At 68.6% G+C, this 55,629-nt stretch carries 58 protein-coding genes and 1 pseudogene (1 of these 59 only partly in view); 29 read left to right on the top strand and 30 right to left on the bottom strand.

Translation table 11 applies throughout. The features are described from left to right. Positions 1 to 196 precede the first annotated feature (196 nt). The gene (locus A5712_RS17760) at positions 197 to 1,879 is read right to left on the bottom strand and encodes a PE family protein (RefSeq protein ID WP_068107620.1); all 1,683 of its coding nucleotides are present in this window, start codon (positions 1,877 to 1,879) and stop codon (positions 197 to 199) included. A gap of 166 nt (positions 1,880 to 2,045) precedes the next feature. On the opposite strand from A5712_RS17760, the gene A5712_RS17765 reads away from it, so the two are divergent. Together A5712_RS17765 and A5712_RS17770 are read left to right on the top strand one after the other, a co-directional pair. Next, the gene (locus A5712_RS17765) at positions 2,046 to 2,495 is read left to right on the top strand and encodes a hypothetical protein (protein ID WP_068107622.1); all 450 of its coding nucleotides are present in this window, start codon (positions 2,046 to 2,048) and stop codon (positions 2,493 to 2,495) included. Positions 2,496 to 2,618: 123 nt separating this feature from the next. Beyond that, positions 2,619 to 3,749, top strand: a complete 1,131-nt coding sequence (locus A5712_RS17770; RefSeq protein ID WP_068107624.1) for a nitronate monooxygenase — start codon at positions 2,619 to 2,621, stop codon at positions 3,747 to 3,749. 6 nt (positions 3,750 to 3,755) lie between these two features. On the opposite strand, the gene A5712_RS17775 is transcribed toward A5712_RS17770, so the two are convergent. The 4 genes from A5712_RS17775 to A5712_RS17790 all read right to left on the bottom strand — a co-directional run bounded on the left by A5712_RS17775 (position 3,756) and on the right by A5712_RS17790 (position 5,540). Next, the gene (locus A5712_RS17775; RefSeq protein WP_068107625.1) at positions 3,756 to 3,989 is read right to left on the bottom strand and encodes a hypothetical protein; all 234 of its coding nucleotides are present in this window, start codon (positions 3,987 to 3,989) and stop codon (positions 3,756 to 3,758) included. 206 nt (positions 3,990 to 4,195) lie between these two features. Next, positions 4,196 to 4,486 carry a hypothetical protein gene (locus tag A5712_RS17780; protein WP_068107626.1) on the bottom strand — a complete coding sequence of 97 codons (291 nt, stop codon included), beginning with the start codon at positions 4,484 to 4,486 and terminating at the stop codon, positions 4,196 to 4,198. Positions 4,487 to 4,498: 12 nt separating this feature from the next. Further along, a complete protein-coding gene (locus tag A5712_RS17785; protein WP_068107628.1) occupies positions 4,499 to 4,897 on the bottom strand; it encodes a hypothetical protein in 399 nt (132 codons plus the stop codon). Between the two features lie 49 nt (positions 4,898 to 4,946). Beyond that, a complete protein-coding gene (locus A5712_RS17790; protein ID WP_369830404.1) occupies positions 4,947 to 5,540 on the bottom strand; it encodes a dihydrofolate reductase family protein in 594 nt (197 codons plus the stop codon). Positions 5,541 to 5,691: 151 nt separating this feature from the next. Between A5712_RS17790 and A5712_RS17795 the strand changes: the two genes are divergently transcribed. From A5712_RS17795 to A5712_RS17805, 3 genes are read left to right on the top strand one after another with little or no spacing between them, the layout of a single operon-like run. Continuing rightward, complete coding sequence (locus A5712_RS17795; RefSeq protein ID WP_231985435.1) at positions 5,692 to 6,969, top strand: cytochrome P450; 1,278 nt, start codon at positions 5,692 to 5,694, stop codon at positions 6,967 to 6,969. Between the two features lie 9 nt (positions 6,970 to 6,978). Then, a complete protein-coding gene (locus A5712_RS17800; protein ID WP_068107632.1) occupies positions 6,979 to 7,992 on the top strand; it encodes an alcohol dehydrogenase catalytic domain-containing protein in 1,014 nt (337 codons plus the stop codon). 22 nt (positions 7,993 to 8,014) lie between these two features. Beyond that, on the top strand, positions 8,015 to 8,554 hold the full coding sequence (locus A5712_RS17805) for a YceI family protein (protein ID WP_082973508.1): 540 nt from the start codon (positions 8,015 to 8,017) through the stop codon (positions 8,552 to 8,554). 14 nt (positions 8,555 to 8,568) lie between these two features. On the opposite strand, the gene A5712_RS17810 is transcribed toward A5712_RS17805, so the two are convergent. Next, on the bottom strand, positions 8,569 to 9,696 hold the full coding sequence (locus A5712_RS17810; RefSeq protein ID WP_068107637.1) for a hypothetical protein: 1,128 nt from the start codon (positions 9,694 to 9,696) through the stop codon (positions 8,569 to 8,571). A gap of 682 nt (positions 9,697 to 10,378) precedes the next feature. Between A5712_RS17810 and ag85B the strand changes: the two genes are divergently transcribed. After that, positions 10,379 to 11,368, top strand: coding sequence for a diacylglycerol acyltransferase/mycolyltransferase Ag85B (gene ag85B / locus A5712_RS17820; protein ID WP_068107640.1), 990 nt, complete (start codon positions 10,379 to 10,381; stop codon positions 11,366 to 11,368). 61 nt (positions 11,369 to 11,429) lie between these two features. Here ag85B and A5712_RS17825 read toward each other — a convergent pair whose 3' ends face one another. Continuing rightward, positions 11,430 to 12,011 (bottom strand): hypothetical protein, encoded by a 582-nt coding sequence (locus A5712_RS17825; protein WP_197519426.1) that lies wholly within the window; start codon positions 12,009 to 12,011, stop codon positions 11,430 to 11,432. Positions 12,012 to 12,086: 75 nt separating this feature from the next. On the opposite strand from A5712_RS17825, the gene A5712_RS17830 reads away from it, so the two are divergent. The 6 genes from A5712_RS17830 (at position 12,087) to A5712_RS17855 (ending at position 16,345) form a co-directional block, all read left to right on the top strand. Next, on the top strand, positions 12,087 to 12,641 hold the full coding sequence (locus tag A5712_RS17830; protein WP_369830405.1) for a chorismate mutase: 555 nt from the start codon (positions 12,087 to 12,089) through the stop codon (positions 12,639 to 12,641). A gap of 122 nt (positions 12,642 to 12,763) precedes the next feature. After that, entirely contained in the window at positions 12,764 to 13,183 is a 420-nt protein-coding gene (rpfC, locus tag A5712_RS17835; protein ID WP_173817365.1) for a resuscitation-promoting factor RpfC, read from the top strand. A gap of 31 nt (positions 13,184 to 13,214) precedes the next feature. After that, a complete protein-coding gene (locus A5712_RS17840) occupies positions 13,215 to 13,688 on the top strand; it encodes an SRPBCC family protein (protein WP_173817369.1) in 474 nt (157 codons plus the stop codon). Between the two features lie 6 nt (positions 13,689 to 13,694). Further along, positions 13,695 to 14,528, top strand: a complete 834-nt coding sequence (locus A5712_RS17845) for an SDR family oxidoreductase (RefSeq protein ID WP_068107646.1) — start codon at positions 13,695 to 13,697, stop codon at positions 14,526 to 14,528. A gap of 13 nt (positions 14,529 to 14,541) precedes the next feature. Then, entirely contained in the window at positions 14,542 to 14,961 is a 420-nt protein-coding gene (locus tag A5712_RS17850; RefSeq protein ID WP_068107648.1) for a lipoprotein LpqH, read from the top strand. Between the two features lie 58 nt (positions 14,962 to 15,019). Continuing rightward, on the top strand, positions 15,020 to 16,345 hold the full coding sequence (locus tag A5712_RS17855) for a cytochrome P450 (protein WP_068107650.1): 1,326 nt from the start codon (positions 15,020 to 15,022) through the stop codon (positions 16,343 to 16,345). A 58-nt stretch (positions 16,346 to 16,403) separates the two neighbouring features. Here A5712_RS17855 and A5712_RS17860 read toward each other — a convergent pair whose 3' ends face one another. Beyond that, positions 16,404 to 16,586, bottom strand: a complete 183-nt coding sequence (locus A5712_RS17860; RefSeq protein WP_068107652.1) for a hypothetical protein — start codon at positions 16,584 to 16,586, stop codon at positions 16,404 to 16,406. Between the two features lie 61 nt (positions 16,587 to 16,647). Next, entirely contained in the window at positions 16,648 to 16,995 is a 348-nt protein-coding gene (locus tag A5712_RS17865; protein WP_068107653.1) for a hypothetical protein, read from the bottom strand. A gap of 64 nt (positions 16,996 to 17,059) precedes the next feature. Here A5712_RS17865 and A5712_RS17870 point away from each other — a divergent pair, with 64 nt between their 5' ends. Together A5712_RS17870 and A5712_RS17875 are read left to right on the top strand one after the other, a co-directional pair. Continuing rightward, positions 17,060 to 17,527 (top strand): limonene-1,2-epoxide hydrolase family protein, encoded by a 468-nt coding sequence (locus A5712_RS17870; protein WP_068107655.1) that lies wholly within the window; start codon positions 17,060 to 17,062, stop codon positions 17,525 to 17,527. A 283-nt stretch (positions 17,528 to 17,810) separates the two neighbouring features. After that, positions 17,811 to 18,293 carry a hypothetical protein gene (locus tag A5712_RS17875; protein WP_156766612.1) on the top strand — a complete coding sequence of 161 codons (483 nt, stop codon included), beginning with the start codon at positions 17,811 to 17,813 and terminating at the stop codon, positions 18,291 to 18,293. A 108-nt stretch (positions 18,294 to 18,401) separates the two neighbouring features. Here A5712_RS17875 and A5712_RS17880 read toward each other — a convergent pair whose 3' ends face one another. Together A5712_RS17880 and A5712_RS17885 are read right to left on the bottom strand one after the other, a co-directional pair. Continuing rightward, positions 18,402 to 19,880 (bottom strand): PE family protein, encoded by a 1,479-nt coding sequence (locus A5712_RS17880; protein WP_082973502.1) that lies wholly within the window; start codon positions 19,878 to 19,880, stop codon positions 18,402 to 18,404. Positions 19,881 to 20,121: 241 nt separating this feature from the next. Further along, a complete protein-coding gene (locus tag A5712_RS17885) occupies positions 20,122 to 20,325 on the bottom strand; it encodes a hypothetical protein (RefSeq protein ID WP_068107661.1) in 204 nt (67 codons plus the stop codon). A gap of 142 nt (positions 20,326 to 20,467) precedes the next feature. Between A5712_RS17885 and A5712_RS17890 the strand changes: the two genes are divergently transcribed. Both A5712_RS17890 and A5712_RS17895 read left to right on the top strand, forming a co-directional pair. After that, a complete protein-coding gene (locus A5712_RS17890; RefSeq protein WP_068107663.1) occupies positions 20,468 to 21,190 on the top strand; it encodes a ubiquinone/menaquinone biosynthesis methyltransferase in 723 nt (240 codons plus the stop codon). A 29-nt stretch (positions 21,191 to 21,219) separates the two neighbouring features. Further along, on the top strand, positions 21,220 to 21,996 hold the full coding sequence (locus A5712_RS17895) for a DUF4239 domain-containing protein (protein ID WP_068107762.1): 777 nt from the start codon (positions 21,220 to 21,222) through the stop codon (positions 21,994 to 21,996). A 230-nt stretch (positions 21,997 to 22,226) separates the two neighbouring features. Here the strand turns inward: A5712_RS17895 and A5712_RS17900 are convergent. Next, positions 22,227 to 23,381, bottom strand: a pseudogene (locus tag A5712_RS17900) (PPE family protein); the annotation flags it as partial. Next, entirely contained in the window at positions 23,378 to 24,745 is a 1,368-nt protein-coding gene (locus A5712_RS17905) for a PPE family protein (protein WP_082973504.1), read from the bottom strand. The gene A5712_RS17905 and the pseudogene A5712_RS17900, both read right to left, overlap by 4 nt. Before the next feature lie 116 nt (positions 24,746 to 24,861). On the opposite strand from A5712_RS17905, the gene A5712_RS17910 reads away from it, so the two are divergent. Beyond that, positions 24,862 to 26,202, top strand: coding sequence for a phenylacetate--CoA ligase family protein (locus A5712_RS17910; protein WP_068107763.1), 1,341 nt, complete (start codon positions 24,862 to 24,864; stop codon positions 26,200 to 26,202). Positions 26,203 to 26,305: 103 nt separating this feature from the next. Here the strand turns inward: A5712_RS17910 and A5712_RS17915 are convergent, their stop codons facing one another. The 8 genes from A5712_RS17915 to bfr all read right to left on the bottom strand — a co-directional run bounded on the left by A5712_RS17915 (position 26,306) and on the right by bfr (position 34,147). Beyond that, a complete protein-coding gene (locus A5712_RS17915; protein WP_068107670.1) occupies positions 26,306 to 26,740 on the bottom strand; it encodes an SRPBCC family protein in 435 nt (144 codons plus the stop codon). Further along, positions 26,740 to 27,573, bottom strand: coding sequence for a lysophospholipid acyltransferase family protein (locus A5712_RS17920; RefSeq protein WP_068107672.1), 834 nt, complete (start codon positions 27,571 to 27,573; stop codon positions 26,740 to 26,742). The genes A5712_RS17915 and A5712_RS17920 overlap by 1 nt, the downstream gene beginning before the upstream one ends. A 30-nt stretch (positions 27,574 to 27,603) precedes the next feature. Beyond that, on the bottom strand, positions 27,604 to 28,704 hold the full coding sequence (locus A5712_RS17925; RefSeq protein WP_068107674.1) for an amidohydrolase family protein: 1,101 nt from the start codon (positions 28,702 to 28,704) through the stop codon (positions 27,604 to 27,606). Continuing rightward, positions 28,701 to 30,053 carry a glutamine synthetase family protein gene (locus tag A5712_RS17930; protein WP_068107765.1) on the bottom strand — a complete coding sequence of 451 codons (1,353 nt, stop codon included), beginning with the start codon at positions 30,051 to 30,053 and terminating at the stop codon, positions 28,701 to 28,703. Before A5712_RS17930 ends, A5712_RS17925 begins: the two co-directional genes overlap by 4 nt. A gap of 22 nt (positions 30,054 to 30,075) precedes the next feature. Next, positions 30,076 to 30,957: a TIGR03854 family LLM class F420-dependent oxidoreductase gene (locus A5712_RS17935; RefSeq protein ID WP_068107676.1), complete on the bottom strand. Its 882-nt coding sequence runs from the start codon at positions 30,955 to 30,957 to the stop codon at positions 30,076 to 30,078. A gap of 45 nt (positions 30,958 to 31,002) precedes the next feature. After that, on the bottom strand, positions 31,003 to 31,497 hold the full coding sequence (locus A5712_RS17940) for a carboxymuconolactone decarboxylase family protein (RefSeq protein WP_068107677.1): 495 nt from the start codon (positions 31,495 to 31,497) through the stop codon (positions 31,003 to 31,005). Next, positions 31,494 to 33,590, bottom strand: coding sequence for an MDR family MFS transporter (locus tag A5712_RS17945; protein ID WP_068107679.1), 2,097 nt, complete (start codon positions 33,588 to 33,590; stop codon positions 31,494 to 31,496). The genes A5712_RS17940 and A5712_RS17945 overlap by 4 nt, the downstream gene beginning before the upstream one ends. Positions 33,591 to 33,667: 77 nt before the next feature. After that, the gene (gene bfr / locus A5712_RS17950) at positions 33,668 to 34,147 is read right to left on the bottom strand and encodes a bacterioferritin (RefSeq protein WP_067154673.1); all 480 of its coding nucleotides are present in this window, start codon (positions 34,145 to 34,147) and stop codon (positions 33,668 to 33,670) included. A gap of 239 nt (positions 34,148 to 34,386) precedes the next feature. Here bfr and A5712_RS17955 point away from each other — a divergent pair, with 239 nt between their 5' ends. Continuing rightward, a complete protein-coding gene (locus A5712_RS17955) occupies positions 34,387 to 34,566 on the top strand; it encodes a bacterioferritin-associated ferredoxin (RefSeq protein WP_067154578.1) in 180 nt (59 codons plus the stop codon). A 4-nt stretch (positions 34,567 to 34,570) separates the two neighbouring features. Here A5712_RS17955 and A5712_RS17960 read toward each other — a convergent pair whose 3' ends face one another. The 4 genes from A5712_RS17960 to A5712_RS17975 all read right to left on the bottom strand — a co-directional run bounded on the left by A5712_RS17960 (position 34,571) and on the right by A5712_RS17975 (position 37,592). Then, entirely contained in the window at positions 34,571 to 35,320 is a 750-nt protein-coding gene (locus A5712_RS17960) for an enoyl-CoA hydratase/isomerase family protein (RefSeq protein WP_068107681.1), read from the bottom strand. A 147-nt stretch (positions 35,321 to 35,467) separates the two neighbouring features. Continuing rightward, positions 35,468 to 35,911: a TIGR03618 family F420-dependent PPOX class oxidoreductase gene (locus A5712_RS17965; protein ID WP_068107683.1), complete on the bottom strand. Its 444-nt coding sequence runs from the start codon at positions 35,909 to 35,911 to the stop codon at positions 35,468 to 35,470. 8 nt (positions 35,912 to 35,919) lie between these two features. Beyond that, entirely contained in the window at positions 35,920 to 36,621 is a 702-nt protein-coding gene (locus A5712_RS17970) for a hypothetical protein (protein WP_068107685.1), read from the bottom strand. A gap of 26 nt (positions 36,622 to 36,647) precedes the next feature. Continuing rightward, positions 36,648 to 37,592 (bottom strand): hydrogen peroxide-inducible genes activator, encoded by a 945-nt coding sequence (locus A5712_RS17975; protein WP_068107687.1) that lies wholly within the window; start codon positions 37,590 to 37,592, stop codon positions 36,648 to 36,650. A 101-nt stretch (positions 37,593 to 37,693) separates the two neighbouring features. On the opposite strand from A5712_RS17975, the gene A5712_RS17980 reads away from it, so the two are divergent. The 3 genes from A5712_RS17980 to A5712_RS17990 are packed head-to-tail and all read left to right on the top strand — an operon-like array spanning position 37,694 to position 40,118. Then, complete coding sequence (locus tag A5712_RS17980; RefSeq protein ID WP_068107689.1) at positions 37,694 to 38,281, top strand: peroxiredoxin; 588 nt, start codon at positions 37,694 to 37,696, stop codon at positions 38,279 to 38,281. A gap of 10 nt (positions 38,282 to 38,291) precedes the next feature. Further along, positions 38,292 to 38,828: an alkyl hydroperoxide reductase gene (locus A5712_RS17985; protein ID WP_068107691.1), complete on the top strand. Its 537-nt coding sequence runs from the start codon at positions 38,292 to 38,294 to the stop codon at positions 38,826 to 38,828. Between the two features lie 3 nt (positions 38,829 to 38,831). Then, the gene (locus A5712_RS17990) at positions 38,832 to 40,118 is read left to right on the top strand and encodes an alpha-amylase family protein (protein ID WP_068107693.1); all 1,287 of its coding nucleotides are present in this window, start codon (positions 38,832 to 38,834) and stop codon (positions 40,116 to 40,118) included. Here A5712_RS17990 and A5712_RS17995 read toward each other — a convergent pair. Further along, a complete protein-coding gene (locus tag A5712_RS17995) occupies positions 40,104 to 40,547 on the bottom strand; it encodes a DUF1810 domain-containing protein (protein ID WP_082973505.1) in 444 nt (147 codons plus the stop codon). The genes A5712_RS17990 and A5712_RS17995 overlap by 15 nt on opposite strands. Between A5712_RS17995 and A5712_RS18000 the strand changes: the two genes are divergently transcribed. Continuing rightward, positions 40,546 to 41,781, top strand: a complete 1,236-nt coding sequence (locus A5712_RS18000) for an alpha-hydroxy acid oxidase (protein WP_156766619.1) — start codon at positions 40,546 to 40,548, stop codon at positions 41,779 to 41,781. The two genes, A5712_RS17995 and A5712_RS18000, sit on opposite strands and share 2 nt — an antisense overlap. 10 nt (positions 41,782 to 41,791) lie before the next feature. On the opposite strand, the gene A5712_RS18005 is transcribed toward A5712_RS18000, so the two are convergent. Further along, entirely contained in the window at positions 41,792 to 42,919 is a 1,128-nt protein-coding gene (locus A5712_RS18005; protein WP_068107699.1) for a phytanoyl-CoA dioxygenase family protein, read from the bottom strand. Positions 42,920 to 43,010: 91 nt separating this feature from the next. Between A5712_RS18005 and lon the strand changes: the two genes are divergently transcribed. The 5 genes from lon to A5712_RS18030 all read left to right on the top strand — a co-directional run bounded on the left by lon (position 43,011) and on the right by A5712_RS18030 (position 47,931). Continuing rightward, entirely contained in the window at positions 43,011 to 45,323 is a 2,313-nt protein-coding gene (gene lon, locus A5712_RS18010) for an endopeptidase La (protein WP_068107701.1), read from the top strand. A 217-nt stretch (positions 45,324 to 45,540) separates the two neighbouring features. Then, positions 45,541 to 46,032 (top strand): hypothetical protein, encoded by a 492-nt coding sequence (locus A5712_RS32035; protein ID WP_068107704.1) that lies wholly within the window; start codon positions 45,541 to 45,543, stop codon positions 46,030 to 46,032. A 154-nt stretch (positions 46,033 to 46,186) separates the two neighbouring features. Then, positions 46,187 to 46,519 (top strand): TfoX/Sxy family protein, encoded by a 333-nt coding sequence (locus A5712_RS18020; protein WP_068107706.1) that lies wholly within the window; start codon positions 46,187 to 46,189, stop codon positions 46,517 to 46,519. 43 nt (positions 46,520 to 46,562) lie between these two features. Further along, on the top strand, positions 46,563 to 47,198 hold the full coding sequence (locus A5712_RS18025; RefSeq protein ID WP_068107708.1) for an endonuclease: 636 nt from the start codon (positions 46,563 to 46,565) through the stop codon (positions 47,196 to 47,198). A 7-nt stretch (positions 47,199 to 47,205) separates the two neighbouring features. Continuing rightward, entirely contained in the window at positions 47,206 to 47,931 is a 726-nt protein-coding gene (locus A5712_RS18030; RefSeq protein WP_068107710.1) for a DUF72 domain-containing protein, read from the top strand. Positions 47,932 to 47,937: 6 nt separating this feature from the next. Here the strand turns inward: A5712_RS18030 and A5712_RS18035 are convergent, their stop codons facing one another. From A5712_RS18035 to A5712_RS18045, 3 genes are all read right to left on the bottom strand, one after another. Next, the gene (locus A5712_RS18035; RefSeq protein WP_068107712.1) at positions 47,938 to 50,061 is read right to left on the bottom strand and encodes a hypothetical protein; all 2,124 of its coding nucleotides are present in this window, start codon (positions 50,059 to 50,061) and stop codon (positions 47,938 to 47,940) included. Positions 50,062 to 50,171: 110 nt separating this feature from the next. Then, complete coding sequence (locus A5712_RS18040; RefSeq protein ID WP_068107715.1) at positions 50,172 to 51,656, bottom strand: acetyl-CoA acetyltransferase; 1,485 nt, start codon at positions 51,654 to 51,656, stop codon at positions 50,172 to 50,174. Positions 51,657 to 51,744: 88 nt separating this feature from the next. Next, positions 51,745 to 54,153, bottom strand: coding sequence for a CoA transferase (locus A5712_RS18045; protein ID WP_068107717.1), 2,409 nt, complete (start codon positions 54,151 to 54,153; stop codon positions 51,745 to 51,747). A 153-nt stretch (positions 54,154 to 54,306) separates the two neighbouring features. Here A5712_RS18045 and A5712_RS18050 point away from each other — a divergent pair, with 153 nt between their 5' ends. Beyond that, positions 54,307 to 55,209: an undecaprenyl-diphosphate phosphatase gene (locus A5712_RS18050; protein ID WP_068107719.1), complete on the top strand. Its 903-nt coding sequence runs from the start codon at positions 54,307 to 54,309 to the stop codon at positions 55,207 to 55,209. Positions 55,210 to 55,274: 65 nt separating this feature from the next. Beyond that, on the top strand, positions 55,275 to 55,629 hold the 5' portion of the coding sequence (locus tag A5712_RS18055) for a DUF427 domain-containing protein (RefSeq protein WP_068107721.1). It continues 143 nt past the right edge of the window; 355 of the gene's 498 nt are visible here — the first part of the coding sequence; it begins with the start codon at positions 55,275 to 55,277; the stop codon falls past the right edge of the window.

A 55,629-nucleotide genomic window follows, 5' to 3' on the forward strand; every position in this document is an offset into this window, starting at 1 on the left:
CGCAACCGCTCCGGGGTGGTCAACACGTCAAAAGACAAATCGCACAACCGCTTCAGGGCATCATCGAGCGCGTCGAACACCTCGACGATCTCCTCACGACTGCTCGCACCCATACCCCGAATCGTACGAACACCCACCGACAACAAACGCCGATCTGTGACCCCTGAAACCAAAGTGGTGCAAGGGATTTCAGTGGCTAGGGTGTTCCGTTCTTGCCGGGCGCGCCGTAGAGTCCGCCGAGGCCACCGGTGCCGCCGTGCCCGGGGGCGTGTCCGTTGCCGCCGTTGCCACCGATACCGTATATCGACGCGCTGTAGGGGCCGCCGCTCACCAAACCGGCGTTGCCGCCGTTGCCGCCGTTGGCGCCCCCGCTGCCGGTGCCGGCGTCGCCGCCGGTGCCGCCCTGGGCGAAGAAGCTGAGGGCGTTGCCGCCGTTGCCGCCGTCGTTGAAGCCGTTGCCGGAGGGAGCGGCGCCGCCGTGCCCGCCGTTGCCGCCGATGGCGCCCACGAGCCCCGCGGCCAGGCCACCGTCCCCGCCGGTGCCGCCGTTGCCGGAGGTCGATGCGCCGCCGGCCCCGCCCGCACCGCCGCCGGCGATGCCGGTCACCGTGGCCGCGGTACCGCCGGCGCCGCCGATGCCGCCGGTACCGATGCCGCTGGCCGCACCGCCCACGCCGCCGTTGCCGCCGATGGAAGCGCCCAACCCGATGAAGTCCGGGGCGGCGGCGGCACCGCCGGCACCACCGGCCCCGGCGAGTCCGTCGACGGCGGCGCCGCCCACGCCGCCGGCGCCGCCCTGGGCCAGGTCGATTCCGAAGAAGCCGGACGAACCGCTGTTCCCCCCCGCGCCACCGGCGCCTCCGGTACCTCCGAGGAGGGTGGCGGCGCCACCGGCGCCGCCGTTCCCACCCTGGCTCAAGTCGATCCCGAACGGGATGCGTGCGAAGCCCTGGCCGCCGGCCCCGCCGGCCCCGGCGACTCCCGTGGTGGCGGCGCCACCCTGCCCGCCGGCCCCGCCGAAGCCGGTGAAGAGGCCGGTTCCGTTGCCGCCGGCCCCGCCGGCGCCTCCCGCAGCTCCGGGGCCGAGAGCGTCACCGCCGGCGCCGCCCGCCCCGCCGATCCCCGAGAGGAAGCCGGCGTGGCCGCCGGCGCCGCCGTCCCCGCCGTTAGAGCCGGGAATTCCGAGCGCACCGGCCCCGCCGGCGCCACCACTTCCGATCAGGAACGCGTTGCCGCCGGCACCGCCGGCACCGCCGATGCCGAGGCCGGTCGTCCCGCCCGTCCCGCCGGCCCCGCCGTTGCCCCACAGCAACCCGCCGTTGCCGCCATGGCCGCCCGCGAGGCCGGGGCCGCCGGTCCCCCCGGCCCCGCCGAAGCCAATCAGACCGGCCGCGCCACCAGCGCCACCGACCTGCCCGACACCGCCGGAGCCGCCGGTGCCTCCGTTACCGAGCAAGATCCCGCCGGGCCCGCCGGCCGCCCCGGTGCCGGCAGCGCCGTTGGTGCCGTTGCCGATAAGCGGGCGCCCTAGCAGCAGCTCGGTCGGGGTGTTGATCACCCCAAGCACGTCTTGCGCAATCGTCTGCAGTGGATTCGCGCTCGCCGCCTCGGTCGCCGCGTAGGCGCCGCCGGCACTCTGCAGCAGGTCGACGAATTGGTTGTGAAACGCCGCCGCCTGAGCGCTGAGCGCCTGGTATTGGGCGGCGTGATTGGAGAATAAGGAGGCGATCGCGGTCGATACCTCATCACTTGCCGCGGTTAGCAGGCCGGTGGTGTTGGCCGCCGCGGTCGCATTGGCCGTGCCCAGCGATGAACCGATGCCCGCCAAATTCTCCGCCGCCGTGGCGACCGCGTCCGGAACTGCAACTACAAACGACATCCGACAACCTCCAGGTCGCCCCCGACAAGCGGATCGTAGGCCCTTCGGGTGCCTAATTAGACGTGGTTACAACAATTCAAAGCGATTTCCCAGCCGCAGCTAAGCGGGCAACAATAAATCAACCCCGAATTTGCGGCGTTTAGGCGAACGGGAGGTAACGAGCGCCATGGCCCCGTTACTCACTGGCTGCGGTGGATTTTTGCTCGCCGTTTTGTGGATGGACCTCATTTTCGACGTCCAGGTTCTTCAAAATCGAAGCGCGGGTGACGAATTGCCCGAGCCGGTGCTCGCGTCGATCGCGGGCTATTACCATCGCGCGACCACCACGTCGCGACCGATGAGCCGGCTGATCGCCTTGGTAATGCTGATCTTGTTGGCGGCGTTGGGTTTTCAGGCCGCCCGGGGACACGACCCCGGGTGGCTGCTGGCAATCTCCGCCGCGCTCGCGGGTGTCCCGATGGTGCTGGCGCTGACGCGCACGGTCCCCGCCGCCGTTCGGCTCGGGCACCGGGCGGACGGTCCGGCCGAACAAACCCGGCTGGCGCGAGCGATCTGCCGCGACCACCTGGCCTGCTTCGGCGGCATGCTGGCGTTTCTGATCCTGTGGACCACCTGACGCGTCGTGATACGTCGTAGTGACGACGCGCTGGTCGGGGGCGGCTGGCCACGTCAACGGCGCTCGTACTAAACTAGAACACGTTTCAGTTCGTTTACATCGGTCAAGCTTCCAGGAGTAGGCATGCACACCGCGATCTGCGACGAACTCGGCATCGAGTTCCCGATCTTCGCCTTCACCCACTGCCGCGACGTCGTGGTCGCTGTCAGCAAGGCCGGTGGTTTCGGCGTGCTGGGCGCCGTCGGCTTCACGCCCGAGCAGCTGGAGATCGAGCTCAAGTGGATCGACGACAACATCGGCGACCACCCCTACGGCGTCGACATCGTGATCCCGAACAAGTACGAGGGAATGGACTCGCACCTGTCGGCCGAGGAGCTGGCCGACACACTGCGCAAAATGGTGCCGCAGGAGCACCTCGACTTCGCGAAGAAGATCCTGGCCGATCACGGTGTGCCGGTCGATCACGCCGACGAGGACACTCTGCAACTGCTCGGCTGGACGGAGGCGACCGCCACCCCGCAGGTTGAAGTCGCGCTGCAACACCCGAAGGTGGCGATGATCGCCAACGCGCTGGGCACCCCCCCGGCCGACATGATCAAGCACATCCACGAATCCGGCCGCAAGGTGGCCGCGCTGTGCGGCTCACCGTCGCAGGCCCGCAAGCACGCCGACGCCGGGGTCGACATCATCATCGCCCAGGGCGGCGAGGCCGGCGGCCACTGCGGCGAGGTGGGCTCGATCGTGTTGTGGCCCCAGGTCGTTAAGGAGGTCGCGCCGGTACCGGTGCTCGCAGCGGGCGGGATCGGCAGCGGTCAGCAGATCGCCGCGGCCTTGGCCCTCGGCGCCCAGGGTGCGTGGACCGGGTCGCAGTGGCTGATGGTCGAGGAAGCTTCGAACACCCCCGTTCAGCAGGCCGCGTATGCCAAGGCGTCCAGCCGTGACACCGTGCGCAGCCGTTCGTTCACCGGCAAGCCGGCCCGGATGCTGCGCAACGACTGGACCGAGGCATGGGAGCAGCCGGACAACCCCAAGCCGCTCGGAATGCCGTTGCAGTACATGGTTTCCGGCATGGCCGTGCGCGCCACGAACAAATACCCGAACGAGACGGTCGACGTCGCGTTCAACCCGGTCGGTCAGGTCGTCGGGCAGTTCAACAAGGTGGAAAAGACGTCGACCGTCATCGAGCGGTGGGTGCAGGAATACCTGGAGTCGACCAACAGGCTGGACGAGCTGAACGCCGCCGCCGCCGTCTGACGGCGGCTACTCGTCGACTTCGTCGACTTCGTCACTACCGGGACCGGTGAACACCTCTTTCGTCCGGTCCACCGCATAGGTGCCGATGTCGATCGAGTTCTGGACGATGCCGCTCGCACCGCCCGCGATGTCGCCCCGGATCATGTCGCTGGCGTGTTCGACGATGTCGGAGGCCTTTTCGACGGCGTTGGCGGCGATGTCGCGGGCGGCGTCGACTGCGTCTTTCGGATTGAAGCCCATCGGAATCTCCTTTTGTCGCAGGACCTTTGGGAACGACTCTAGTGGCGATCGCGAGCGCGGCGTAGCCGGGCGCTGCGGGTCGCCACCATCGGCTCTAGTGGCGATCGCGAGCGCGGCGTAGCCGGGCGCTGCGGGTCGCCACCATCGGCTCTAGTGGCGGTCGCGAGCGCGGCGTAGCCGGGCGCTGCGGGTCGCCACCATCTGCTCTAGTAGTTCACCAGGGTGCGCCAGTAGTCCTCGGGAATCTCGGCGCCGGACCGCAGTATCCGCGCCAGCCCGACGGCCATCGCGATACCGAGGAGGCCCAGCCACAATCCGGCCACCGCGATGAGCCCCCAGAGCACGGCGGTGACCGCGGGCCACGGCGACAGCACGGCTAGCACCGGCGCGAAGAAGAAGCCGGTCCCGACGTACCAGGCCGAGCCCGCGCGATCCGACGCGAGGACAAAGCGCAGCCAGCGCGGGACCGGTGCCCCGGCCGGCTGGGCGCGATTCATCGATTTACCCCGTCATTCGGACGGCGGGAAGAACCCTGCCCCGGTGAACCATCCCTCTTGCCAGCCCTTGTCTCCCAGGCAAAGCATGGGCAGGCCGCGCTCCGACTGCGCCGCCGCTTGCGGGCCCGGGCACTTCGCGCCGGCCTGCTGCACCCCGTATAGCGGGTAGGAGATGACCCAGTAGCCGGTGGTGGCGGCGGGGAACTGGTTGGGCGGCGGGAAGTGGCACGCCTCTGCCTGGCCGCTGGGGCCCCGCCCGAAGATGAAGCGCTCGTAGTTGTCGCACGGCGCCCCCAGCGACGCCTGATAGTTCATGTTCGGCACGTCGCCGTCGTAACCTGCGGCGGCGCACGGGGCCATGCCGATCGTGATGCCCGCTATCGAAGCGGCGCTGAGTAGTTCCCGAATCATGTTCCACCCCACCTGTCGCCGGTGACCAGGACCAAAGCATATCCGCCGGTCAAAGACGCCGGTAGGTGCAGATCAGTACCCCGGTCCCGGTCGTCGTCGCCGAGACGAGCTCGAGCGCCCGGGCCCGTCCGTCGTCGGGAAACACCCGCTTGCCGCCGCCGAGCAGGATCGGCTCGATCATCAGCCGGTATTCGTCGACCAGGTCGTGCTCGATCAGCTGCGAGACCAGCGACGCGCTGCCCATCACCTGCAGCGACCGGCCGTCGCGTGCGCGCAGCTCGCGTATCGCGCTGATCGCGTCGTCGGCCGGCAGCAGGGTCGAGCCGTGCCAGTCGAGATCGCTTTGGCCGAGCGTCCGCGACGCCACGTATTTGGGGATCTCGTTCATCCGGTCCGCGAACTCGTCGCCGGCGCGGGCGGGCCAGGCGGCGGCCATCGATTGCCAGGTGCGACGGCCGAACAACAGCGCGTCGGTCTCGGCCAGCAGCTCGGAGACGGCCGGTCCCATCGTCTCGGGTTCGAAGTACGGCATCGACCAACCGCCGTGTGCGAATCCCCCGTCGCTGTCCTCGCCCTGGCCGCCCGGGGCTTGGACGACCCCATCCAGGCTCACGAAGTCACTCAGAACTATGCGCATGCCCATACAGACCGGCGGCGCGCGGGAAACTCATCGGCGGTGAACACGTTGCAATTCGGCCTGGCGATCTTGCCGCAATCCTTCCCAACGGTGGTGTAGCAGTGGTTTATTTGGCACAAAGAAGACGACTAGACGACTTCGTATGAAGGAGCGGACCTTGTCAGCATCGAAGACAACCACCGAGCCGAATCTGCCGCCCGGATTCGATTTCACCGACCCGGACATCCATGCCGAGCGGCTGCCGGTGGAAGAGCTGGCGGAGCTGCGCCGAACCGCGCCGATCTGGTGGAACGAGCAGCCGATCGGGGCCGGCGGCTTCGACGACGGCGGGTTCTGGGTGGTGTCCAAGCACAAGGACGTCAAGGAAATCTCGCTGCGCAGCGACGTCTTCTCCAGCCTGCAGAAGACCGCCCTGCCGCGCTACAAGGACGGCACGGTCGGCGAGCAGGTCGAACGCGGCAAATTCGTCCTGCTCAACATGGATGCGCCGCAGCACACCCGGCTGCGCAAGATCATCTCGCGGGCCTTCACGCCGCGCGCCATCGAGCGCTTGCGCGACGACCTGGCCGATCGCGCCCGGCGCATCGTCGAGGAGGCGGCGGCCGAGGGTCGCGGCGACTTCGTCGAGCAGGTGTCGTGCGAGCTGCCGTTGCAGGCGATCGCCGGCTTGATGGGGGTGCCACAGGACGAACGCAAAAAACTCTTCCACTGGTCCAACGAGATGGTCGGTGACCAGGACCCCGAGTTTGCGAACAACGACGCCATCACCGCTTCCGTCGAACTCATCACCTACGGCATGCAGATGGCCGCCGACCGGGCGAAGAACCCGGGCGACGACCTCGTCACCAAGCTGGTGCAGGCCGACATCGACGGCCACAAGCTCTCCGACGACGAGTTCGGCTTCTTCGTGATCCTGTTGGCGGTGGCCGGCAACGAGACCACCCGCAACTCCATCACCCAGGGCATGATGGCCTTCACCGATTTCCCCGACCAATGGGAGCTGTTCAAAAGGGAACGCCCCGGCACCGCGGCCGACGAGATCGTCCGGTGGGCCACCCCCGTCACGTCGTTTCAGCGCACCGCGCTGGAGGACTACGAGCTGTCCGGCGTGCAGATCAAGAAGGGTCAGCGGGTGGTAATGGTCTACCGCTCGGCCAATTTCGACGAGGACGTGTTCGACGACCCCTTCACCTTCAACATCCTGCGCGACCCCAACCCGCACGTCGGATTCGGTGGCACCGGTGCGCACTACTGCATCGGGGCCAACCTGGCGCGCATGACGATCGACCTGATGTTCAACGCGATCGCCGACGGCATCCCGAACCTGGAATCGATCGGCAAGCCCGAGCGGCTGCGGTCGGGATGGCTCAACGGGATCAAGCACTGGCAGGTCGACTACCACACCGACGGCGCGAAATCACCTGCCGCGCACTAGCCTCAAGGCATGGCTACCCATCGAGCTGTTCACGTCAAGTCCGCGGGCGCACCACTAGAACTGGTCGATGTCGAAACCAAGCCGCCGGGCCCCGGTGAGGCGCGGCTGACCGTCACCGCGTGCGGGATCTGCGGCACGGACGCACACTTTGTCGCGGGCGGCTTTCCGGGCATGACGTGGCCGCTGACGCCCGGGCACGAAATCGCTGGAACGATCGCCGAACTCGGCTCCGGTGTAGAGGGTTTCGAGGTGGGCGATCGCGTCGCGGTCGGGTGGTTCGGCGGGTGCTGCTACCACTGCGACGAGTGCCGGAAAGGCCACTTCATTCATTGCGAGAACGGGAAGGTCCCGAGCTATCAATATCCGGGCGGGTACGCGGAATCCGCCACCGTCCCGGGCAGTGCGCTCGCCCGGATACCGGCGGGGCTGTCCGACGCGGAAGCCGCGCCGATGGGCTGCGCCGGCGTCACCACCTACAACGCGTTGCGTCATACCAAGGCACTGCCCGGCGACCGCGTCGCCGTCCTCGGTGTCGGCGGGCTCGGTCACCTCGGGGTGCAGTTCGCCCGGGCGATGGGTTTCGAAACCATCGCGATCGCCCGCGGCGCCGGCAAGGAGGAGGATGCCCGCAAGTTGGGCGCCCACCACTACATCGATTCCACCGCCGCGGATCCCGCCGAAGCGCTCAAGGCCCTGGGCGGGGCGGCGGTCGTGCTGGCGACCGCGGGCAACTCGCCGGCGATGGCGGCAACCGTCGGCGGGATATCGCCGCAAGGCGAGCTGGTCACCATCGGCGTCACGCCTGAACCGTTGCCGATCAGTCCGATCCAGCTCATCACACCGGGGGTAAGCATCGTCGGGCATCCCTCCGGCACCGCGAAAGACGTTGAAGACACTATGCATTTCGCGGTTTTGTCGGGCGTTCGGGCGTGGATCGAGGAGCTACCGCTGGCGCAGGCCGCCAAGGGCTACGCGGCTTTGGAGCAGGGGCGTGCTCACTACCGCACCGTTTTGACGATGTGACCACGGGCGCGCTGTGACCGACCTGTGGACCCTGACCGCATCCGACGGGGAGTTGCTGGTCCGCACCGGCGTCGCGGGCAGGGCGGCGCGAATGGGTCATCGGCTCACCATCGCGATGACGCGCTGGGAGGCCACGGTGGCCTGGGCCTCCGGCGAGCCGGTCACCGCCGAGCTGACCGTCGACGTCGATTCGTTCGAGGTGCTGCGCGGCGAGGGCGGGGTCAAGGGGCTGTCCGGGCCGGAGAAAGCGGTGGTGAGATCCAACGCGCTTAAGTCGTTGGGCGCCAGCCGTTATCCCGAGATCCGATTTAACGCGGACACGATCGAGAAGAGCGGCGACGGGTACCGCCTCACTGGAAAGCTGCACATCCGTGGGCAGTCACGAAAACACGTGATCGATTTGCGCACAGAGGATCTCGGCGACCGGTGGCGGATGACCGTCAAATCGCGCGTTCGCCAAACCGATTACGGCGTCAAGCCCTACTCGCTGCTGATGGGCTCGGTCCGGGTCGACGACGAGGTGACGGTGTCGTTCAGCGCCGTTCACGCCAAGGACGGCTGAGTTCAGGCGCCGCGCTAGGGCGTTGGGGTGTGCGACGCCGCATCACCGGCGTCGCCCGGGATGTGCTCGAGCACCCGGGTCAAGTACGGCTGGCGGTCGTTCGAGTCCGGCTGCTGCTCGGCGGGAGCGCCCTGCTGCTCCCCTCCGGCCCCTGACTCGGTGACCGGCTCGCCGGCGGGCGTCTTCGACTGCGGGGCCGGCGATACCGCCTCGGGCGGCGGAGCGGGGGCAGGCGCGACGGCCTCGGCGATCTGCGGCGGCGGCGCATGCACGACCCGCTTGCCCGGCGCAGACTCGCTGGCCGGGGCCAGCTGGATGCCCAGGGCGAGCGACAGGGACGAGACGAAGGTGATCGCTCCCGCGGCCAGCGCGGTCACGGCGCCGGCATAGGACAGCCTGCGGGGCCGATGCTGGGGCGCGACGGCGGGCTCATCGAGGTGCGCCACCAGTTGATCGTCGGTGAACTCGGTGCTTCGGGCCGCGGCCAGCGCCGCGCCGCGCGCCACCGTCACCTGCGCCATCGTCTGCGCGAAAACCGGTACGGGCAAGGTCTTTTCGAGCTGCCAGGAGAATCCGTCGACGTCGCTGCCGCCGCCGACGACAACCACCCCGCCGGGCCGCCAGCCGGTCGGTCGTTCGAACATCCCGCTCAGCCAGGAAGTCAGGCCGTCGAAGCCGCCGCGCACGTGCTTGACGGCCGTCTGGGTCTGGCCCTCGTGGGTGGCGACCATGACGACGGTGGCCCAGTCCTCGTCGAGGATGCAGACGGCGGTCTGCTCGTACCCGATGACCGGGGCGATCGCGAGCGCCAGCGTCTCGACCGCCTCCAGCAGCCGGACGGGCACCACGTTGTCGAAGCCGGCGTCGGTCAAGGCCTCCAACAGCAGCGCCGCCTGCGCGGACGCGTCGTCGTTCCAGGTGAGCCCGATGACACGCACCCGCCGTTCGCTCGCCGATGCGCGCGCATCCACCCGCAATACCTCGTCCGCCACTTGCTCCGCGGTGCTCAGGGCTCGGGCGCCACGGCCGGCGCGCAGACTCAGCTCGTGATGGTCCAGGATCGTGCCGTCTGCGCCGTGTCCCTCGGCCAGGACCCACCCGAGGGTGGTCGGCGTCAGCGATAGCCCCAGTACCGTATCCAAGTCTGCACCTCAATCGGTCCCGGACCTCCGAAGCCCTCGGCCGCGCTCACGCACCACAAAATGCTGGTGCGGCGGTTCATGAGGGCCGGAACGGACCGGGATTGCGTGGTCTCCATCGGCTTGCTCCGTGAGAGCCTACGCGGTCCGCGCAAGTTCGGCTCGCCCCGGTTCCGAATCCCCGTCAAACCCGCACGCGAACGCGGCCAAGCCGGCGATCCCCCCGAGCCGGCCGCGAAAACGGCAGGTGACGGGCACCCAGCGTTTCAACCAGTCCGCCCATTTACGGCCCCGAAAAATTATCGCGGCCCGGCCGTCGAGCATTCGCCGTCCGCAATCGAACGCGTGGGCGACCAACTCCGGCACGCCGGACCGGCCTGCGAGTATGTCCCGCGCACTCGCTGGAAATCGACGTGGAAACCGACGTCGCCATTTCCGATCGCGGGCGCCCGATCTCTTAAGTCGGATGCGGCCGGCTGCCTCGGGGTTTGCGGCGCAACGGCCGCGAACCGGCGGTCTCGGGGTTCCCGTAGTTGGGCCCGCGCGGTCGCCATATCCGCATTGCGAAATTCGGACGAAAACCGATATAAAACCGAGACACCATCGCGTCCCGATCGACATTTGGTCTAATAACCCGGTAAATTCCTGCCTGAGATCGCGATCACAGATACGGACAGGGGCAGGTATGACAGACGTGAGCGAGAAGATCCGGGCCTGGGGGCGCCGGCTTTTGGTCGGTACGGCGGCGGCTGCCACCCTCCCGGGCCTGATCGGTCTTGTGGGGGGGTCGGCGACCGCGGGGGCGTTCTCCCGCCCGGGTCTGCCCGTCGAATACCTGCAAGTGCCGTCGGCTTCAATGGGCCGCAACATCAAGGTGCAATTCCAGAGCGGCGGAGACGGCTCGCCCGCGGTGTACCTGCTCGACGGCCTGCGTGCCCAGGACGACTACAACGGCTGGGACATCAACACGCCCGCGTTCGAGTGGTACTACAAGTCGGGCCTGTCGATCGTCATGCCGGTTGGTGGGCAGTCCAGCTTCTACACCGACTGGTACCGCCCGGCGTGTGGGAAGGCCGGCTGCTCGACTTACAAGTGGGAGACGTTCCTGACCAGCGAGCTGCCCGGCTACCTGTCGTCGCAGCGGAGCGTCAAGGCGACCGGTAGCGCCGCGGTCGGCATCTCGATGGCGGGCGCATCGGCGATGAACCTGGCGAACTACCACCCGGGCCAGTTCGTCTACGCCGGTTCGCTGTCCGGCTACCTCAGCCCGTCCACCGGGCAGGGCTGGATCGGCCTGGCGATGGGCGATGCCGGCGGCTACAAGAAGGAAGACATGTGGGGGCCGGACAACGACCCGGCGTGGCAACGCAACGACCCGTTGGTCAACGTCAACCTGCTCGTCGAACACAACACCCGGCTCTGGGTGTACTGCGGTAACGGGACCCCGAACGAGCTGGGCGGCGCCAACCTGCCGGCCACGTTCCTCGAGAGCAACTTCATGATCGGCGTCAACAAGAAGTTCCAAGACGCCTACAACGCCGCGGGCGGCCACAACGCCGTCTTCAACTTCCCGCCCTATGGAACGCACAGCTGGGAGTACTGGGGAGCGCAGCTCAACGCGATGAAGCCCGACTTGCAGAGCAGCCTGGGCGCGACCCCCGGCGGCGGTGGATAACACCTGATCTGCCAGAGATTCCGCTACTGCGCTTGACGACAACGTCAGGCGCAGTAGCGCGTCAGGGGGCCTTCAATCGGTCGGTGACGTCGGTCCACGCGGTCACGTCGGTGCGGTGGTCGTTCATGTTTCGGCACTGGCCGTAGACGCGCAGGACCCCCACGTCGGGGGCCTCGGTCTGCCGATACACGATCGCGGTGACGGCATCCTTGGTGAGCGACCGGGCGAACACGTGATCGTTGGGTGGCAGGCCCTCGGTCCAGCCGTGGCCGACGAGCGTCGCCGCGAGGCCCGGGAAGTACGCCTCGGCTTGCGTGCCGGCGGGCAGCGCGAAGGTCAGGTAGATCGCGCCCTGGTACGGGGGGTCGTCGCGGTTTTTGCACGACATCAACGTGTAGCCCGCCGACGTGGTCCGCAGCCCGGTCAGGGTGACGATTTGCCTGGCCGACTCGACCGCCTGGGCCTGCGACTGATCGTCGCTGACCGGGTTGGCGGGATGATCGAGAACATCGGAGGTAGTGGTGTGCAGCCGGTCCACCAGCAGGATGGCCCCGCTCATGAGCAGCGAGGCCGTCAGCGCGGCGGCGATCAGCGCGCGAACCTGTGTCGTGCGCAACCAATCTCCGCGAGACGCCTGCGACATCAGTGCCCAGGCTAACTCGGGAGAGAATCTTCAATCATGGTCATGACCGGCGCTCGCCGGCGGCCCAACCGCCCGATGACGCGCCTCGCGTTGCCCGGCACCGTGGCCGTCCTGTTGCTCGCGGCACCCCTCGCGCGGGGCGACGCCGCCGGCCCGCTGATCGGGTTGGTCGACGCCGCCGCCCAGCGGCTCCAGGTCGCCGAGCCGGTGGCCGCCTTCAAGTGGAAGACGGGCGGCACCATCGAGGACCCGGGCCGGGTCCAGCAGGAGCTCGCCAAACTGGGCGCCGAGGCGAGCGCCGCGCGCGTCGACCCGAATTACGTCACCCGCGTCTTCGGCGATCAGATCAACGCAACCGAGGCAATCGAATACGCGCGGTTCGCGGACTGGAAGCTGAACCCGGCGGACGCGCCGGGCGCGGCGCCAGACCTGTCGGAGTCGCGGTCGACGATCGACGGCCTCAACCACACGATGCTGACTGCGATCGTGGCTGGCTGGGACCTGTTGCACTCCCCCGGCTGCGCCACCGACCTGGACGCCGCGCGAAGCGAAGTCGCCCGCGCCCGCCAACTCGACGGCCTTTACCAGCAAGCCCTTTCGCTTGCGACCAAATCGTATTGCCAGGGCTAATTTATTTAATTCTCACCATTCTCTAAAGCTCTGATTTCGCTGCTCAGGGGCCCAATTGCGCTGCTAGACGGCTTATCTCGCCACCTTTTCGAATCGGTAACGCTTCGGACACGCCCCGCGAAATGCCTGGCATGAGAAAACTCTGCAAGCCTCTCATCACGTCCGCCATCATCGGCGGGTTCGTTGCAGCATCGCTGAGTTCCTCCGGCGTCGCAGGCGCCGCTCCCGGCGCCCCCAACTGGGACGCGGTCGCCCAGTGCGAATCCGGCGGCAACTGGCACGCCAACACCGGCAACGGGGAATACGGTGGGCTGCAATTCAAGCCGGGCACCTGGGCCCAGTACGGCGGTGTCGGCAATCCGGCGGCCGCGTCCCGGGAAGAGCAGATCGCCGTCGCCAACCGGGTTTTCGCGCAAGACGGACTCGACCCGTGGCCGAAGTGCGGCTCGGCGTCCGGCCTGCCGATCGCGATGTACACGCACCCCGCGCAGGGCATCAAACAGATCATCAACGGGCTTATCCAGGCGGCCGTCCCGCACTGACGAATATTGCGCCCTATGAGCCGGGGCGAAGCTGTGTTTGGATCAGCGCATGGAAGGTTCGGCGACTGTTCACATGGCGGCGCCCGCGGACAAGATCTGGGATCTCATTGCGGACGTTCGCAACACGGGACGGTTCTCCCCGGAGGTGTTCGAGGCGGAGTGGCTGGGCGACGCGACCGGCCCCGCGCTCGGCGCCCAATTTCGCGGCCACGTCAAGCGAAACGAGATGGGACCGGTCTACTGGACGACGTGCAAGGTCACCGCATGCGAGCCCGGCCGCGAATTCGGGTTCGCGGTAATGCTCGGCGACCGGGCCGTGAACAACTGGCACTACCGGTTGGCGCCCAGCGGCGGCGGCACCGACGTGACCGAGTCGTTTCGGCTCAATCCCGCGCCGTGGCTGGGCATCTACTGGTTGTTGGGCGGATTCCTGCGCAGGCGACGCAACATCCGCGATATGACCAAGACCCTCAACAGGATCAAAGACGTGGTCGAGGCGGGCTGACTAGACGTGAAATCGGTCTTCATCACCGGCGCGGGCAGCGGCATGGGCCGCGAGGGAACGAAGCTTTTCCACGCCAACGGCTGGCGCGTCGCCGCGGTGGACCGCAACGAGGACGGACTGACGACGCTGCGGGGAGAGCTGGGTGACGACCGGTTGTGGACGCGTGCCGTCGACGTCACGGATAAGGCCGCGCTCGAGGCCGCGCTGGCCGACTTCTGCGCCGGCAACCCCGACGGCGGGCTCGACATGATGTGGAACAACGCCGGCATCGGCGAATCGGGCTGGTTCGAGGACGTCCCGTACGAGGCCGCGATGCGCGTCGTAGAGGTGAACTTTAAGGCGGTGCTGACCGGCGCCTACGTCGCGCTGCCCTACCTGAAGAAGCGGCCCGGCAGCCTGATGTTCTCGACGTCGTCGTCCGCGGGCACCTACGGGATGCCGCGCCTCGCGGTCTATTCGTCGACCAAGCATGCGGTCAAAGGGTTGACCGAGGCGCTCAGCGTGGAATGGCAACGGCACGGGGTGCGCGTGGCCGACGTCTTGCCGGGTCTGATCGACACCGCCATCCTCACCACGACCACCAACCACTCGGACGACGGCGGGCGGGCGATGTCCGGCGAGGACGTCCGCGCCAGCGCGCCGAAGAAGGGCATGATGCGGCTGATGCCGGCGAGCAGCGTCGCGGAGGCGGCCTGGCAGGCCTATCACAATCCGAAGCGGCTGCACTGGTACGTGCCCAAGAGCATTCGCGTGATCGACCTGCTCAAGGGTCTGAGTCCGGAGTTGGTGCGGGGCCGCATCGTCAAGGCCCTGCCGGCGCTGATGCCGAAGCAACAGTGAGGGGGATGGCAGGGTGCGAAACCGTTGGATCGCAGCCGTTTTCGTGCTGATCGCGGGGGCCGGTGTGGCGGGTTGCGGGCAGGCGCAGACGGTGCCCCGCAAAGCCGCCCGGGTGACCGTCGGGGGCGCCACCCAGACGACGCGTCCCGCCGCGTGCAGCCAGACGCAGTCCTATCGGACCCTCGACATCGGCGATCACGATGCGCACGTCGAGGCGGTGGTGATGCTCAGCGGCTACCGGGCCATCCCGCAGTGGGTGAAGATCCGCAACTTCGGCGGGTTCACCGGTAGCTTCTGGCAGGGCGGGGTCGGAGACGCGCACGTCGACCTCACCAACAACGCCTACACCATCACGGGCAGTGCATACGGGATCAGCAGCAGCGACCCCAACAAGACGGTGACCACCGACTTCAAGATCATCGCCGAGTGCTGAGCGGGCACGCGAATTCCGCCTAGGCTGGGTCCAGACCACCCGAGCTGATGGAGGCCCCGTGAAGGAGAGATTGCACTGGCTCGTGATGCACGGGTTTATCCGCGGCGTCGCGGCGATCGGCATGCGGCGGGGCGACCTTCAGTCCAGGTTGATCGCCGACCCGACGATCGCCAACGACCCGGTTCCGTTCTACGAGCAACTGCGCGCCCAGGGGCCGCTGGTGAAGGGCCGGGTGAACTACCTGACCACCGACCATGCCCTGGCCCACGAGCTGCTGCGGTCGGACGACTTCCGCGTGGTGAACATGGGCTCGAACCTGCCGACGCCGCTGCGTTGGGTCGAGCGCCGCACCAACGACGACGATCTCCTGCATCCACTGCGCGCGCCGTCGCTGCTGGCCGTCGAGCCGCCGGACCACACCCGCTACCGCAAGACGGTGTCGGCCGTGTTCACGCCCAGGGCTGTCGCCGCGTTGCGCGACAACGTCGAACACACCGCGACCGACCTGTTGGATCGGTTGACCGGCGAGCCCGGCGTGGTCGACATCGTCGGGCGATACTGCTCGCAGCTCCCCGTCGCGATCATCAGCGACATCTTGGGAGTCCCCGAGCGAGACCGGCCCCGGGTCCTGGAATTCGGCGAACTCGCGGCGCCAAGCCTGGACATCGGCCTGCCCTGGTGGCAATACCGCACCGTGCAGAAAGGGATCGTCGGGTTCAACGCCTGGCTCGCCGAGCATCTGCGCGAGTTGCGCCGCGCCCCAAGTGACAACCTGATGAGCCAGCTGATCCAAACCGCCGAAAGTGGCTCCGCCGAAACGCATCTCGACCCCGACGAGCTCCAGGCCATCGCCGGCCTGGTGTTGGCCGCGGGGTTCGAGACCACGGTGAACCTGCTGGGCAACGGGATCCGGATGTTGCTGGACACACCCGAGCATCTGGACACGTTGCGTCGCCGCCCCGAGTTGTGGCCGAACGCCGTTGAAGAGATCCTGCGCCTCGACTCGCCGGTGCAGCTCACCGCGCGGGTGGCGCTGCGCGACGTCGACTTGGCCGGCATGCGGATCAAGCGCGACGACTTGGTGGTGATATACCTGGCCGCCGCCAACCGGGATCCGTCGGTGTTCCCCGACCCCAACCGCTTCGACATCGAAAGACCAAATGCCGGAAGGCATCTCGCGTTCTCCGGGGGACGCCACTTCTGCCTGGGGGCTGCCCTCGCGCGCGCCGAGGGGGAAGTCGGGCTGCGGACGTTCTTCGACCGTTTTCCGGAAGTGCGGGCGGCCGGCACCGGAAGCCGGCGGGACACGCGGGTGCTGCGCGGTTGGTCGACGCTGCCGGTGGTCCTGGGGCCGGCACGGTCGATGGCGCAGGTGGACGCCTAGTGGCGATCGCAAGCGCGGCGAAGCCGGGCGCCGCGGGTCGCCACCATTCGAGTAGGCGCTAGCGGCGGCGGCGGCGCCGCCGGCCGGGCCAGCTCCTGTTACCGGAACAGGCCGCGATGAGCGTGGTGGGTGCCGCCGTCACGGCGACGAGCGTCAGCCTTCGGATGGCTTCGCGCCGGGTCAGCAGGCCGTCGACCGGATCGGCCCCGATCTCCTCGGAGGTGTCGCGCTGCGATGTCACGACGCAAGTATGCGGCAAAGCCGCAGCCAACAGCGGGATTTGTGCGCGGTTGGTCCCCCGGCTAGGGGTCCTCGCCCGCGGGGCCGCTTCGCCAGCGAAGCGCACCCGACGCGACGATGATCACCGCGGGCAACGTGCCGGCCGCGAAAATGCCGAATTGCCAAGCCCATCCGATCGCCTTGTTGCGGAATTCCTCGTCTTGGGCGACCTCGGCGCCGGTGGGTGTCCTGGCGACGCAGCCGTGGGTCTTGGCCCACCAGTCGTTGCGCACCAATTCGTAGCCGTGGCTGTTCACCCAGTCATGGCAATCCTCGCTGGTCCCCCAGAACCCGCGGGCGAGCGCCCCGCCCGCGCCGGCCAGCATTCCGACCAGCGCGATCCCGATCAGCAGCTTGGCCCGCGTGGTCACCTGGCGAGTATGCGCCCAAAGCCGATGATTGACACGTGTCCGGTAACCCGGTTTATTTGCCGCTATGACGGAAGTTTCAGCGGTTTCTCCGCTCGCGGTCGAGGACGTCGTGATCGGGATGTGGCAAGCACTGTCGCGGCGGGACTGGGAGGCGGTGAAGACGTTCCTGTCCGACGACTGTCTGTACGTCGACATGCCGGTGCCCGCGTTGGCGGCGCGCGGCCCGGAAGACATCGTGAAACGGCTCAAGATCGGGCTCGAGCCGCTGGCGGGTTACGAGAACCACGACGGCGTGCTGGTGTCCAACGGTTCCGACGTCATCTACGAGCATTCGGAGACTTGGACTTTCGTGTCGGGCGAGCGCGGCGTGCTCAGGTTCGTAACCGTGCACAAGGTCCAGGACGGCAAGATCACGGTGTGGAAGGACTATTGGGACATGCAAAGCCTGGTCGGGTTCGCCCCGCCCAATCACTTCGAGAACTTGGCGACCGCCGACACCAGCTGGGTTTTCGACGCGTCAGGGCTCGTTTAGAACCTGGCTTTCAGGCGCCGGAGTTGGGCCGGATTTCTTTACCGGCCAAGGGATGATTGTCGAACAGCCGTACTGACGGCGGCGGACCGTAGTGCCCGAAGCCGCCCACACATCGCCAAGAAAACCCGGGCCGACGTCTCCAGCTTGGCGGGCTGACTGCTTTCACGTAGTGAACTACCCTATGCCGCGCACGGGCGAGCTGGAACGGTAATTTAGTGGCCGTTTTTCACCGGGTAAGGGCACTGGCGGGATGGTCATCTAGCCCATGGAAGGAAAGTTCGTCATGTCTAATCCGCAAACACAAAGAGCCCTCGATGAGATCACAAAGTGGGCTCGTGAATTCGCCGCCGGTGGGAATCCGGACGGCGGGGAGAACATCACATTTGCAATCGCGCGCCAGGGTTCGCATACGATTGCGAACGCCTTCCTGACCGAGGGCGACTGTACGCAGCCGTTTGTCCCGTCGGGAAAGCGCGGCACGCTGCACAATCAACCGCCCCCGGAGCTGCCACCAACTGCGTTCTTCATTACGGGGACGCACGATGTCGACCAAGTGCCGATCAGTATGGAAGCGGATTTGAACGCGGGAATTGTGACGCTCAACGGACCATTCGCCGAAATCCCGTCGACGCTCGAATTCAAACTGGAATATTTAGAGCATTTTACGGATGACAATGGAAAGAATCTTGCCTTCTACTCGAAATCGGATAAACCAGACGACAAGGCTGGATATATTACGGTGTTCTGTCTGATCGGTGCGGCTTGATGACTTGATCGGAAACGCACTTGTTCCCGCGGTCACCGGTGGCTCGTTCGGCGGGCCGGCTGGATATTCGACGCGTCGGCCTTGGTCTGAGGACGGCGTCGCCGCGGGCTAATTGAAGAAGTTGCTCAGGCCGAACAAGCCCGCGATAAGGTTGCCGGTGTTCAGCAGGCCCGAGACCTGACCGGATATGCCGGGGTTCAGGGCGCTCGGGACGCCGGTGTTGAAGAAGCCCGAGACGAACGCGTTCGCGGTGCTGCCATAGGCCCTGTTTCCAAATCCCGACATGAAGCCGTCGGCGGTGGTGCCGCCGCTGGCCGTGTTGAAGAGGCCCGAAACGTCGAAGCCGGTGTTGCCGAAGCCCGATGTGGTCTGGCCGCTGTCACCGGTCAGCCCGAGGCCGGTGTTGACGTTGCCCGAATTCCAGATGCCCGTGTTGACGTTGCCCGAATTTCCCCATCCCGTGTTGGTGCTGCCCGAGTTCCAGAAACCCGTGTTGCCGCCGGTGTCCAGGGTGCCGCCCGCGTTCCCGAAGCCGGTGTCCAACTCCCCCGAGTTGAAGAACCCGGTGTTCAGCGCGCCCGAGTTGGCGAATCCGAAGTTGGCCGTGCCGGAGTTCCCGAACCCGACGTTCCCCACGCCAGAGTTCCCGATGCCGAAGTTGCCATGGGCGCCGGGAGCGTTGATGGCCGCGTTGAGGATGCCGACGTTGCCGTTACCGGAGTTGAAGAAACCGATGTTGCCGGTACCCGAGTTCCCGATGCCGATGTTGCCGCTGCCCGAGTTCAGCCCGCCGAGGTGGAACTGGCCGGTCACGTAGTTGTAATAGGTATTGCCCACGCCGATCTCGTTGTCGCCGGTGAGCCCGAGGCCGATGTTGGCGTTGCCGGTGTTGCCGGCGCCCGTGTTCCCGAAGCCGTTGTTCCCGGCGCCGACGTTGGAGTCGCCGTTGTTTCCGATTCCCCAGTTGGCGTTGCCGGTGTTCCCAAACCCTATGTTGCTCAACGGGCTACCCGGCGGGGTCGTGAAATCGGAGTTGGTGTTCCCGAAGCCGACGTTGAGGCTGCCGGTGTTTCCGCTGCCGAAGTTGAGGTTGCCGGTGTTCCCGCTGCCGACGTTGCCAACGCTGGGGTGCAGCGCGTTGCCGTTCCCGCCGCCGATGTTCCTGTCGCCGGTGTTCCCCGTGCCGAGGTTGGAGTTGCCGGTGTTCCCGTTGCCCACATTGTTGGTGCCCCGGTTACCCAGCCCCAGGTCGAAGGTTGGGGCGGCAGCCACCAGGCCTTGCTGCAGCGCCTGCAACGGCGCGGCATTCGTCGCCTCGGCCATGGCGTAGGTGATCCCGGCCCCGTTTAGTGCCTGCGCAAACTGAGCGTGGAACGCCGCCGCCTGGGCGCTCACTGTCTGAAAGCCCTGGCCGTGGGCGGAGAACAGCGCTGCTATGGCCGCCGACACCTCATCCTCGGCCGCGGCCAGCACCCCGCTAGTGGGGGCGGCGGCCGCCGCGTTGGCGGCGGTCAGGGCCGAACCGATGTTGGACAGATCCGTTGCCGCCGACGCGAGGAACTCCGGGGCCGCCACCAGATAGGACATCGTCGTGCTCCTGCTCGATATCGCCAACCCCCGGCGGACGGCACTTTATCGCCGTCGCACCCGGGCAGTGGGCGTTTCAACCAAACATTCACCCCGGCGTCAGGACCTAGACGGCCGTTGCGGTTGGTGTTGGGGACACCCGGAGCCGCTGAAGGGGCCCGTCGTCGAAAATTGTTACCGCGCGTAATGATTCATCATCGGACGCCGGTCGCGCCCGCAGCCGCCGTCGGCATGGCTGCGGTTAAAGATGCTCCATCAGGCGGGACATCAGCTCGTCCTCGAGAAAACGGCGCTCATGCAGCGGGTAGGTCCTGGGCTCGGGCAGCTCGACGTGAATGTGCCCGATCGCCGCGATTACCGCCGCGCCCGGCCAGTGGTGATGGGTCTCAGCGTCCGGCGCCGGAGAATCGGATTGCGGGTGAAATTTGGGCAGTAAGTGCAGCATGGCGGATGCCTTCGGATCGTGGCTGGCTCCTACCAGTAGTCAAGCCTATTCAACACATGTTAGACAAGCATGGTGGCGCCGGCAACGCCGATCGCCGAGGGCGAACCAACCCGACCTCGATCGGAAGGGGTGCGTAGATCCGATGATCACCCGGCGCTGGAACGAGTCCGACGAAGCCAAGAGCAGCTACGTGACGGAGCTGTTTTCGGCGCTGGCTTCGCGCTACAACGTGATGACCGATCTGTGGACCCTCGGGCTTCATCGCTTGTGGAAGCGACAAGCTGTAGAGCTGTGTGCCCTGCGGCCCGGCGAACGGGTGCTCGACGTCGCGACCGGGACCGGTGACCTGGCGTTCCTGGAAGAGGCGGCCGTCGGGCCGGACGGCAAGGTCGTCGGTGTCGACTCCTGCGCGGCGATGCTTGCGGTCGCGCGGGGCCGACACCTCGGCGGCGTCGACTTTCAGGAGGGAGACGCCATGGACCTGCCGTTCCCGGACGCGTCGTTCGACGTGGTGACGATCAGCTTCGGGCTGCGCAACGTCGCGGACCGCGGCCGGGCGCTGCGCGAATTCCGGCGCGTCCTGCGGCCGGGCGGCCGGTTGATGGTCCTCGATTTCAGCAAGCCGAACTCGAAGGTGCTCACGCTCCTGCACGACGCGCTCTACTTCGTGCTGATGCCGGCGCTGGGCTGGGCCGTCGCATGGCACCGCGACGCCCATCACTACACCTCCGATTCGATCCGCACCTGGCTGTCGCGGGAGGGGCTGGCCAAGGCAATGCTGGAATCGGGCTTCGTCGACGCCCGCTACGTCTCACTGAGCAGCGGGTTCGCAACCGTCCACTTCGGTGTGCGCGCGGTCGGCTGATTGGCGATGGCGTCGTGACCCGTTGGATCGTGGACCACATCCCAGCGTGGCTCCTGCTGCTCGGGCTCCTCGTCCTCATCGCGGGTGGGGCGATGCTCCTCCAAAAAGTTCTCCGGAAGCGTTTCCCACAACTCACCAAAGACGCGCACAACGATGCCACCCAATTTGCGTTCGGCGTGATCGGTTTCGTCTATGCGATCCTGCTCGGCTTTGTCACATCCGCGCTGTGGACTCAGATCAGCGGTCAGGATGAGCAGGTGCGGGCCGAAGGCACGGCTGGGATTCAGCTCGCCCGGGACCGGACCGTGTTCGGCAGCGCGGACAGCGACCGAATTCGAGTGGCCTTGCTGAATTATGAACGCGCTGCCCTGACCGAATGGTCGACGGCCGCCGCTGGCCGGACCAATCCCGAGGCCGATAACGCTATGCACGACCTCTACGCCGCCTACCAGCAAGTCCAACCGGGCACCGATACCCAAAGGGCTTTTCTTAGTACATCTTTCGCGAACCTCGACAAGCTGAGCCAGGCCCGCACCGGGCGGGTGATGCAGGCCCAGACCGACGCCGGACCGCCGGCGTCGCTGTGGGCGGTGATCCTGCTCACCAGCGCGTTGGTCGTTGGTTGCGCGATCACTTATGGGGTGGCAGAGCCCCGCACGCACTACGTAATGGTGGCGACCATTGGCTTGCTGGTGGCGGCCAACCTGTTCCTCATTTTGGAACTTTCGTATCCATACGTCGGCGAAATCGCAACGTCCCCACAGCCGTTGCGCGATATCGTAGCGGTGCTGTCTGGGGCCGCCTAGCGCTGCAGCGCCTCCTTGATCAACAGGCTTGCCGAGCGCTTGAGCACATCCCGCTCCTTCGCGAGCTCGGCGACGCCCTTCCGTAGCGCGATGAGCTCCTCGCGCTCGCTCAACGGCAACTGCGCCTGCGGCGTCAACAGGTCGAAACCGTGCCAGTGCGCCCGCGCCCGCTCGGTCGGGTCCTTTTCCCCGGCCGCTTGGGCCTGCGCGCGGCCGTTGGCGGCGCTCGCGCCGTTCCGCGGCGCGTTGACGATGCTGCCAATCGGGCCGATCACGGGGGCCCTGCCCAGCCAGCCGGTGGGCGCGGCTGCCGCGGCCTCGGGCACCGCGTCGACGGCCGCCATCGGCAATCCTTTAGCGGCCAGCCGGATTTCGGGGGCCGCGTTAGCCCATGCCTGCGGCACCGAGAGGCCGCCCACGGACGCCGCCCTGCCCGCACCGGCCGAGACGTCAACGCCACCAACCGAACTCGCCAGGCTTGACGCCGCGCTCGTGAACCTCCCGGCCGAGTCGGGCACTTCGGCCACCGGTGCGATCGCCGAGAGAACCAACGCGGATTGGATCGCCGGGTTTTCGAATGGGGCAACGATGAACGAGACTCCCGACCCGAGGAAGGTTCCCGCGCTGAACAGGGTCTGGTAACCGGCGGTCGCCAACATCAGGGTCTCGAAATTCTGGACTGGGGCGCTGTTCAGCAGGTCCAGCAACCACTGCGCCGGTCCACCTGAGGCGAGACCTTGCAGTGCGTTGGGCACCGCGTTCAGTAGCTGTGACAGCGTCGACTGGATCGACGCGGCCGGCGCACTCATTGCCTGACCGCTCGCGGCGGCCTGACTGGCGATTCCACCCGGGTTGGTGTTCTGCGCCGGTGCGCTGAATGGCGTCATCGTCGTCGCCGCCGCCGATGCGCCGGCGTAGCCGTACATCGCGGCGGCGTCCTGGGCCCACATTTCGGCGTACTGGGCTTCGGTCGCCGCGATGGCGGCGCTGTTTTGGCCGAAAATGTTGGTGGCCACCAACGCCATCAGCAGCGCCCGGTTGGCCGCGATCTCCGGCGGCGGGACCGTCGCGATGAACGCGGCCTCGTACGCGGCCGCCGCCGACCTGGCCTGGTTGGCCGTCGACTCGGCTTGCACGGCAGTGGTATTCATCCACTGCAGGTATGGGAAGGCCGCCGCGGCCATCGACACCGACGCCGCACCCAACCACTGCCCACTGGTGAGCTCCAGGACCGCGGTCCGATACATACCTGCCGCCGAACTCAACTCGGCCGCCAACCCGTCCCAGGCCGACGCGGCCGCCATCAACGGTCCCGAACCGGGGCCCAGATACATCCGTCCGGAATTGATCTCCGGCGGCAACGCTCCGAAATCGAAAACGTTCATGGCCGGATCGCCTCCTTGATCAAGCGGGCCACCGCATCCCGCTCCATCGCCAACTCGGCCATCTCCTGGCGCAGCTCGTTCAGCTCATGGCGTTCGCGTTCACCTAATTCGACGTCTGCGCCGCGTCGGGTCGGCTCCGCCTGCGAACCCGGTGGGCCGGCAAGCAGACTCCCGCCGGTCGCTAGCTGCGGGATGACCTTGTGACGGGAGCGGGGACTGGAAGTGCCTTCCCCGCTTCGGGGCGCGTTGACGACGCTGCCGATCGGGGGCATGCCGCCGAACCAGCCGCCCGGCCCGGCCGTCTCCGCCCGGGGCATTGCGTCCAGGCCGGCGATAGGCAATCCACTTGCAGCAAGGCGGATTTCGGGCGCAGCGCTGCCCCAGGACTGCGGCACCGAGAGGTCACCGACCGACGCCCCCCGGCCCAGCCCCGCCGACGCGTCGGCGCCGTTCACCGAGGCCGCCAGCGTTGGCGCCGCGCCCGCAGCCGTCCCCGTCACGCCCGCCGCCGCGCCCGCGGGTGCCGCGGGCGCCAGCGGCGCCAGCCCCGGAAACGCCGCCGTGATCAGCGGGACGACAAAGTAGATCGCGTCGACGGCCAGGAACGAGCCGTCACTGCCGACGGTGTCGACGGGCAGGGACAAAGCGCCGCTGAAGGTGTTGAGAGCGACGCCCAATGGGCTCGTCAACACGTCGATCAGCCACTGCACCGGATCGAACGGTGATGACGCCGGGGCAAGGCTACCCAGCGCTTTGGGCACTGCGGACATTGTCTGCGACACCGTCGACCGCGCCGACGACAGCGCGGCGCCGACCGCCTGGGCGCCGACCCCGGCAGGGTTGGTGTTCTGCGCCGGAGGACTGAACGGTGTCAAGGTGGTTGCCGCCGCGGATGCCCCGGCGTAGCCGTACATCGCGGCGGCGTCCTGGGCCCACATCTCGCCGTAATCGGCTTCGGCCGCCGCGATCGCCGCGGTGTTTTGGCCGAAAATGTTGGTGGCCACCAACGCCGTCAGCGACGCCCGGTTCGCCGCGATCACCGCGGGCGGCACCGTGGCGGCGAACGCCGCCTCGTAGGCCGCAGCCGCCGACCTGGCCTGATTGGCGGTCAGCTCGGCTTGGGCGGCGGTGGTATTCATCCACTGCACGTAGGGGAAGGCCGCCGCGGCCATCGATACCGACGACGCGCCCAACCATTGCCCACCGGTGACCTCCAGGATCGTCGCCTGATACGAGCTGGCCGCCGAACTCAACGCCGCCGTCAGCCCGTCCCACGCCGACGCGGCCACCATCAACGGGCCTGAACCCGCTCCCATATACATCCGCGCGGAGTTGACCTCCGGCGGCAATGCCCCGAAATTCACGAGTACTACCTCCTCGCTAACTGGCCCCGGCGTAAGCATGGCGCTATTCGGCCCGGAAGGATAGAAATCGAGACGACGATTCGGAGGGCGGCGTGTCACGGGCGGACTACGAACGGATGCGGGCGGCACATCTGAATGCGGTGCGCGCCGCCCTGGAAGACCACATCGCGCGGCTGGGCTGGTCCCGTCAGCGCATCGAGCGCTACCAGGAATTGCGGCTGCGATCCCTGCTCGCGTTCGCCCGCGAACGCTCGCCGTTTCACGCGCGGCGGCTGCGCGGGATCGACCCGTCGCGTGCCTCGGTCGCCGATCTGGCGTCGCTTCCGGTGATGACCAAGCGGGATGCGCAGGAACAATGGGACAGCATCGTCACGGCACCCGGCCTCGACCGCGACCGCGCCGAACGCATTCTCGCTGAGCAGCAATGGTTTTCGTACACCCCGGGCAACGAGCAGGTCTTCAGCTCGGGCGGGTCCAGCGGCGTGCGCGGCGTGTACGTGTGGGGTTGGCAGTTCTTCGTCTCGGCGGCCTGTCTGGCGTGGCGCACCCAGGCCCGCGAAGAGCAACGTGGCGAGACGATTTCGCGCAGCACGCGGCTGGCGGTGCTGGAGGCCGGCGTTCCGCCGCATGCCAGCACGCCGCTGTTCGACGTGCCGACCGTGCCGGGCATGGAGACCGTCGTGATCGCCGCCGGCGGCCCGTTCGAGGAGGTGCTTGCCGCGGTGGCGGCCGCGCGCCCCACGCACCTGGTGGGCTACCCGTCCGTGATCGGGCGGCTCGCCCGCGCCGCGATCACCGGCGAGCTTGGCATCGAGCCGGTGCGGGTCAGCACCAACTCCGAGCCGTTGCTCGACGAGGACCGGCAGGCGATCCGCGAGGCGTGGGGCGCGCCGATCCACAGCCTCTGGGGCTCAACGGAAATCGGGGTGCAAGCGGTGGGCTGCGCCCGCGGCCAAGGCCTGCACGTCTGCGAGGACGAGGTCGTCCTGGAGCGCGTCGACGACGACGGCAGGCCGGTGGGGCCCGACCAGCCGGCCGCACGCACGCTCGCCACCGGACTCGCCAACCGAACGTTCCCCTTCATCCGCTATGACCTCGGCGACGAGGTCACGCCACTGGCGGGTGAGTGCGCCTGCGGCAGCGCGTTCACTCGGGTTGCCGACATCGGCGGACGCCGCGACGACGACTTCCGTTACGGCGCAACGACGATCCCGGCGGTCGCGTTTCGTCATGTGCTGGGCACCGATCCGCGGATATCCGAATACCAGGTCACCCAGACCGCGGCCGGGGCCGACATCGTGGTCGTCGGGGACCCGGACCGAGAGGCCCTGAGTTCAGCGCTGGTTGCCGCGCTGCGACGGTACGGGTTGATCAACCCAGCTGTCAGGGTCCGGGCCGCCGACACCCTGCAGCGCCATCAGGGCAGCGGGAAGCTGCGACGGTTCGTTCCGCTTTAGGGCCAGGGCCCCGGCTCAGTGCCGGCGAGCGTGCGTGTCTGCCCGTCGACACGCCGGTAACGCTGACATTCTGCGCACGTTCGCGGGTAAGGGGGCCGGGCGGCTAGGTCTCGGCCAGGCGCTTGAGGCACTTCAGGGTTTCGGACAGGTTGCGGCCGACCTGACGTACGGCGATCCGGTCGGCGATGTAGCCGAGCAGACCGCCGGGCGCCTGATAGGACAGCCGGAACGTCACCTTGGTCTTGCCGTCGGCGGCGTCGCGCAGCCGGATGCGCCCCCGCAGGTTGACTCCGGTGATCCCCACCCACGCGACGTCGCGGCGGTCGTCGAACTCGACGATCTCGATCAGGCCGCCGACCGGCACCGAGCCGATTTTCCAGTGCACGGTGTAGCGTGCACCGACGCCGCGTTCGATGTCGTTCGACGACTCCCACCGCTCCAGGCTGGCCATGAACGACGGGTAGCAGTCGGGATCGCTGACGATCTTCCAGACCGCGTCGCGGTCGGTGTTGATCACACACCGGCGTTCGACGCGCATCAGCCGATCACCGGGAATCGACGCTCGGCGGCCAGGCGATCGACGCCGCCCTGCAGGCTGGCCATCACCTTGTCGTGCACGGCTTCGTCGTCACCGTCGACGTCGATCGGGTGCTGCACCTCGATGACGATCTTCGTCGGCAGCGGAATGTGGCCCGCGAGGTCGCTGATGTTGAGGCCCCACGGCAGGGCCAGCGATATCGGGATGCTCTTGAGCCGCAGCAACTTGTCCGCCATCAGCAGCTTGGCCAGCCACTGCCCGCGGTTGAGGAACAGCGCGCTCTCCTGGCCGCCGACGCTGGCGACGGGCACGATCGGCACACCGGCCTCCCGGGCCAGCCGCACGTAGCCCTTGCGCCCGCCGAAGTCGACCTTGTGGCGCTCCCATGACGGGCGGAACACCTCGTAGTCCCCGCCGGGATAGACCAGCAGCGCCGCGCCGGAATCCAGTGCCAGGCGGGCGTTTTCGGGATTGGCGGCGACGGTGCCGAACTTGCGTAACCAGCCCAGCGGCGGCGCGGAGACGACGAGGTTGTGCGCCAACTGATAGAAGGGCCGCTCGACGCCGAAGTACGAGCAGAACGCGAGCGTGAACACGAAGGTGTCCGGGGGCACGTTGCCGCCGCTGTGGTTGCCGACCAGCAGCACAGGGCCGTCGGCCGGGATGCGGTCCAGGCCCCGCACGTCGGCCCGAAAGTACAGCGACGCCAGCAGCCAGGTCCCCGGAAGCTGGTCGCGGATGTAGTCGGGGTCGCGCTGATCGAGGTCGGCTTTTGGAACCCGCGACACCACCTGGTTGCGGGCCCACCCCAAGACGTCCCCCATGGTGGCCATTACGGCGGGGTACCCCGGTGTCGCCGGGCGTCAAACGCGGTAGATGCGGGCGGCGTTATCGCGGGCGATGAGGTCGACGACCCGTATCGCGTCGTGCTGGCTCCAGTCTCCGTCGGCGACGAATCCGCTCAGCACGCGATGAATGCCCCTGCGCCACAAAGCCGCACCGAGGAAGTGCAGTTCCGCGGGGCCGTAGCCGTCCGAGGAGTACAGGATGCGCCGGAACGGCGCCATCTCCAGCAGCCGGGCGAGAAACGACGGCGACCGCGCACCCAGGTAGTTCACGCTCAGGCCGCCGTCGACGTAGACGTTGTTGAAGGCCTGCGCCAGGTAGCCGGCCTCGCGCTCGTAGGGATAGCAGTGCAGCAGCACGATCGGCGTGGCTGAGGATCGCCGCAGGAAATCGAGCAGCAATAGCGGGTTGGCCTTGTGCAGGTCGCAGTCCCGGTCGCCGAAGCCGACGTGGAACTGCAGGGGCTTGCCGAGCCGCAACGCCTGGTGCAGGCCGAACCGCAGCAGCACCCGATCGGTCAGCCGGGTGCCGCCGCTGTCGCGCCAGCGGCCCGCCGCCTCGGCGACCTGGGCCTCGGACGGTTCGCTCAGGTCGCCGTCGAACCCGCCGCGGTAGGCCAGGATGGACTTGGTGCCGACGGCGGTGGCCGCGCGCCGGTGCAGGATCTCCTCGAAGGCCGAGGCGTAGTCGCCCGGCGCCTGCACGGCCTGCTCGGCGACCTGCTCGAGCCGGACGACCTCGTGCGCGCGGTTGCCCGACCACTCGGCCATCTCGGCGGTGCCGGCCGTGTCCACGGCGCCGATTCCGGTGTCGACGAGCCAGTCGCTCACGTTGGCGGCCGGCAGGAACAGCCCCGCCAGCTCGGCTTCGGTGTGCTGCCGACGTCGTTCCCAGTAGGCTTGCGGGTCAACGTGTTTGGGCAGCCCGAGGATGGGGGCGCAGTGGGCACGCACGGCGAAGCCGAGCTGGGAGTCGAAGCCGGAGTCGACGAGCGGTTCGGTGTTGGCCTCGTTGAGGGCGTTCTCGAACCGTCCCCGATCCCCCGCCGCCAACCAGGACCCGTGGACGTGCTGGTCGATCAGCGCCACCTGATCGATGTGCTCCGCGAGGGCGTTCACAGGCTCCAGGCCATCCGGAACTTGTCCGCCAGCTGCTCGGCGTCGAGGTCGCCGTAGCGCTCATGTTCGAGGCTGCGGACCGCGACCACCATGTCGACCGCGGCGTCGCCCAGGATGTCCCGCAGCAAGGCCGAACCGTCAAGCGCGGCAATGGCTTCCGGCTGTGCTTCCGGCAGGAGCACGATGCCGGCGTCGGCGCGTTCCGACTCGGACAGCTTGGCCGGGTCCACGGTGATCTCCGGCGGCAGCGGCGCCTGGCGCTTGATCCCGTCGAGCGCCAGGCCGAGGATCGCCGCCGTCGCCAGGTAGGGGTTGGCCGACGGATCGACGATCTTGACCTCGAGGTTGGCGCCGCGCGGGCTCGCGGGCCCACCCTTGATGAATCGCACCGCCGCCTCCCGGTTCTCTGTTCCCCAGCACGCGTAGGCGCCGGCCCAGTTCCCGGGCCGCATCCGCAGGCCGGAAACGATGGATCCGCAGAGAATGCCCTGGGCTTCGGGCAGGCCACCGATCACCCCGGCGATGGCGCTCTCCCCCGCCGCCGTCATGCCCGCTCGTCCGGGCCCGTCGGAAAACAGCGGACCGTCCGGGCCGGTCAATGAAAAGTGTTGGTGTGCACCGGATCCGACGCTTCCGGCGAACGGCGCCGGTGACATGCTGACGCGCAGCCCCTGACGGCGGGCGGCCCGGCCGATGATGAGCCGGGTCACCGCGAGTTGGTCGGCGGCGGCCACCGGCGCCAGCGGCGACAAGGAGATCTCGAACTGGTTGGCGCCGTACTCGGGATGGAACTGCTCGATGGCGACACCGGCCGTCGTCGCCGCCGCGTTGACGTCGCGAATGAACGCCTCGTGTTCGAGCACGCCGGCCAGGCCGTATTGCGCCCACAGCGCGGCGGGCAGCCGGCCGCCGTCGGGCTCGACCAGGAGGAACTCGATCTCGTGCCCCACGATCGCCTGCAGGCCGGCTTCCTCGAGCGCAGCCTCGATCCGGCCCAGCGTCCCCCGGGCGCACGCAGCTACGGGTGTGCCGTCCTGCTCGAAGAACGAGGCGGGCGCCCAGGCCAGCCCGTCGCCGACGATCCGCATGGCCGACAGGTCGATGCGCAGCCGCTGGTCGCCGACGACCCCGACGTCGTCGGTGAACGCGATGCCGCTCTGGTCGATCGCGAAGCCGTGCCAGGAGGGGCTGGCGCCGAGGCCGGGATCGGCGAAGGTGTTGGTGCGCCGGATCGGGACGGTCTTGGCGTGCGTGAGGCCGGCGGGGTTCACGACGCTGCCGATGACCGTGTCGACGCCTTCCCCCTCCAGCTGTGCGATCGCGGCGGCGGCTAGCGGGGTGGCTGTCATGGCAGCCATTGTGGCAACTCGGTCAGTTCTGGCGCGGGATCAACTCGGTGGCGAAGCGATCGAGGAAGTCGTCCAGCGGCGCCTTGCCCGCCGGCCGGATGACGAATTTGGTCAGCCCGGCGTCAAGGTAGGCATCGAGTTGGCGGTGCAGTTGGTCCCAGTCGGCGGCGATCAGCTCGCCGGGATCGAGTTCGGGGCGGCGCCGCCGGGCCGCCGCCACCAGCTCCGGCGACAACTCGCCGTCCGCGACGGCCAGCGAGATGCCGTAGTGATCGGGCTCGATGCGCCGGCCGGCTTCCGCGGCGGCCCGTTCGATCGCCTCGCGTCCCGCGCGCGCCTCGGCCGGGGTGAGAAAGCTGCCCAGCCACCCGTCGGCCAGCGCGCCGATGCGCCGAAACGCCGCCGGCGCCGAGCCGCCCAGCCAGATGTCCAGCGGTGGCACCGGCCGCGGGGCGACCGCGGCCCCGCTCACGGTGAAATACCGGCCGTTATAGGTGGCGGCGTCGTCGACCAGCGCCGCGCGCAGCACCCTGAGCGCCTCGTCGAACACGGCTGCGCGTTCGCCGTCGGGGACCACGAACACCTCCCGCTCGGCCGGAATCGCCGAACGCAGCCCGAAGACGGGCAGGACGCGCTTGGGGGCGACGGCCGCCAGCGACGCCAGCTGCTTGGCCACCAACACCGGGTGCCGCCCCGGCAGCACGGCCACCGACATGCCCACCTTCAACCGGGTCGTGCGGGCCAGCGCGTAGGCCATGCCGACCACCGGATCGACCGCCGGGGAGTAGACCAGCTCGGAGAACCACAGCGAGTCGACCCCGCTGCTTTCCAGGTGGTCGACGATGCCTGCGAGCCGGTCTGGGGCGGTGTCCAGGCCCAGCCCCACGCCGAAGCGAACCTTCATAGGTATCGCAACGCCGGTTGTGTGCCGGTTTGTGCCCGCCTGCGGCTACGTGCGGCTGGGCAGGGTCAGCTTGCAGGCCTGGCCGATGTCGAGGGTGCGAAGCATCCGGCCCATGCCGACCCACAGGGCGCAGGACATGGCGAGGTCGGCGAGCAGCTCCTCGGTGAAGTGCTCGTTGGCGCGGGCCCAGAAGTCCTCGTCGTCGCGCAACTTGGTGTGCTCGGTGCCGAATCGGTGCGCGAACTCCGCGGCCAGGCGCTCCTGCTCGCTGTACCCCGGCCAGGTGCGCCACTCGAGCGCGTGCTCGTAGAGCTCCTCGTCCACGCCGGCGGCGGGGCCGTCCGCGTCGCGGGTGTTCATGCACACGGTGCATTCGTTGTCGTGCGCGATGACGGCCCGGGCCAGCTCGCGGGTGCGCATGGGCAGCCGGTTCTTCGTGTAGACCGCCTGGCTGAAGTTGGCGATCGCGCCGCCGAGGTCCGGAGACTTCGCGGCCCAGCCATAGATGTCGTCGTCGGCGAACGTTCCGATTCGGCTCATGGCGTGATGGTACGCCCAGCCCGTTGGCCTAGCGCGTTTATGGCCACCGTCGGCGTCTCGTTGTCCCAATCGCGTTGGGCCAGAACTCGATGCGCGACGCGTCCGAGCGCGGCCTGCACCTGTCGCCGGTCGGGCCGGCCCTCGAACCCGGGCGAGCGTTCCAGCTTGTCGACCAGCCAGGCCACCAGCAGCGAGTGCACGTATTCGACCTGCTGCGCCCCGGCCGGGGTCAGCCACAGTTCGTCGCCCTCGCCCCGCGCGTAACCGGTGGCGACCAGGCGGGAGAAGGTGGGCTCCAGCACCTCGAACGGGATCCGCAGGTAGTCGGCCATGTCGGTGAGCCGCGCGACCCCGTACATCTGCCCGTAGCGGTTGATGCGCAGGACGCCCCACAACCCGGCGACGTCGAGCCGGCAATCGGGTCGCATCGCGATGCTGCGCAGTCGCATGCCCGGAACACCCCGCAGCAGGCGGCCGATCGCGGCCTCCAGCATGTCGTCGGGCGTCTGGCTGCTCGGCATGGCGAACGCCTCGCCGATGTCGCCCCGCTTGTTGCCGATGCCGCGCAACGGCACCTGGCGCAGAAACAGCGCCACGACGAAGCCCACCAGCGCGACCGGGACCGCCCACAGGAACACCTGGGTGAGTGAGTCGGCGTAGGCCCGCACGATCGGCGCGGCCATGTCGTGGGGCAGCCGGTGCAGGGCCTCGGGTGAAGCGGCCGCGGCGGCCGGGGCGCGCGCGGCGGCCAGGGCCGGACCGATCCGGCCGTGCAGGAAGTTGGTGAACAGCGAACCGAATATCGCTGCGCCGAAGGAACTTCCGATCGTCCGGAAGAAGGTCACGCCGGAGGTGGCGACCCCGAGGTCGTCGAAGCTCGAGGTGTTCTGCACGATGAGAACCAACGTCTGCATGCACATCCCGATCCCCGCGCCGAGGATGACCAGGAACAGCGACTGCAGCCACGCCGACGTCGACGGCTCCATGCGGGACATCAGGAAGAACGCGAACGCCATCACCGCGGTGCCGGCGACGGGAAAGACCTTGTACTTGCCCGTGCGCCCGACCAGGACGCCGCTGCCCATCGAGGTGGTCAGCATTCCCACCACCATCGGCAGCGTGCGTAGGCCCGACGTGGTGGCGGAGACACCGTCGACGAACTGCATGTAGGTGGGCAGGAACGTCAGGGCGCCCAGCATCGCGAACCCGACCACGAAGGACAGCACGCAGCACACCGTGAACACCGGGCTGGCGAACAGCCGCGTCGGCAGGATGGGCGCGGGGACGCGGCTTTCCACCCAGACGAAGATCGCGAGGGCCACGGCGGAGCCGGCGAACAGCCCGATGATCGTCGCCGAGCCCCACGGATATGTGGTGCCGCCCCAGCTGGTGGCCAGCGTCAGCCCCGACGCGCCCAGCCCGACGAACAGGATCCCGACGTAGTCGATGACGGGCTTGCTGCGGTCGGACAGCGCCGGTATGGCGGCGGCCGCCACGAAGAAGACCACGATCGAGATCGGCACGTTGATCCAAAAGGCCCAGCGCCAGCTGAGGTGATCGGTGAAGTACCCGCCGAGCAAGGGGCCGATCACCGTGGTCACGCCGAACACCGCACCCATCGCGCCCTGGTAGCGGCCGCGATCCCGCAGCGGGATCACCTCGCCGATCAACGCCATCGCGGTCACCATGAGCCCGCCGCCACCGATGCCCTGCAGCGCGCGCGCCGCGACCAGCATGCCCATCGAGGTCGAGAGCCCGCAGAGCACCGACCCGACGACGAAGAACACCACGGCCGCCTGGAACACCCGCTTGCGGCCGAACAGGTCTCCGAACTTGCCGACGAGCGCGGTCATGATGGTCGAGGCCAGCAGGTAGCTGGTGACGACCCACGATTGATGGCCTGCCCCGCCGAGGTTGGCGACGATGGTCGGCAGCGCGGTCGCGACGATGGTCTGGTCCAGTGCCGCCATGAGCATGCCGAGCAGGACCGCGACGAAGATGAAATTCCGCCGCTGCGGATTGACCGCGACTTCCCCGGGCGTGGACTGGTCAGCCTGGCGGGCCGGAACCGCCGCCGGTGTCGTGCTCGTCATGCCTGCCTTCCCTGGGCGTTCGATGCCTATGAGTGCCCAGGGTTAACCGATGGCAACCAAGCGCTGCCTCGACGGGCTCAGCTCGGTGGGCGTGACACGCACTGCGCCGAGTACAGCTCCTCGCCGAGCTTTTCCATCAACTCCAGCTGCGTTTCCAGGTAGTCGATGTGCTTTTCCTCGTCGGCCACGATCTTCTCCAGCAGGATGGCGCTGGTGCTGTCCTGCTTTTCCCGGCACATGATGATTCCGGGCTTGAGCCGCTCCATCACCTCGTATTCGATGGCCAGGTCGGCCTCGAACTGCTCGCGCAGCGTCTGCCCGACGCGCAGCGAGAAGAGGCGCTGGTAGTTCGGCAAGCCGTCGAGCAGCAGGATGCGGTCGGTGATCTCCTCCGCGTGCCGCATCTCGTCGAACGACTCTTCGCGGGTCTTCTCGGCCAGCTCGGTGAAGCCCCAGTTGTCCTGCATCTTGGAGTGCAGGAAGTACTGGTTGATCGCGGTGAGTTCGCTGGTCAGCTGCTCGTTGAGCAGGCGCAGAACGTCCGGATCACCTTGCATGGTCACTCCTAGCGTCGGAGGGCTGTCACGTCTGGCCGCGGCGGCGGGCTGGGCTGAAACACCGGGCGCAAGCAGCACTTTGCCATGCCGGATTGGAATCTTCCAGGAAGGTATGGCTGTGCTCAGTGTGTCGCGTGAGTCACCGAAACGGGGTTAGGCGTCGCTAACCTACTTAGGGTAGACTTCACTAACATGCGGCTTGTTCGCTCGGCTTACGCCCGCGCCCGAGGGGTGCGCTGATGTACGTGTGCCTGTGCGTGGGAGCCACCAACCAGACCGTCTCCGACGTCGTCGCGCGGGGCGCGTCGACGTCCAAGGAGGTCGCCGAGGCGTGCGGCGCCGGGGGCGACTGCGGACGGTGCCGGCGCACGCTGCGGGCGATCATCGCCGCGTCGCGCCAATTCGAACCCGCTCAGTAGCCGGTTACCGATTGTTGAAGTCCGCCAGCGCCGCGGCGTTGGCCTGGGCGCCCATCAGCTCGGCGAAGTGAGCGTTTTCGCGCGCGCTCGCCGCGGCGATCTCGGGGCGGATCGGCTCCATCATCGTGTGCTTGACGGCCATCAGGCTCGAAATGGGCCGGGCCGCAAGAACTTCCGCGTGCCGATGGGCTTCGGGTAGCAGCTCCTCCGGCTCGCAGACCCGCCAGACCAGCCCCATCCGCAGCGCCTCGGCGGCGTCGACCCACTCAGAAGACATCAGCAGCCAGGCGGCGTTCTGCCGGCCCACCAGTTGCGGCAGCAGATAGGACGAGGCCGCCTCGGGGGCCACACCCAGGCTGGTGAAGGGGCACTTGAGCCGCGCCGTCGACGACATGAACGCGAGGTCCGCGTACCCCAGGATGGTTGCGCCGATCCCCACGCCGACGCCGTTGACGGCACAGATCAGCGGCTTAGGAAACGCGGCGAGCGCGTCGATCAGCCCAGGGAAGCCGTGTTTTCCGGGCGTAAAGCCGGGGTCGGTGATGCGCGCCTGCATCTCGGCGAGGTCGGTGCCCGCGCTGAACCCGCGGCCCGCGCCGGTCAGCAGCACGACGGCGACCTCGGGATCCTCGGCGGCGGCCAGCAACGCGTCCGCCGTCGCGTCATAGAGCGCTTCGTTGAACGCGTTGAGCGCCTCGGGCCGGTTCAGCGTGAGGGTGCGCACCCGGTTCTTGTCATCGATCTGCAGCGTCACGGCTGCAGCCTAGCTTTCCGACGGCGGCCGACTGGCCACACCCGTCACTCCGGCACCCTCCCGGCTCTCACACCCAAACCGCAAAAGTGATAGCGCATGCGATATCGAATTTCGAACAGCACCTGACCGTCAGGAGAACCACACCACTTACCCGTTGCTGTACACGCGGGTCGGCGCGATCAACACCACCGCGCGACGCTCCTTGGCCATGACGCGGTCGTACTCGTCCCAGTCGTCGTGGGTGCCGCCGGCGGCGGTGAAGACCTCGCGCAGCAACAGCCGCAGCTGGTCGGCGTCTTTGAGCCAGGGCGGCGCGTCGTCCGGGCCGGCCAGCTCCGCGCTCCCCTCGACGGTGGCCCACTGCCAGCCGTTCTTGAACGTGACGGCCAGTGGCGGGCGGGCCCGCAGGTTGGCGAGCTTGACCTTGCCGTAGGTGGTGAAAGCCAGCGACGGCTCACCGGTGGCCGGGTGCGGCAACAGCCCGACGTTGACCAGCGAAGCCTGCACGGTGCCGTCGGCGCGAACCGTCGAAACCACGGCCAGACCGCTTTCGCCCTTGGCCAGCGACACCGCCTCGTCGAGTGTTGTCATGGCGATCCTCAATCCCGGAATGGTGTTCTGAACACGTAGCGGCTGGTCGGCACCGTGTCGATGTTCTCGTTGGCGCCGAATGCAGTTGTGCTGGCGACCATCCGGCCAAGCCGGTGTTGCAGGTCGTCGTCGTTGGCGGCACCGAAGAACGCCTTCAGGTCGGTGATCGCCTCCTCGGGGAACAACTCCTCGACGATGCCCGCGATTCCCGGCGCGTCCGGGGTGAGGGCACGCACCACCCAGTTCTGGGTGTAGCCGAACGTCGACTGCGTCTCGATGGCGACCGAGGTGTGGTCGCCCTGCCAGCGGGCCAGCCAGGTCGCCTGGTTTAGCTGCACCGGGCGGCGCAGCAACGCGATGTTGGCCAGACCCGTTGTCCGGCAACCGGGTTCGGTTGGCGGCGCGGCGAGCGGAACCGACTCCGTCACCAGGTAGGCGGCGAGCTGCTCGCATTCCTGGGCGAGGAACTTCAGCGCCGCCTGCATCTGGTCGCCATAGCACTGCTGGGTCCACATGCTCACCACCGCGGCCGTCGGCGGGTCCATCGTCGTCAGCGTCATCAGCGAGTGACGCACCGCGCCGTCACGGACGTTCACCTGCAGCCCGAACAGCCCCAGTTCCAACAGCGCGTCGGCGACGTGGCCCCGCTGCCGGGCACACCAGTCGTCATCCGGCTCCGGGCGCATCAGCACCGCGATCACTTTTTCCATGCGCCGAACTTACCGCCGGCGACCGGCTATTTGACCGGGCGTACCTGGTGTTCCTGGCCGATCAATTTGCCGATCATCGCCGCCAGTCGCCGGTAGGACTCGTCGCGGCCGCTCGAGGACCGAAACACCAGCCCGATCCGCCGCCCAGGGCGCGGCGCGGCGAACTGCGCGAGCCCGAGCCGGCTCCGGGCGGCCTCGACCGGCACCGCGGTCTGCGGGATGAGCGTCACCCCCAACCCGCCGGTCACGCACTGCACCGCGGTGGCCAGCGACGCGGCGCGGGTGTTGGCCAGCTCCGCTCGCACGCCCGCCTTCTGGCAGACGTCCAGCGCCTGGTCGCGCAGGCAGTGGCCCTCATCCAGCAACAGCAGCGGCAGCTCGGCCAGCGCGGTGGCGGGCACCCGCCGCTTGCCCGAGAGAGGGTGACCGGGCGGCAGCGCGAGCACGAAGTCCTCGTCGTAGATTCCGACGGCGGTCATCCCGGCGCCCGGCACGTCGGAGGCCGGCAATGCGATCAGCGCCGCGTCCAACGCCCCCTCGCGCAGCAGCCGCAGCAGCCGCTCGGTCTGGTCCTCAATGACGCGCAACATCAGCGACGGCAACTGCTCGGCCAGCCCGGCCAGCACCGTCGGCAGCACGTAGGGCGCCACGGTGGGAATCAGCCCCAGCCGCAGGCCGGCCTGCAGCGGGTCGGCGGCGCCCGCGGCGGCGGCGCTGAACGCATCGACGGCCTCGACCACGGCCTGGGCCCTGGGCAGGAGTTGGGTTCCCTCCGCCGTCAAGAAGACACGCCGGGTGGATCTTTCGATCAGTTGGGTGCCCAGCCCCGCCTCCAACGCCGCCAGCGCCTGCGACAGCGTCGACTGGCTTACGCCGAGACTCGTTGCGGCGCTGCTGAAATGCTGCTTCTCGGCCACCGCGACGAACGCGCGAAGGCCGGCGACGGTCGGCTGATAGGTCTTATCGGGCATACCCATAAGTATAGTGTGATATATCACCTTTACTTCAAACCGGCGGGGCGGCAAGATGGTGGCAGACGGCTAATCTTGAATAATTCCAGTTAAGGAGCGATATGTCCCTGCTGACCATCGGCGACCAATTCCCCGCCTACCAGCTCACCGCGCTGATCGGTGGTGACCTGTCGAAGGTCGACGCCAAGCAGCCCGGCGACTACTTCACCACCATCACCAACGAGGACCACGACGGCAAGTGGCGCATTATCTTCTTCTGGCCCAAGGACTTCACCTTCGTGTGCCCGACGGAGATCGCCGCGTTCGGCAAGCTCAACGACGAGTTCGAGGATCGCGAAGCCCAGGTGCTCGGTGTCTCGATCGACAGTGAGTTCGTGCACTTCCAGTGGCGCGCGCAGCACGAAGACCTCAAGAAGCTGCCCTTCCCGATGCTCTCGGACATCAAGCGGGAGCTTTCGCTGGCCACCGGCGTGCTCAACGCCGACGGCGTCGCCGACCGGGTCACATTCATCGTCGATCCGAATAACGAAATCCAATTCGTCTCGGCGACCGCCGGATCCGTGGGGCGTAATGTCGACGAGGTGCTGCGAGTCCTGGACGCGTTGCAGTCCGACGAGCTGTGCGCCTGCAACTGGCGCAAGGGCGACCCGACCATCGACGCGGGCGAACTGCTCAAGGCATCGGCATAAAGGGGGCGAGATGAGCGTCGAGAACCTCAAGGCCGCGCTGCCCGAGTACGCCAAGGACCTCAAGCTCAACCTGGGTTCGATCACGCGCAGCACGGTGCTGACCGAGGAACAGCTCTGGGGCACGCTGCTGGCCAGCGCCGCGGCCACCCGAAACACCCAGGTGTTGGCCGAGATTGGCGCCGAGGCGGGCGACTACCTGTCGGCCGAGGCCTACCAGGCCGCGTTGGGCGCCGCGTCGATCATGGGCATGAACAACGTGTTCTACCGGGGCCGCGGCTTCCTGGACGGCCAGTACGACGACCTTCGGCCCGGGCTGCGGATGAACATCATCGCCAATCCGGGTGTGGACAAGGCGAATTTCGAGCTCTGGTCGTTCGCGGTGTCGTCGATCAACGGGTGTTCGCACTGCGTGGTCGCGCACGAGCACACGCTGCGCGAGGCGGGCGTGGACCGCGAGGCCATCCTCGAGGCGCTGAAGGCCGCGGCGATCGTCGCCGGTGTGGCCCAAGCGATCGTCGCCTCCCAGACGCTGGCCGCCGTCGGCTGACCAGTGACGAAGCCAGCCTGGGTAGAGCACGCCATCTGGTGGCAGGTCTATCCACTGGGATTCGTCGGCGCGTTTCCTCAGGCATCGGAGTCGGAGCCGCCGCAGCCGGACCAACATCGGCTGCGGCGGCTCGTCGACTGGTTCGACCATGCCATCGCGTTGGGGGCGTCGGGGATCGCGCTCGGGCCGATCTTCGCCTCGCGCACACACGGTTACGACACCACCGATCACTACCGGATCGATCCCCGACTGGGTGACGACGACGACTTCGATCACGTTGTCGCGGAGGCCCACCGCCGCGGGCTGCGCGTCCTGCTCGACGGCGTGTTCAACCACGTCGGCGTGGACTTCCCGCGCTATCGGGAAGCGGCGCCCGGCTGGTTCAGCGGAGGGACGTTCGAGGGCCACTCCGAGCTCATCACGCTCAACCACGACAGCCCCGAGGTCATCGACTACACCGTCGACGTGATGGCGCACTGGCTGGAACGCGGCGCGGACGGCTGGCGCCTCGACGCGGCCTACATCGTGCCGCAACAATTCTGGGCGTCGACGCTGCCGCGGGTGCGCGAGCGATATCCGGACGCGTGGTTCGTCGGCGAGCTCATCCACGGCGACTACGCCGCGGTGGTCGAGGCGGCGACGTTCGACTCCGCGACCCAGTACGAGCTGTGGAAGGCGATCTGGAGCAGCCTCAACGACGGCAACTTCTTCGAGCTGGACTGGGCGCTGCAGCGGCACGACGCGTTCCTGGAAACCTTCGCCCCACTGACGTTCATCGGCAATCACGACGTCACCCGCATCGCCAGCCGGCTCGACCGACCCGAGCACGTGGCCCACGCGCTGGTGATCCTGCTGACCGTCGGCGGGGTGCCCAGCGTGTACGCCGGCGACGAGCTCGGATTCCGCGGCGTCAAGGAGGAGCGGTACGGCGGCGACGACGCGGTGCGCCCCGAGTTCGGCGCTCCCCCAATAAAATTGGATGCATTCGGCGCCCAGATGTGGGCGTTGCATCAGTTCCTGGTCGGGTTGCGCCGTCGTCACCCGTGGCTGCACGCGGCATCGACGACCGCGTTGCGGCTGGAAAACCGGCACTACGTCTACGAGACGCGCAACGGCGAGAACGCGCTGCTGGTGGCGCTCAACATCGGCGACGAGCCGATGCGCGTCGCGCTGTCGGAGGCGGGCATGGCGCGCGCACAGGTCGTCGCGGGATCCTCGGCGCCACCACCGGAGGTGCTCGACGCGGTGGTTGTCGAGCCGCATGGCTGGCGGATCCTAAGCCCGGCCTAGGCGCGCCAGCGTCTGCTGGTCCTGCTGGCCGCCGTAGTACTTGTCGAGCAGCGCGAGGAAGTCCTCGTTGTCGTCGGTGGCCTGCGCGAACAGCGTCATCGACGAGCGCAGCTTGAGGTCGTCGGGCGAGCCGAAGATCTGCTCCGCGGACCGTCCCGGCACCGCGTTGACCAGCCGGGTGCACTCGCGCAATCGCGGCCCGAGCACCTCGTGCTCCAGGTACGCGCGGGCCTCCTCGAGCGAGGAGATGCCGTAGTGCAACGCCGTCGGGCTGCTGCCCAGCCCGCGCAGCTGCGGGAAGACGAACCACATCCAGTGGCTGCGCTTCCGGCCGGCGCGCAGCTCGTCGACGACGTCGCGGTACACCGGGGCCTGCGCGTCCACGAAGCGCTTCAGGTCGAAGGGATCCATGCGACTACCGTTGCACATTGTGGTCAAGCGACGAGTGCCCAAGGTGCGCGATCTGGCGCCGCTGATGCAGTTCAAACGACCGCAGCTCGACGCGACCAAGCGCCGCCTGGCCGCCGCGTTCACCATCGAGGACCTGCGCCGCATCGCAAAACGGCGCACCCCCAGGGCGGCGTTCGACTACACCGACGGGGCGGCCGACGACGAGCTGTCCATCGCGCGGGCCCGACAGGCGTTCCGCGACATCGAGTTTCACCCGACCATCCTGCGCGACGTCTCCAACGTGACCGCCGGATGGAACGTCCTGGGCCAGCCGGTGGTGCTGCCGTTCGGGATCGCGCCGACCGGATTCACCCGGTTGATGCACACCGAGGGCGAGATCGCCGGCGCGCGGGCGGCCGCGCGGGCGGGGATCCCGTTCTCGCTCTCCACCCTGGGCACCACGGCGATCGAAGACTTGGTGAGCGCTGTTCCCCAGGGACGCAAGTGGTTTCAGCTCTACATGTGGCGCGACCGCGACCGCTCGATGGCGCTGGTGAAGCGCGCGGCCGACGCGGGATTCGACACCCTGCTGGCCACCGTCGACGTCCCGGTCGCGGGCGCGCGGCTGCGCGACAACCGCAACGGCATGACGATCCCGCCGACGCTGACCCTGCGCACCGTGCTGGACGCGGTGCCGCACCCGAAGTGGTGGTTCGACCTGCTGACCACCGAGCCGCTGGCCTTCGCGTCGCTGGATCGCTGGTCGGGCACCGTCGGCGAGTACCTCAGCACGATGTTCGACCCCAGCCTGACCTTCGATGACCTGGAATGGATCAAGGCCCAATGGCCCGGCAAGCTGGTCGTCAAAGGGATTCAGACGCTCGACGACGCCCGCGCCGTCGTGGACCGCGGCGTCGACGGCATCGTGCTGTCCAATCACGGTGGGCGCCAACTGGATCGGGCCCCGGTGCCCTTTCACCTGTTGCCCACCGTCGCCCGCGAGCTGGGCAAGCACACCGAGATCCTGGTCGACACCGGCATCATGTCCGGCGCCGACATCGTCGCGGCGATCGCGCTGGGCGCGCGGTGCACGCTGGTCGGGCGGGCCTACCTGTACGGGCTGATGGCCGGCGGCGAGGCGGGTGTGGCCCGGGCCATCGAGATCCTGCAGACCGGGATCATCCGGACCATGGGACTGCTCGGCGTCACCTGCCTCGAGGAGCTATCGCCCAAGCACGTGACGCAGCTGCGGCGGCTGGGACCCGTGCCGTAGCGGGCCGACGCTACTGCAGGCGGGCGACCCGCTCGGTGCGGTTGCGCACCAGGTCGTTAAAGGCCTGGCCCGGCCCGATGTGGTCGAAGAGCCGCGGCGGGTAATGGGTGACGTACATGGTGCGGCGGCCGCCCGCGCCGGTCGGCCGCGGGGACGCGTGCATCAGGTCCTGGACGTGCACCGTGACGTCGCCGGGCGCGGTGTCGATGCTCACCACCGGCACCCCCCGCAGCCGCTGGTCCCACCGGTAATGAATGGCTTGACCGTGGCTGCCGGGAACGACCTGCAGGTTGCCGGTCGAGGAGTCGGAGCCGGTGAGTTGAATGCCGACACTGACCGCAGGGCACATGATGCCGTGCCCGCCCATGCCACAGTCTTGATGCCACGGGATGTTGGAGAGCCCGCTGGTGTTGCCTGGCGCCTTGAGCAACACCGCGCTGCCTTCCATTCGATCCGGGGCGGCGCGCAGCCCGGGGTCGATGAGGGTGCCGAGCCTGCGCACCCTCGGGTCGCGTTCCAAGGCGGCCAGGACCGGCGAGCGCAACGTCGCGTAGACCAATCGGCACAGCACGCTCGTGCCGTCTTCGGCGGTGGCCCACCAGGATTGGTCGTCGCCGGGGCGGGCTTGCTGCGCCAGCCGGTCGATTTCGCGGTTGGCGACTCGCATCTCCTCGGCCTCGAAGACGCCGCTGACGTGCAGGTAACCCATCGTCCGCAGCTGGGCCGCCAGCTCGTCGTCGGTGGCTTCCAGCGTGAAGACCGCTCGCGGGTCGCGTCCCCGAAGGTCGGCCCGGGCCGGATCGTATGGCGGGATGCCGGCATGGAGGTATCGCAAGACCGGATCCCAGTCGGCCAGCTCGTCGAATCCTCCCCGCTCGAAGACAAGCTCGTCGGACAGCAACAGGTTGATGACCGTGCGGACCTGATCCACCATGTCGTCCCAGGCCTGGCGGGAAAGGCGCACGACGACCCCGGCGTGGCCGGCATGCCCTTCGTCGACGCGGATCGTCGACCCGTCGACGGCGTAGGTGACCGCCTTGTCCTCGACGACGAACGTGATCGCGCCGGTCAGCTCGGCGGCCGCGGCTTCGAGAACGCCGCGGTCAATGGCGTGCCCGACCGGACGGGACAGTGTCACGGACCGATTATGCGCGCAGCGGATCTCCTCCGGGGAACAAACCGGCGCCCGGCTGGGTTAAGCGCAGCAGACTCAACTTTTGGAGGACCTAATGGCTGAAGCCAAGTCTGTTCCGGTCTTGTTCACGCCGACGATCGTGTTGCCCGGAATGGTGGTGCCGATCGCCCTGGACGACGCAGCCCGGGCGGCGATCGACGCCGCAGAGGCGAGCGAGTCGGGGCAGCTGCTGATCGCGCCCCGGCTGGACGACCGCTACCCCACCCACGGGGTGATCGCGAAGATTCTGCAAGTCGGCCGGATTGCCGGTGGTGGCACCGCGGCGGTCGTGCGCGGCGAGCGCAGGGCGCACATCGGGGCGGGCGTATCCGGGCCCGGCGCCGCGCTGTGGGTCGAGGTGACCGAGGCGCCCGAAACACCGGCGACCGACGAGGTCAAGGCCCTGGCGGCGGAATACAAGAAACTGCTGCTGGCCATGCTGCAGCGCCGCGAGGCCTGGCAGATCGTCGACTACGTCAACAGCCTGACCGACCCGTCGGCGCTGGCGGACACGTCCGGGTACGCGTCCTACCTCACCGACGTGCAGAAGCGCCAGCTGCTCGAGACCGTGGACGTGGCCGAGCGGCTGCGCGTGCTGATCGACTGGACCAGCTCGCACTTGGCCGAGGTCGAGGTCAACGAGAAGATCGCCGAGGACGTCCGCGACGGCATGGAAAAGACGCAGAAGGAGTTCCTGCTGCGCCAACAGCTGGCGGCCATCCGCAAGGAACTGGGCGAGGGCGAGCCCGACGGATCCGACGATTATCGGGCCCGCGTCGAGGCCGCCGAGCTGCCCGAGAAGGTGCGCGAGGCCGCGCTGCGCGAGGTCGGCAAGCTGGAACGCTCCAGCGACCAAAGCCCCGAGAGCGGCTGGATCCGCACCTGGCTGGACACCGTGCTCGACCTGCCGTGGAACGTGCGGACCGAGGACTCGACGGACCTGGGCGCGGCCCGGGCGGTCTTGGACGCTGACCACCACGGGCTGGACGACGTCAAGGACCGCATCGTCGAATACCTGGCCGTGCGCACGCGCCGCGCGCAGCGCGGGCTGCAGGTCGTCGGCGGGCGCGGCTCCGGTGCCGTGATGGTGCTGGCCGGTCCCCCCGGCGTCGGCAAGACGTCGCTGGGCGAGAGCGTGGCCCGGGCTCTGGGTCGCAAGTTCGTGCGCGTCGCCCTGGGCGGCGTGCGGGACGAGGCCGAGATCCGCGGGCACCGGCGCACCTACGTGGGCGCGCTGCCGGGCCGGATCGTGCGGGCGATCGGCGAGGCGGGATCGATGAATCCCGTTGTGCTGCTGGACGAGATCGACAAGGTCGGTTCCGACTACCGCGGCGACCCGAGCGCGGCGCTGCTCGAGGTGCTCGACCCGGCGCAGAACCACACGTTCCGCGACCACTACCTGGATCTGGACCTGGACCTGTCCGATGTGGTGTTCCTGGCCACCGCCAACGTGATCGAGAACATCCCGTCGGCCCTGCTGGACCGCATGGAGTTGGTGCAGATCGACGGATACACCGAGGACGACAAGGTCGCCATCGCCCGCGACTACCTGCTGCCCCGGCAGCGGGAGCGGGCGGCGCTGAACGACGACGAGGTCACCGTCACCGACGCCGCGCTGCGCAAGATCGCCGCGGATTACACCCGCGAGCCGGGGGTCCGTCAGTTCGAGCGGCTGCTGGCCAAGGCGCTGCGCAAGGTGACGACCAAGATCGCCGACGAACCGGTCACGATCGACGAGCCCGATCTGGTTGGTTACCTGGGCCGTCCGCGCTTCACGCCCGAGTCGGCCGAACGCACGGCGGTGCCGGGCGTGGCCACCGGCCTGGCCGTGACCGGGCTGGGCGGCGACGTCCTCTACCTCGAGGCCGGGGCGACCGACGGCGAATCGGGTTTGCAGCTGACCGGTCAGTTGGGCGACGTGATGAAGGAGTCGGCGCAGATCGCGCTGTCCTACGTGCGCTCACACGCCGCGGAGCTGGGCGTTGACCCCAAGGCGCTGGACCGGCGCATCCACGTGCACGTGCCCGCCGGCGCGGTGCCCAAGGACGGCCCGTCGGCCGGTGTGACGATGGTCACCGCGCTGGTGTCGATGGCCACCGGGCGCCAGGTGCGCAGCGATGTCGGCATGACCGGCGAGGTCACGCTGAACGGCCGGGTGCTGCCGATCGGTGGCGTGAAGCAGAAGCTGCTGGCCGCCCAGCGTGCCGGTCTGTCAACGGTTTTCATCCCGGCGCGCAACGAGCCCGATCTGGATGACGTGCCCGCCGAGGTGCTCGAAGCGCTGGACGTCAAGCCGATGACGGACGTCGCGGAGATCGTCGCGCAGGCGCTCGAACCGGTGACGGACACCGCGACCGTCGCCGCCTAAGGCGCCGTGGCTGCCAGGAGCTTGTCGTAAACCTGGGAGTCTGCTGCCAATGAATTGCCGTCGGTGGGTTTTCCGATCGGCCCACTCGGGTAGCCGAGGGACCAGGGGGTCGTCCCCCATCCCTCGGCCCAAACCCGGTGCCTGGGGAAATAACTGAACAACACCGTCAATGCTGTTGCGCTGCGTGCGTCGCAGCCAAGCTGGACAAGGAGTTCACATGAATCTCACCAAGATCGCCGCCACCGCCGCCATGGCCGGCGGCCTCGGGTCCGCGGCGCTCGGGTTGAGCGCCGGTTTCGCGCTCGCCGATCCCGGCCCGAACGTGCCGGGGCCGGGTCCCAACGTGCCCGGGCCGAACGTGCCGGGCGGGGACCGCGACGTGCCGGGTCCGGGTCAGACTGTGCCCGGACAGCCCATCTGTAACCCCGGTGCGCCCGGCGTGAACTGCAACGCGCCCGGCAGCCCCCTTCCCCCGGGCCAGAACGGCTTCCCGCCGCCGGGGCACTACAACGACCCGGGCCGCTACGGACTGCCGGCCACCTGGGTTCCGCCAGTCGGTGACCCCGACGGCACCCAGCTTCCGGTCGTGTTCAACCCGGACATGGGCCAGTGGGGCGTCAACACGTCGGCCGGTTTCCAGGCGTACACGCCCGCGGGCAACGCCGGCGGGAACGTGAACGGTGGCGGCAATGTGGGTGCCCCCCGCTAAAACCGGTAGCTGAAAGCCCGAATGCGACGGCCGCCCCTCACGGGGCGGCCGTCCTCACGTTCACCGAACCTGTAAATCCGCAGCGAAAGCGCGAGTGACGGCGTGCAAATTTACCGGCTCGGTGCTTGTCGGACCCCGACGCTATGGTCGGCCCATGGCCTACGACGAAGACCTGGCCAACCGGATCCGCGAACTGCTCGGCTCCGAGCGCGGCGTCGAGGAAAAGCGAATGTTCGGTGGTCTGGCGTTCCTGATCAACGGCAACATGTCCGTGGCCGCCAGCGGACAGGGCGGCCTGCTGGTGCGGGTACCGCCGGAGGAGACCGACAAACTGCTCAAGCGTGCCCACGTCGGCCCCATGGTGATGGCGGGCCGGGAAGCGCGCGGCTGGTTGCGCGTCGAGGCCGGCGGCGTGGGAACGAAACGGCAACTGCAGGATTGGGTCGCCAAGGGCGTCGGCTACGCCCGCGGCCTGCCCCCGAAGTAACCGTCACGGTTTGCTCGAGGGTGGTTCGGGTAAGCGGTGCGGTGTGGACAAGCGCGACGAAGTGGTGCGGCGGCTGCTGAAGGTCGCCGGCACGACGTATGCGGCCGAGGCCGGCGTCAAGATCCACGACAAGCCGATGCCGCTGTTCCAGTTGCTGGTGTTGTGCATGCTCGCCAGCAAGCCGATCGATGCCGCCGTCGCGATGAGCGCCGGCCGTGAATTGTTCAAGGCGGGCCTGCGCTCCCCCAAGGCCGTCCTGGCATCCGACCGGCGCACCATGATCAGCGCGTTCGGTCGCGCCCACTACGTGCGCTACGACGAGAGTTCGGCCACCCGACTCACCGACATCGCCGAGCGGGTCCGCGACGAGTATCACGGCGATCTGCGGGAAATGGCCGAAAGCTGCGGCCAGGACGTCGCCGCGGCGAAACGGATGCTGAAGAGATTCAAGGGAATTGGCGACACCGGCGCCGATATCTACCTGCGCGAAGTGCAAGACGTCTGGCCCTGGGTGCGGCCCTATTTCGACGGCCGCGCCACCGCGGCGGCCAGGCAGTTGGGCCTGCCTGCTCAGCCTGCGAAGCTGGGCGCCCTCGCTCCCCGGGCCAACGCGCGGCTGGCGGCCGCGCTCGTGCGGGCATCACTTGACGACGACGTGCGCCGGCAGGTGGCCGGATGAGCCGGCGTTGACCGTCCGGATCGGCACCTCCGGGTGGTCCTACAACCATTGGGCGGAGGTGCTCTACCCGACCGGTTTGCCGTCGGCGCGACGGTTGGCCCGCTACGTGGAGGTCTTCGACACCGTCGAGCTGAACGCGAGTTTCTATCGCTGGCCGAAGGATTCGACGTTCGCCGGTTGGCGCGAGCAGCTGCCCGACGGGTTCAAGATGTCGGTCAAGGCGCATCGCGGGCTGACGCACTATCGCCGGCTGTCGTCGCCCGAGCCGTGGATCGAGCGGTTCGAGCGCTGCTGGCAGCTGCTGGGCGACCGCCGCGGGGTGCTGCTCGTCCAACTGCACCCCGAGCAGCAGCGCGACGACGCGCGGCTGGATGCCTTCCTGGCCAGCGTGCCCGAACCCATCCGGGTGGCCGTCGAGCTGCGCCACCCGTCCTGGAACGACCCGGCCGTATACGAGTTGCTGGAACGCCGCCGCGCCGCCTACGTGGTGATGAGCGGTGCCGGGCTGGCGTGCGTGCCGCGCGCCACCACCGATCTGGTGTACATCCGCATGCACGGCCCGGACCAGGACGCGATCTACGCGGGCTGCTACTCGCACGAGCAGCTGCGGCGCTGGGCCGACCAGATCACCGAATGGGACCGCGACGGCAGGGACGTGTGGATGTATTTCAACAACGACCTGGGCGGCCACGCGGTAGGCAACGCGCTGTTCTTGCGCGGGCTGCTGGGTTGATCTGGCTCAGGCGTCGCCGCCCTGGTCGACGGGGGTCCAGCGCCCGTCGATGACGTCGGGCGGGCGTTGGGCCTGCAACCGCTCCCGTTCGGCCCGGCGGCGCTTGACCCGCAGCCGCGCGTCGGCCGGCATGGTGAACAGTTCGTCGCAGGTGAGGTAGTAGACGTCGTCGGCGGCGTCGAGGATGTCCGCCGCGACGCGCCGGGATCCCAACTCGCGCAACGTCATCCGCAGCTCATGGGTGAACCGCAGGGTGGTGTCGTGGGCCAGCTCGCGCGACGCGCGGGCGTTTGCGGCCACCCGCCGCACCAGGTTCGGCGCCGGGGCCGGCCCGCCGGGCGCGGCGCCCCCTTCCGGTTCGGCCAGCGCGGCGGCCGCCGTCAGCAACATGGCCGGATCGTCGCTGAACACCCGGCTGGCCAGCTCGGCGTCACCCGGCCCGCGGTGCCCGATTCTGCCCACGACGGCGTCGAGGGCGGCGGCGGTGTCGGGAGACAGGGCGCGGATGCTGCCGACGTTGCCCTCAGCGGCCAGCGCGCACAACGGCGGATCACTGCGCAACGCCGCCACCAGCTCGGCGGTCTCGGTCGCGATGCGGGTGCTTTCCATGATCATGCCCAGCCCCGACACCCGGGAGGCGGCACGCATGGGCTCCAGCGCCGCCGCGGTCACGCCCGAATCGATCAGCCACAGTGCGGTGAGGATCCAGCCCTGGTGGATGCGATCCCGCAGCAGCGGCACCCGGACCTCGAGCGCGGCGTCCGGCAGCGCCGCCAGCTGCGCGGCGTCGGCGTGTTCGGCCTCTGCGGCCGCGCCGTACGCCAGCGTGTCCCGCTTGAGGTGGCGCATCACCGTCAGCGAGCGCGCCGTCACGACCGCTTTGGCGAGCGACCCCAGCGCGCCCTCGGTCAGCCTCGGCTCGCCGAACGGCAGGACGTCACCCACCTGGGGTTGATCGGCCAGGGCGTGCCGGGCGACGGCGTGCTGGTCCCATCCGGGCAGCTGGGTGGCGGCGACGACGTTGGCCGACACCCCGACGTAGGCGCGGTGGCCGAAGACCGCGATCGCCCGGCTGCTCCACTCGTCGTCGACCACGCCGCCGAGCGCGAGCACCTGCCCCAGCACCCGGCTGGCCGTGCGCAGCCCGCTCAGCTGGACGTCGAGCGTTATCGGTGTCAGCGGGCCGGGGAGCGCCTCGGCGAGCCGGGCCGCGCTGAAGACCGGAAACCGGGGATCGATGCGGTCGTCGAACTCGCCCTCCAGCCCCTCGGGGGCCGCGCTGCGCAATTCGTCGGACGGCCGTGGCCGCGGGAGGACCTCCACCGGCAGCGCCACCTGGCCGCCGTGGCTGAGCGCCCCCTCGGGAAGGAGCCGGCGCCCGGCGAGGCCGCGTGCGGTGTCGGCGACCGCCTCGAGCGCTTGCCAGCCGAATTCGAAGCCCCAATCCTCTTGCACCGCAGTGATATCCATCTTCGGAACCAGTTTCGACCAGCTGCGCACCCCGTTCAGCCGCGAACGCGGGCCGACGGCGCGCAGCAGCCGCCACGCGGTGACCACGTTGGTGGTGTCCGGAGTGGCGAGGTCCACCACGCCGGTGCGGTCACTGCTCAGCGCGAAAACCAGGAACCGGACCAGGTCGTCGACGTGCAGGACGCGCATAGGACGGGTGGAAACCTTCGTGCGCAGCAGCGTGGCCACGGTGCGGCACACCATCCAGTCGAGCTGGCGGCCGACCGGCGGCGCGATCCGGACGACCAGGCTCGGTGCCCAGCTCGTGGACACCAGCTCCTCGGCGGGTCGATAGAGCTCGGGCCGGCCGGCGGCCTGGGACACGAACAGCAGCCGCGCGCCGGCGCGGGCGGCCGCGTGGGTCACGTGGGCGACCCCGTCGACGTCGGCGCCACCGGGCGCGCTGGGGTCGGCCGGGGCCAGGTGGATCAGCGTGTCGGCTTCGTCCGCCATGTCTTGCACGACGGGGTCGCTCAGCGGCGCGCAAACGAGTTCGACCGCGGGGTCCAGGCAGGGATGGGGGTGTTCAGCTATCCCGCTGACCGTGTGCCCGGCAGCGATGAGTTGCCGTGCGACCAGCCGCCCTACGGCGCCGGTGGCGTCGGTAACCAGGACGTGCACCTGGGCTCACCTCCCCCAACGTCCAACCCGACAATAGGCAAGTCGATGTCACTTGCGCGACCGTTAGCCCGTTTTCGGGACCTTTGGCCCGCGGTGTTGTAACCCGCTGGTTACCGCAGCGACGCGATGCCGTCCGGGGTGACGGCAACCTTGGCGCCACCGATGTCTTCGCGCACGGTTGCCTCGGCGGCGCCGGGATCGGCGATGACGGCCAGGGTGCGGGCCCCGTCGGGCGTCCGCACCGCCACGAATGCCTTCTCGGGCTGTCCGTCGCGGTCGAACGGTGTGGTCCAGGCTTCGACGGTCCCGACGCCGTCCCACTCGACCAGGCCCTCCCGGGTGGGTTCGCGATCCACGTCCGGCTGTGCGTCCTCCCAGCGGAACGACGCCGGCGGCTCGGTGCTGTAGACGCCGAAGCTGTGCTTCGTCAGGTAGCCGCCGTTGCCGGTGATGAGGCCGCGCCGGCCCGGGTTGGCCACCAGCAGTTCGGCCAGCGTGGCGATGGAATGCATGACGTAGTTGCTCCACGGGCCGCCCGCGAAGGTCAGCCCGCCGGTGACGGTGAGCGGGCGGGCCGGGTCGTCGGTGCTCAGGCCGAGTTCGGCGGCGGCGACCTGCACAGCGGACGGGAAGCAGGAGTACAGGTCGACGTAGTCGACGTCGTCGATGCCCAGCCCGGCCAGCTGCAGGGCGCGCGCGCCCGCGATCCGGATGGCCGCCGAGCGGTGCAGCTCGTCGCGCTCGGCGATGGACGGGGTGTCGTGGGCGTCGGTGCCGGCGTGCGGGTACACCCACCGGTCGGCGGGAACCTGTAGCCGTTGCGCCTCCTCGGCCGACGCCAGGACCAGCGCGGCGCCCTGGTCGACCATGTTGTTGGAGTTCATCAGCTTGGTGTAGGGCCAGCTGATCATCCGGTTTTGCGGTCCGGGCCGCCGGATTTCCTCGGCGGTCACCGGCTTGCGGATCCACGCGTGCGGGTTTTCGACCGCGACGGCGTTGAACCGCGCCCACAACTCGCTGACGCGCCTGAGGTGGTCGTCGACCGACTCGCCGTTGGCGATGCGAAGCGCCTGTTCGAACAGGGGGTAGACGAATGCCGGGAGGTTCAGCCCGCTCTTGAGCTCCGCGTCGCCGAACATCGGGATGTCCTCGCCGGTGACCTCGCCCAACGGCACGGATTCGTCCTGCACGGTCCACTCGAGCCTGCCGCCCTTGGCCTTCAGCCCCCGCCTGGTGCGCCACGTCTCGGCGCCGGCCAGCAGCACGACACCGGCCCGGCCCGCCTGGATGTCAAGGCAGGCCTGGTTGACCAGCGTCTGTGGGACGTTGCCGCCGACGGGGCTGTAGCGGGTGCTGAACCCTTCCACGCCCAGCCGCTCGCCCAGCAGCAGCGCGGGGTCGCGGTAGTGGGCCGACAACACGTTCACGACGCGGATGGAGTCGACGGCCTCGATCACCCGGGCGTCCGCGGCCTCCCGGGCCGCGACGGCCATCAGGTCCACCGGTTCGACCGACCGCGTCGCCGGGTCGATTTCGTCGCGGTGGTTCACCTGGCCGTAGCCGATCAACACCGGTGTCCTGGGATCGACGGTCATCCGATGAATTTAGCGTGCCTATGGATCCGGCCGGCGATGGGCATCGAATGTGCGGCCAGCCGCACGCTGGGCCCGCAGCCCGGGGATGCTAGGACGCGCCCGGGGTCGCGAACAGCACGCCGTCCCCGATCAGCCGCTCGATCTCGTCGGCGCTCATCCCGAGCAGGTTGCGGCAGATGGCGCGGGTGTCCTGGCCGGGCAGCGGCGCCGGGCGTTGCGGGGCCGGCGGGATGTGCTGAAACGGCGCCGCGCCCGTCTCCGCGGGCATCGGGCGCTTGATCAGCGGATGGGTCATGTCGGCGAACAGTTTTCGCTCGATCAACTGGGGGTCCTCTAGGATGTCCGGCGGCCGGTTCATCGGCCCGGCAGCGACACCGGCCGCCTGCAGCAGTTCGGTGTTGCGCAGCGGGGTGCGGGTGCGGGTCCAGGCCGACACCAGCTCGATCAATTCGCGGCGGTTGGCCAGGCGCGCTTCGCCGGTCGCGAACCGCGGGTCGTCGACCCACTGCGGATGGTCGAGAAGGCCTGCGAGGCAGCGCCATTCGTCGTCGGAGCCGATCGATATGACGCACCATTCGTCGTCGCCCGCGCAGGGGTAGACCGCGTGCAGGCTGGTGTCGTCGCGGATCAGGCCGACGCCCGCGGCCAGCGCGGCCTCGGTGACGTAATGGGTGTCGAGCTGGTTGAGCACGACCTCGGCCTGCGAGATGTGGACGTGCGACCCGCCACCGGTGCGATCGCGATGGATCAACGCGGCCAGCGCCGCGATCGCGGTGACCCGCCCGACCACGTGATCCGGGAAGATCGTCGTCGCGTCGTAGAAGGCGTGCCGTCCCGTGCCGGTGTCCGCGTCGTCGTCCGCCTCGTCGGACGTCCACAGCCGGGTCACCCCGGTGGCGGCGCGGACCAACGGGCCGTAGCCCAGCCGAGTGCGCCAGGGGCCGCTGTCGCCGTAGGCGCTGCTGCCGGCGAGCACGATCCGCGGGTTGACAGCGCGCAGCGCCTCGTAGTTAAAGCCAAGGGCGGTAAGGGTTCCCGGCTTGAAGTTGGCGAACACCGCGTCGGCCTCGGCAACCAGCCGGCGGAAGATGTCCTTGCCCTCGGCGCTGCGCAGGTCCAGGCCCAGCCCGAGGTGATTGCGGTGGGTCCACGCGAACGACTCGCTCATGGCGTCGCCTTCGCGGGCCTGCCGCAGTCCGTCGGGGTATTCGGCGCTTTCCACCTTGATGACCTCGGCGCCCAGGTCGCCGAACAGCCGGCTCAGCTCGCCGCCCGCGACGATGATGCCCAGATCGAGGATCCGCAGCCCGGTGAGCGGATAGTCGCCGACCCTGCCCGACGGTGCCCGCACCAGCACGGGATTCCCGCGCCAATACGGTTGGTCCTGCCCGATGGCCGGGGCCGGCGTGCGGAAACCCGCGCGCTGCCCGTCGACGACGAAATACCCGGTGGGCACGGTGGTCCGCACCCGCGGCAGCAGCTCCGCCTCGGTGATCGCGCCCACCTCTTGGAAATGTTCGGAGCCCAGGACCCAGGACGGCGGCAGCACCGCGGCGATCGGCACACCATGCGCCTGACCGGCGGCGACCAGGTCCTTCATCGTCTGGTCGGCGAACAACGCCTGGGCCAGCACGCTGATCTCGGGCCACGCCGCCATCCGGGCGCCGATCGCGTCGTATTTGGGGTCCTGAAACTCCTCGGGCTCCCCCAGCCAGCGACGCAACCCCCGCCACTGCCGGGGCGCCATCACGCACAGCCGGACGTAGCCGTCCTTGCACGGGCAGATCGGGTAGGCGTCCTGGTTCTTCGGGCGCCCCCGCCACCGGCCGCTGTGGCGGATGCCGGCGGCGACCTGCCCGTGTGCGCCGAACGCCGGGTCGAGGGCCATCACCACGGCATCGAACCGGGAGAAATCGATGTAATCGCCTGTGCCGCAGCGTAATCGGTTGTAGTAGGCGACGAGCGCCGCCCACGCCGCCTGCACCGCGGCAGTGGCCGAGGCGATGCCGTCCGGCGGCAACACCGGGGTGCCGGTGGTGGGACCGGACCGCGCCAGCGAGCCGCACATCGCGAACAACACCGGATCGGTGGCGCGCCACGCGGACCGCGGACCCGTCTCGCCGAAGTCGGTGACCGACAGCACCACCAGGTGCGGGTAGCGGGCCGCCAGCTCCGCGCCCGTCATCCCGAACGCGCCGATGTGCCCGGCCAGGCCGCTGTCCACGACGATGTCGGCCTCGGCGGCCAGGTCCAGGAACCGGCCGCAGTCGCCGTCCTCGAGCGGGTCCAGCACCGCGGCGCGCTTGTTGGCGTTGTGCAGCGCGAACGGGATGCTCGCGCCGGCCAGCGCCGGCAGGTCGTCGCGACCCATGCTGCCGCCGGGGAATTCGATCTTGAGGACGTCGGCGCCCAGGTCTGCAAACAGGCGGGTCACCGCGTCGGCGTTGCCGCTGGACAGGTCCAGCACGCGCACGGTTTCGAGCAGCCCCTCCGCCATCCGCTCACCGTACCTGCCTGGTCGGCGGCGGCACGCGAGCACGTTACCGGTGGCCAAATGCGCAGCAGCCCAAGCCGGTTCGCGCGCGAATTCCGACCGGCTACGCTCGGTAGTTCTTGTCGCCCACGACCCCGGATGGAGGCGCCCCACCCAATGACCGCGCACTTGAGCTATGTCGAGGCCGTGGTAGTCGGCGCGTTCCAGGGCGTCACCGAGCTGTTCCCGGTCTCCAGCCTGGGGCACTCGGTGTTGGTGCCGGCGCTGGTCGGTGGGCAATGGGGCCGAGACCTCGACGTGTCCACGCCCGAATCGCCCTACCTCGCCTTCATCGTCGGCCTGCACGTCGCGACCGCCGCCGCGCTGCTGGTGTTCTTCTGGCGGGACTGGTTGCGGATCGTGGCCGGCTTCTTCTCCTCGCTGCGGTATCGCCAAATTCAGACGCCCGACGAGCGGCTGGCCTGGCTGATCGTCGTCGCCACCATCCCGGTGGGCCTGGCCGGGGTGGCCCTCGAGCACCTGTTCCGGACCACGCTGGGCAAACCCATTCCGGCGGCGGCTTTCCTGTTGCTCAACGGCATCGCGCTGTATGCCGGGGAAGTCCTGCGCCGCCGCGTTTCACCGACCGGCGACGAGGAGCACGAGGACCACCGAGGCGAGGCCATCGACAACCGGCTGGCCCAACTGCCGCTGGGTCGTGGGCTGGTGATCGGCTCCTCGCAGATCCTGGCGCTGCTGCCCGGCATCAGCCGCTCCGGCATTGCGATGGTGGCCGGGCTGTGGCGCGGGCTGTCGCACGAGGACGCCGCCCGCTTCTCGTTCCTGCTTGCCACGCCGATCATCCTGGCGGCCGGGGTGTACAAGATCCCGGACCTGTTCGGCCCGCTCGGTGCCGGAATCGGCGGCCAGGTCCTGGCCGGCAGCGTCGCCTCGTTCGTCTGCGCCTACCTGGCCGTGCGGTTTCTGACGCGGTATTTCCAGACGCGCACCCTGACGCCGTTTGCGGTCTACTGCGCCGTCGTGGGCGGCGCCAGCCTCGTGTGGCTGAGCGTGCACTAGACCGGGTTCGCCTAACCTGGGCTCATCGCGACCGAAGGTCGATCGACGAGTTCGGAGACTGTGCAATGAGCCGTGCCGCGGGGCGAGCAGCCGGGCCCGAACGGGAATCGGTGTGGGACTATCCACGACCGCCTCGGGTGGAGCCCTTCACCGGGCTGATCACTGTGGAGCTGGGCGGCGAAGTGATCGCGTCGACCGAGCAGGCCTGGCGCGTGCTCGAGACCAGTCATCCGCCGACCTATTACCTCCCGCGGGAAGCGTTCGCCGGCGCGACGCTGCGTGAGGCGTCCGGAAGCTCGTGGTGTGAGTGGAAAGGGCAGGCCACCTATTACGACTTGGTGACCGCTACTACTGCCGCATCGAAGGCCGCGTGGAGCTACCTGAACCCGTCGCGCGGGTTTGCGTCGATACGCGGCGCGG

It is taken from the genome of Mycobacterium sp. E2327 (assembly GCF_001672675.1).
Classification (GTDB): Bacteria; Actinomycetota; Actinomycetes; order Mycobacteriales; family Mycobacteriaceae; genus Mycobacterium.

Coding starts and splice junctions, on each gene's coding strand:
- A5712_RS17760 (WP_068107620.1), bottom strand. CDS start 1,879: ATGTCGTTTGTAGTTGCAGTTCCGGACGCGGTCGCCACGGCGGCGGAG.
- A5712_RS17765 (WP_068107622.1), top strand. CDS start 2,046: ATGGCCCCGTTACTCACTGGCTGCGGTGGATTTTTGCTCGCCGTTTTG.
- A5712_RS17770 (WP_068107624.1), top strand. CDS start 2,619: ATGCACACCGCGATCTGCGACGAACTCGGCATCGAGTTCCCGATCTTC.
- A5712_RS17775 (WP_068107625.1), bottom strand. CDS start 3,989: ATGGGCTTCAATCCGAAAGACGCAGTCGACGCCGCCCGCGACATCGCC.
- A5712_RS17780 (WP_068107626.1), bottom strand. CDS start 4,486: ATGAATCGCGCCCAGCCGGCCGGGGCACCGGTCCCGCGCTGGCTGCGC.
- A5712_RS17785 (WP_068107628.1), bottom strand. CDS start 4,897: ATGATTCGGGAACTACTCAGCGCCGCTTCGATAGCGGGCATCACGATC.
- A5712_RS17790 (WP_369830404.1), bottom strand. CDS start 5,540: ATGGGCATGCGCATAGTTCTGAGTGACTTCGTGAGCCTGGATGGGGTC.
- A5712_RS17800 (WP_068107632.1), top strand. CDS start 6,979: ATGGCTACCCATCGAGCTGTTCACGTCAAGTCCGCGGGCGCACCACTA.
- ag85B (WP_068107640.1), top strand. CDS start 10,379: ATGACAGACGTGAGCGAGAAGATCCGGGCCTGGGGGCGCCGGCTTTTG.
- A5712_RS17825 (WP_197519426.1), bottom strand. CDS start 12,011: ATGTCGCAGGCGTCTCGCGGAGATTGGTTGCGCACGACACAGGTTCGC.
- A5712_RS17830 (WP_369830405.1), top strand. CDS start 12,087: ATGACGCGCCTCGCGTTGCCCGGCACCGTGGCCGTCCTGTTGCTCGCG.
- rpfC (WP_173817365.1), top strand. CDS start 12,764: ATGCCTGGCATGAGAAAACTCTGCAAGCCTCTCATCACGTCCGCCATC.
- A5712_RS17870 (WP_068107655.1), top strand. CDS start 17,060: ATGACGGAAGTTTCAGCGGTTTCTCCGCTCGCGGTCGAGGACGTCGTG.
- A5712_RS17875 (WP_156766612.1), top strand. CDS start 17,811: ATGTCTAATCCGCAAACACAAAGAGCCCTCGATGAGATCACAAAGTGG.
- A5712_RS17880 (WP_082973502.1), bottom strand. CDS start 19,880: ATGTCCTATCTGGTGGCGGCCCCGGAGTTCCTCGCGTCGGCGGCAACG.
- A5712_RS17885 (WP_068107661.1), bottom strand. CDS start 20,325: ATGCTGCACTTACTGCCCAAATTTCACCCGCAATCCGATTCTCCGGCG.
- A5712_RS17890 (WP_068107663.1), top strand. CDS start 20,468: ATGATCACCCGGCGCTGGAACGAGTCCGACGAAGCCAAGAGCAGCTAC.
- A5712_RS17910 (WP_068107763.1), top strand. CDS start 24,862: ATGCGGGCGGCACATCTGAATGCGGTGCGCGCCGCCCTGGAAGACCAC.
- A5712_RS17915 (WP_068107670.1), bottom strand. CDS start 26,740: ATGCGCGTCGAACGCCGGTGTGTGATCAACACCGACCGCGACGCGGTC.
- A5712_RS17920 (WP_068107672.1), bottom strand. CDS start 27,573: ATGGCCACCATGGGGGACGTCTTGGGGTGGGCCCGCAACCAGGTGGTG.
- A5712_RS17930 (WP_068107765.1), bottom strand. CDS start 30,053: ATGACAGCCACCCCGCTAGCCGCCGCCGCGATCGCACAGCTGGAGGGG.
- A5712_RS17935 (WP_068107676.1), bottom strand. CDS start 30,957: ATGAAGGTTCGCTTCGGCGTGGGGCTGGGCCTGGACACCGCCCCAGAC.
- A5712_RS17940 (WP_068107677.1), bottom strand. CDS start 31,497: ATGAGCCGAATCGGAACGTTCGCCGACGACGACATCTATGGCTGGGCC.
- A5712_RS17945 (WP_068107679.1), bottom strand. CDS start 33,590: ATGACGAGCACGACACCGGCGGCGGTTCCGGCCCGCCAGGCTGACCAG.
- bfr (WP_067154673.1), bottom strand. CDS start 34,147: ATGCAAGGTGATCCGGACGTTCTGCGCCTGCTCAACGAGCAGCTGACC.
- A5712_RS17955 (WP_067154578.1), top strand. CDS start 34,387: ATGTACGTGTGCCTGTGCGTGGGAGCCACCAACCAGACCGTCTCCGAC.
- A5712_RS17965 (WP_068107683.1), bottom strand. CDS start 35,911: ATGACAACACTCGACGAGGCGGTGTCGCTGGCCAAGGGCGAAAGCGGT.
- A5712_RS17970 (WP_068107685.1), bottom strand. CDS start 36,621: ATGGAAAAAGTGATCGCGGTGCTGATGCGCCCGGAGCCGGATGACGAC.
- A5712_RS17975 (WP_068107687.1), bottom strand. CDS start 37,592: ATGCCCGATAAGACCTATCAGCCGACCGTCGCCGGCCTTCGCGCGTTC.
- A5712_RS17980 (WP_068107689.1), top strand. CDS start 37,694: ATGTCCCTGCTGACCATCGGCGACCAATTCCCCGCCTACCAGCTCACC.
- A5712_RS17985 (WP_068107691.1), top strand. CDS start 38,292: ATGAGCGTCGAGAACCTCAAGGCCGCGCTGCCCGAGTACGCCAAGGAC.
- A5712_RS17995 (WP_082973505.1), bottom strand. CDS start 40,547: ATGTGCAACGGTAGTCGCATGGATCCCTTCGACCTGAAGCGCTTCGTG.
- lon (WP_068107701.1), top strand. CDS start 43,011: ATGGCTGAAGCCAAGTCTGTTCCGGTCTTGTTCACGCCGACGATCGTG.
- A5712_RS32035 (WP_068107704.1), top strand. CDS start 45,541: ATGAATCTCACCAAGATCGCCGCCACCGCCGCCATGGCCGGCGGCCTC.
- A5712_RS18020 (WP_068107706.1), top strand. CDS start 46,187: ATGGCCTACGACGAAGACCTGGCCAACCGGATCCGCGAACTGCTCGGC.
- A5712_RS18040 (WP_068107715.1), bottom strand. CDS start 51,656: ATGACCGTCGATCCCAGGACACCGGTGTTGATCGGCTACGGCCAGGTG.
- A5712_RS18045 (WP_068107717.1), bottom strand. CDS start 54,153: ATGGCGGAGGGGCTGCTCGAAACCGTGCGCGTGCTGGACCTGTCCAGC.
- A5712_RS18050 (WP_068107719.1), top strand. CDS start 54,307: ATGACCGCGCACTTGAGCTATGTCGAGGCCGTGGTAGTCGGCGCGTTC.